Source organism: Nocardiopsis sp. LDBS0036, from assembly GCF_041228755.1.
Taxonomy (GTDB): Bacteria; Actinomycetota; Actinomycetes; order Streptosporangiales; family Streptosporangiaceae; genus Nocardiopsis; species Nocardiopsis dassonvillei.
On the sequence record NZ_CP141103.1, the window covers coordinates 1 to 57,671 of the forward strand.

Below are 57,671 nucleotides of genomic sequence, written 5' to 3' on the forward strand. Positions count from 1 at the left end.
CCCGTGAGTACGATCCTCGTCCGGCGCCCCCCGCGGCGCCCCGGGCCGGACCTGCCCTCGGGCGAGGTCAGCCTCCAGGAGCCCCGCGAGCTGCCCGAACGCCAGGCCAACGTTTCGTCGGTGTTCACCTACCTGCCGATGGCCCTGACGTCGATGGCGATGCTGCTGATGCTCGTCCGCCCGGAAGGATGGGTGACGGCAGCAGCATCATGCCCTATCTGGCGGGCGGCATGATGCTCGTGGGTGCGGTGGTCATGATCGGCGGCCAGTACCTGCGCAGCATGCTGGAGCGCCGACGCCAGCTCAACGACGACCGTCGGAGCTACCTGCGCTACCTCAAGCAGATGCGCACCCGCCTGCGGAGCGTGGTCACCGAGCAGCGCGACGCGATGCTCTGGCGGCGCCCACCCGCCCTGTGGTCGATCGTGCGCACTTCCCGGCTGTGGGAGCGCAGGGGGACCGACGACGACTTCGCCGAGGCGCGCATGGCCGTGGGCGAACAGGCGCTGTCCATGACCATCTCCCCGGTCTCCTCCAAACCGGTGGAGGACCTCGAACCCCTCAGCGCCCACGCCCTGCGCCGCTTCATCCGCGCCTACGGCACCGTCGAGGACCAGCCGGTCCAGATCTACCTGCGCGGCTACTCCCGCATCACCATGCGCCGGCGACCTGGACACCAGCCGGGGCCTGGTCCGCGCTCTCCTGGGCCAGCTCACCGTCTTCCACGCCCACGACGAGCTGCGCGTGGCCGTGTGCTGCTCCCAGGAGTCCCTGCCCCTGTGGTCGTGGACCAAGTGGCTGCCCCACAGCCAGCACCCCACCGCCCGCGACGGCGCGGGCCAGGCCCGGCTGCTGTGCACGGACGCGATGGAGCTCGAACAGCTCCTCCCGGACCTGGCCGACCGCCCCCGCTTCGACCCCACCGCCGCCCCCAGCCGCGAGGAGCCCTTCACCGTCGTCGTCGTGGACGGCGGGCGCATCCCCCCGGGGTCGCGCATACTGGGCGGCGGCTACCGCAACGCCGTCGTCATCGACGTCGCCGACCCGATGCCGCCCGAGGACGACCCCTACACCCTGGCCCTGCGGGTGGAGACCGAGCGCCTGGTGATGCTCTCCCGCGACAACAGCGGCCGCGACACCGAGGAGGTGCTGGGCCGGCCCGACACCCTGAGCCTGACCCGCGCCACCTCCCTGGGCCGCCTGCTCTCGCCCTACCGGATCGGCATGGTCGTCGAGGTCACCGAGCCGCTCCACCACCGACTTCGAGCTGACCACGCTCCTGGGCATCCCCGACCTGCACCGGCACGACAGCGAGCGCATGTGGAGCGAGCTGCACGAGAAGGACCGGTTGCGCGTGCCCATCGGCATGAACTCCGACGGCGCGCCGCTGGAGCTGGACCTCAAGGAGTCCGCGCTGGGCGGCATGGGCCCGCACGGCATGCCTCATCGGCGCCACCGGTTCGGGCAAGAGCGAGCTGCTGCGCACCCTGGTGCTCGGCCTGGCCCTGACCCACTCGCCGGAGACCCTCAACTTCGTGCTCGTCGACTTCAAGGGCGGCGCGACCTTCATCGGCCTCGACAAGCTCCAGCACACCTCCGCGCTCATCACCAACCTCGCCGACGAGGCCATCCTGGTCGAGCGCATGCAGGACGCCCTGCACGGCGAGCTGGTCCGCCGCCAGGAGCAGCTCCGGGCGGCGGGCAACTTCAGCTCCGCGCTGGAGTACGAGAGGGCCCGCGAGACCAACCCCGACATGGAGCCGATGCCCACGCTGTTCGTGGTCGTCGACGAGTTCAGCGAGCTGCTGGCCGCCCACCGCGACTTCATGGACCTGTTCGTCATGATCGGGCGCCTGGGCCGCAGCCTCGGCGTCCACCTGCTGCTGGCCTCCCAGCGACTGGACGAGGGCCGCATGCACCAGCTGGAGGGCCACCTGTCCTACCGGATCGCGCTGCGCACCTTCTCCGCCATCGAGAGCCGCGGTGTGCTCGGCGTGCCCGACGCCCACCAGCTCCCCTCCGCCCCCGGCAACGGCTACCTCAAGACCGACACCGAGACCCTCACCCGGTTCAAGGCCGCCTACGTCTCCGGTCCCTACCGCGTCAAGCGCCGCGCCACCCGCAGGAGCACGGTCGGCGGCGAGGTGGTGCTCTTCGCGGACACCGCCGTGGCCGCGGCCGTCCCCGAACCCGAGGAGCCCGAGGTCCAGGAGGAGGAGACCAGCGAGTCGCTCCTGGCGACCGCGCTGGCGCGGATGGACGACCTCGGCCCCGCGGCCCGCGAGGTGTGGCTGCCCCCGTTGGAGGTGCCGCTGCTGGTGGACGAGCTGCTCGCCATGGTCGGCACCCGCCTGCCCGAGGGCGGCCTGGCCTGGAGGAAGGAGACGACCCTGCGCGTGCCGCTGGGGATCATCGACCGCCCCTTCGAGCACAAGCGCCTGCCCCTGGTCGCCGACCTGACCGGAGCCGGGGGACACGTCGGCATCGCGGGCGGCCCCCAGAGCGGCAAGAGCACCATGCTGGCCTCGCTCATCCTCACCCTCGCGGTGTGCAACACCCCCGCCCAGGCCCAGTTCTACGGGATCGACTGCGGCGGCGGCGTGCTGACCTCGCTCAAGGACCTGCCGCACATGGGCAGCGTCGTCACGCGCACCGACGAGCGGCGCATCGTCCGCACCATCATGGAGATGAACGAGATCCTCACCAAGCGTGAGGTCTTCTTCGCCGAGAACGGCATCGACTCCATGGGCACCTACCGCAGGCGCCGCGCCGCCGGGGAGTTCGCCGACCAGCCCCACGGCGACGTCTTCCTCGTCATCGACGGCTGGGGCACCATCCGCCAGGACTACGCGGATCTGGTGGGCTCCATCGTCCAGATCGTGCAGCGCGGCCTCAACTACGGCGTGCACGTCGTGGTCGCCTCCCCGCGCTGGGCCGACTTCCACACCGGCGTCCGCGACCTCATGGGCACCCGCTTCGAACTGCGGATGGGCGACCCCGTGGACTCCATGGTCCACATGCGCGCAGCGCAGACCGTGCCCCGCGTGCCCGGGCGCGGCATCACCGACACCAAGCACCACTTCCTCACCGGTCTGCCCCGCGCCGACGGCGACCCCGACTCGGTCACGCTGTCCGAGGGCATGACCGAGCTGGTCGACCGCGTCCGCGCGGCCTGGGACGGGCCCTCCGCCCCGGCGGTGCGCACCCTGCCCGCGATCCTGCACGCCCGTGAACTGCCCGGGTCCGAACTCACCAAGGCGGGCGGCCTCAAGGTGCCCATGGGCCTGGAGAGCCGCCGGATGCAGCCGTTCTGGCACGACTTCGGCGTCACCCCGCACATGCTCGTGGTCGGCGACACCGAGACGGGCAAGACCACGCTGCTGCGCCACATCACCAACGCGATCCGCAGCCACTACGGGCCCACCACCGCCCGGGTCGTGCTGGCCGACCAGCGCCGCCAGCTCTACGACGCGGTGCCCAAGGAGATGCAGCTGGGCTACGCGGTGTCGGGCGAGAACGTCAAGGAGATGATGGCCGCCGCCGCGCAGGCGATGAAGGCGCGCCTGCCCGGGCCCGACATCACCCCCGACCGCATCCGCAAGCGCGACTGGTGGACGGGCCCCGAACTGTTCATCCTCATCGACGACTTCGAGATGGTCTCCGGAAGCGGGCCCAGCCCGCTGGCCCCGCTCCTGCCGATGCTCGGCCAGGGCGCGGAGATCGGCCTGCACGTGGTCCTCGTGCACGCCGCTGGCGGTTTCAGCCGGGCCTCCAGCGATCCCGTCATCCGGACGCTCATCGACTCCAACACGCCCAGCATCCTGCTGTCCGCCCCGCCCTCGGAGGGCATGATGTTCGGCAGCGTCCGGGCGCGGACGATGCCCGCGGGACGCGCCCTGTGGATCGCTCGCCGCGACCCGGTCGAGGTGCAGCTGGCCATCGCCGAGGGCGCCGAGGAGTGACACGCCGGACCCGCCCGCGCGGCGCGGGCGGGTCCCCGCGCGGCGCGGGCGGGTCCGGGCTCCCCGCCTCTCCAGGAGGGGAGCCCGGCCCCAGAACGTGTTCGGGGGCGTCCGGTACGCCGGACGCCCCCTCCCGTGTCTCGGTGTCAGCGCACCGGTTCGTCGGAGCGCATCGGCACCGGCTCGCCCGCGGCGGCGGGACGCCACTCGCGCGCGCGCCCGAGCTTGACCACCGCTCCGCCCAGGACGCACAGCACGATGAGCAGGAGCCCGACGGACACCACGACCGCCGTGGACGGCGCGTCCACCGAGCCCTCGGGGGAGGGGTCGGGGACGAACCCCTCGCCCACCACCCCGGCGGGGGCGCCGCCCGGGGCGATGGCCATCGCCGCCAGCGGGTCCACCCTGCCGTGTCCCGACAGCGGGTCCGCGTCCCCCCGCGGCGAGGCGTAGGCCGTGGTGGTCAGCCGCTCGCGCACCTGCGCGGCGCTCAGGTCCGGCTCCCGCGCCATCAGCAGGGCCGCGGCCCCCGCCACGAAGGCCGCGGCCACGCCGTCGCCCGCCGTGGCCACGTGGCCGCCGCCCGGGCCGGTCCCCACCACCCGGTCTCCCGGCGCGGTCAGGTCCACGCGGGCCAGGTCCCCGCTGGGCAGGACCAGAGGTCGCTGGGCCACGGGGAGGCCCTCCACGTCGTGCGCGGCCACGCTCAGCACGGACGCGTGCTGGGCGGGCTGGCCCGGCAGCGGCCCCCGGGAGGTGGGGACCGTCGCGGGGGCCACGACCACGGCTCCGGCCTCCTCGGCGGCGGCCACCGCCGACTCCAGGGCCGACGACGCCTCCCACGTGCCGGTGCCCACCAGGACCACGCGGGCCCCCGAGTCCACCGCGCTCCCGATCCCGGAGGCGATCTCCTGCGCCGAGGCCAGACCGGTCTGCGGGCTGCCGGTGGCCACGGCCGTCACCGACGAGTCCGGAGCCACCCCGACCAGGCCGCTGTCCTCCACGGACCGGGCGGCGACCACTCCGGCCAGCGACGTGCCGAACCCCAGGCAGTCGGCGGACTGCCCGCCCTCCACGGCGTCGGCCAGCGCGGGGACGCCGCCGTCCACCTCCGGGGCCAGCAGCGCCACGCCCACCCCCTCGCCGGTGCTCAGGTCGTGGGCCCGCGACAGGCCCAGGAAGTGGTGCGTCCAGGGCCGCTGCTCCACGACGTCCCCGCCGGTGGCCGCGCACGGCTGGTTGTCGGCCTTGAAGGGGTGGACCTGCGCGAGCGAGACGGGGTCCTGGGGCGCCTCGGCCGCCGCCGGAGCAGCCGGGAGGGGGGCGAGGAGCCCGAGGGCCAGCGCCGCGGCGGCGGTGCGGCGGCGCCGGGACCGGGTGGTCCCCGGATCGGTGTGTGCGGTCACCTGACGTGTGCTCCAGACTCTCTGGGGGTGTCCTGGGGGCGCTTCGCGCCCGGTGGGGCGGCCCGACGGGGCGCGGGGCGCCGTCCCGTCGGAGGCCGCGCGGGGGAGCGGGACGGGGGCCCGACCCTACGCCAACCCTCCGCGGAACGCCGGACCGGGAGGCGTGCGCCGACGCGGGGCCTCTCCGCCGCCGCGAGGGGGTCCTTCCGCGCGCGGGGCGGGGCTGCGGCCGCCGCGGGGGCCGCGGTCCGTGCGGGCGGGGCCCCGGACGGGAGGGCCGACTGCGGTAGCGTACTCGGTTTCCCGTGTACGTTCCATGAGCGCCTGGTGACCGGCCCGCGTCGTTTCCCCCCGGAACGGGCTCCACGGAGGCGGGGGCGACGGCTTCGCGACCCCGGTGCGGGAGCGCGACCGCCTCTCAGAGCCAGGGGGCGGGGTGCTCCCGGCCGGTTCGGGGGTCGCGGGCCAGGCGTGCGGGGGGCCTGCGCTCCTCGCGGGCGATGTTTCCGGCCTGGTCGAGTTGGCGGACGATGACGCGGTTGCCCAGGGCGTCGTGGACGATCTCACGGAGGAGGCGTCCTTGTTCGTCCCACTGGTGCCAGGGGCCGACGGGGCCGTGGGGGTGGCGGGTGATGCCCTGGATGACGAGTTTTCCGCTGGGAGCCCAGGTCAGGGTGGGGCCGTCCTCGACGCCCTCGATGAAGGTGTGCATCTCGATCCGGCCCCGGCGGTCGAGGGTGACGGCCTCCCCGGTGAAGGGTTCGCCGTCGTGCAGGACCCGGCGGCCGAGCCCCTCGACCTCGGCGGTGGTGAGGTCCGCGGCGCCGACCGCGGGCAGGGAGCCTCCGCGTTCGGGGGCCCGCATGCCGGGGGCGAGCCTGACCCTCTGCCAGGGCAGGAAGGACTCCTCGCCGGTGCCGGCGCCGCCGGCGTGGTCCTCGTGCCGCTCCTCGCCGACGAGGTTTCCGGACTCGTCCCACTCCCTGGTGACGCGCGGGCTTCCGGACGCGTCGTTGACGTGTTCGTACGCGAGGTTCCCCTCGGTGTCCCAGTAGTGCAGGGGGCCGACGGGGATTCCGTCGGCGCGGGTGTTGCCCAGAGCGATGAGCTGCCCGTTCTCGTGCCAGGAGAGCTCGGGGCCCTTCTGGATGCCCTCGACGAAGGTCTGGGCGCTGGTCTCGTGCGTGCTCGTCGTCACGGACTGTCCGGTGAAGGGCCTGCCGAGGTGTGTCACGCGTTCGCCCGGGGGGAACCGCAGCTCCGTGTGGTCAGTTCTGCGCATCGGCGGGGGTCCAGTCGGGGTAGACGATCCTGTAGTCGGGGTGGCCGACGGGATGGGTGTTCTTTCCGGCGCGCGGGGCGGGAGCCCCCCAGGTGATCCTGCTGCAGTTCGCGCAGCAGGGGCAGCCCGTGCGGGTCCACTCGTCTTCCTTGAGCGTGAACACGTTGTCGATCTGGAAGTCGCTGATCCGGGCGTTCCTCCTCGCCATGAGGAGCGCGTTGACGGCTTTGACCTCGGCGTGGCGGTCGGGTGCGTCCGGCAGGGGGAAGTGGTGTTTCTCGCCCGTCGGCTTCTTGCCCTTGTAGACGTCGTATCCGCCGGGCTTCTTCATGGCGGCGATCCTTCTCCTGATTTCGGGGTGTTCCCTGTCGGGCGGGATGAACGAGGTCCCCCTTCTCCCGTTCATGCCCTCGGCGACGAGTCCGGAGACGCGGTCGACGACGATGGAGTTGACCGCTCCGGGCTCCCCTCCCAGGTCCTGGGCTTCGAGGGGGACCCTGCCGTCCCTTCCCGGCCTGAACCCCGGCCTGAGCGAGGTGATCTTCACCCTGGCCCCGTTCTCCAAGAGGTCCCTGACCTCTTTCGCGCGTGCCTCGACGAGGCCGAACTGGAAGTCTGCGAGGGGCTTTCCGTCGACGGTGGTGATCTTTCCTTCGGCGTCCCTCGTCACGCGCGTTTCGGGAATCCTGCCGATGACGCGGCCGTCGTTGAGGTTTTCCGGGAACCGGTGGTCCTCGGTGGTGGTGTCGTCGAGTCCGGCGAGGTTGATGGCCGAGCCGGGGTCTCCCCTGCGGGACGGGGCGCTGCTCTGCGGCGCGGGGGCCTGCGTGGTGTCCCCGGTCGGGTTGTCGGGCGCGCCGGCGGGCTGTGGGGTTCCGGTGCCGCCGAAGAGGTGTTGGGAGGCGCCGCCGCCCCAGACGGGGCGCGGGGGAGCGCTGGCGGGAGGCTGCCCGCTCGCGCCCGCCGCGGGAGGCCGGCCGGCGCCGCCGCTCTGGGCGGGTGGCTGTGCCGGTCCGGACGCGGGCGGAGGGCCGCCTCGGCCGGCCTGGCTGCGCGGGGGCGTGCCGTACCCGCGTCCCCGCGACACCGGTCCGCCGCCTCGGCCGCCTCGGCTGCCGCCGCGTCCGCGGGGCTGCCCGTCGCCGCCCCGGTCCGTGGAGCCGGCGGGTGTGTTCGAAGGTGCCTGGTCGTTCCCCCACGGGTTGCGGGGCGGGTCGCCCTGCGGGTTCCCCGAGCGGCCGTCGTCCCCGAACACGGGCATGACCAGCAAGTCGGTCGTCGAGCTGGGCAGCGGCTGGTCGAAGTCGGCCTTGGGGTTGAGCAGCCCCAGGAAGTCGTCGGGGAAGGGCTTGGAGCCGAGGGCGTCGGGCGAGCCGTTCTCCTTGTCCGAGGTCTTCCGGTCCACGGAGTCGGAGGGGGAGCCGTCCTGGTCCGACGGCGGTCGGACCAGCGGTTCGTCGAGCGTTGAGCCGCGGGGCCGCTGTACCGGTGTGTCGGGGAGGTCGTACAGGGACAGGTCGTCGTCGCTGTCGTAGCCGTCCGAGTCCGTGTCCGGGACCAGGTCCGGAACCGGGTCCGCGTCGGTGCCGGGGCGGGCCGGGCTCTCGCCGCGGCCGCGGTTCGTGCCGCCCTGGTGGGCTCCACGCGGGGAGCGGTCCTCCCCCTGCTTCCCGAGGTCCTTCCCCCCGGAACCGTCCCGGTTCCCGGAACGGTCACCCTCACCGGTCCTGCCGCTGCCACCGCTGCCACCGCTGCCGCCCTGGTCGCCTTCGCCTCCGGAGCGGTCCTGGCCGGAGCCTCCGTTGCCGCCGGTCCGGTCCCCGCTGTTCCCCCCGGAACCGCCCTTGTCGGGGCCGCCGTCGTCGCCGCCTTCGTCCTTGCGCTGGTCCTTGGAGTCGGTGGGGGCGTCTTCGTTCTCCTCCTCGGTGTCCTCCTCCTTCTTCTCCTCGTCCTGTGTGTGCTCGGGCTCCTTCGCCGTTTCCCCATCCTCGGGCTCGTGCTGTCTCCGGGACGGGTCGGACCCGGTCGCCTCGGGCGCTGTCCCGGGGGCCGAGGTCTCCTGGGCCCGGCCGTCGTTGACGGCCGGGGCGGGCCGGGTCGTCGTCCCCCCGCCGGAGGGTGCGTGCGCGGTGTCCTGCGCGGGGACGCCGCCTCCGGTGTTCGCGGGACCGTTCAGCTCCTGCTCGAAGAACGCGAACAGGTCGGACTCCGGGTCGGCGGCCGGGGGAGTCTGTTCCGCCGAGGGCACGCTCCCCTCCTGCCGGGAGGTGTCCGTGCGCTCCTGGGGCAGGGTGGAGGAACCCTCGTCGTCCCGGTTCCGGGTGAGGGGCTGGGGGACGGGGGCCTGTTCGGGCGCCGGTCGGGGCTGGGTACTGGAGGTCTCCTCGGGGGACGGCTGGGACCGGGTGCTGGAGGCCTCTTCAGGGGGCGGTTGGGTCGGTTGCGTGGTCGTGCGGTTCTGCTGCGGGCTGTCGGGGTCCGGGTTCGCCATGGCCGGGGTGGAGGAGCGCGGCCCCTCCCCTGCCGGGGCGGTCTCCGTCTGCGGGACGGGCCGGTTCCCAGGGGCGCGATCCGCCTCGGTCTGGCCAGGGGAGCGCTGGGGACCGTGGCCGTTCGTCGGGCCGGCGTCGTCCTGGGAGGTTCCGTTCTCGCTCGGCCGGGTCGTCGCCGGTAGCGACCACTTGGCCCTCCAGTCCTCTCGTAGACGCTGCCTCTCCTCCGGTGTCCGCGCCTCGTGCTCCCAGTTGGTCCGCCAGTCCTGGATGGCCTGGAGCCGGTTGTTCCACTCGTTCCGGTCCGGGTTCGCGGAGGGGACGCGCAGGACACGGGGCTGCGGACGGCGGAGGGCGGGCCGGTCCTCGGAAGCGGGGTTCGTCCCAGTTCGGTCGGGGGAGCGCTGTTCCTCCGGTGCGGGGTCGATCTCCGGCGGCTGGGGAGCGCGTTCGTCTCCGGGGTCGGTGGAGGCCGCCTCGGGGTGACGGTTCAGCTGGCTGACGTGTATCACGCTCTGCGGCGCCTCGGCGGACAGCGGCTGCTGTCCGTCCTGGTCCCTACGTGTACGGAGCCAGTCCTCCAGCCCCTGCGGCTCCGTCTGCGCGGGGGAGGGCTGTGGGCCGTGGTCGCCCGTCGGACCGGTGTCCTCGGGGGCCGGCCGGTCGCCCTCGGAGGGGGCCGGGTCCGACGACATCAGCCGCTCCAGTCGGAGCCGCATGTCCCTGAGCGTTTCCGAGTCCACTGAGGACGCCTCGGAGAGGGTGTCCTGGTCCGGCTGGGGGAGGGTGTCGTGATCGGTCCCGGTCCGCGTGTGGAGGGGGAGGCGCTGTCCGTCGAAGGTGGACACCGCGTCCTCGGCGGCCCGGGCCAGCGCGTCGTCCTCGGACGGTGCCGGCTGCGGCCGCTGGTCCTGGTCGTCGAGGGGGCGGTCCTGCTGCTGCGGTGCACTCGGGATCGTGGAGGGCCCGGGCAGGGCGGTGGTGTCGGACTCCCAGGGGAAGCCCTGTGCTCCCTGGGTTTCGAGCCAGGCGGCGTCGACGGGCCCGCCCAGGTCCATGTCGTACCGGAACCCTTCGGGGACGGGCGGGCCCACCGCCATGGACCGTTCCATGAGCGACCGCATCAGCTCTGCGCGTTCCTCCTCGCTGAGCGAGGCCGCCTCCGGGTAGTGCCTGTCGAGCCAGCGGACGCGCGGCGCCTCCTCCTCGTCGCTGGACTCCTGGTCGGTGGCGTCGTACAGGTTCTCCTCGTCGTTCGCCGTGTACCCGTCGGCGGGGTCGTCGACGCGCTCCGGGGCGGGGCCGCGACCGGTTCCGGCCTGGTCGCCGGATAGGGCCGCATCGTGTTGGGACGGCCCGTTCCCGTCCTCCCCGGTCGGCGTCGTCCACGTCCTCGGCCTCCGGACCGTCGCGGACCCGGGCCGGGCGTGGGTTTCGGAGGACGGGCCCGAACGCTGGTCCGTGTGGCTGAGGGGCCCCTTCGTCTGGTTGCGTGAGTGGCGTTCCGGGCGGTTGTCGGTGGGGGCGGTCCCGTTCCGGGAGGAGCCCTCCTGGCCTTGGAGGGCCCTGCCCATCACCATGTCCCGCGCCAGTCTCTGCCGCGCCCGTTCGAGCACCTCGGCCGGGCTCGGCTCGGGTACTCTCCTCGGCACGTCCTCCTGCGGCCGGTCGTCGCGCTCGGGCGACTCGGTGGTCGCGGGGTCCGGGGTGTTCCGCTGCTGGGTCTGGGGAGGCGCTTCCTCTCCGGCCTCCCGAGGCCGGATGCTGAGGTCCGAGCCGAGGGTGTCCAGGAGGTTGGGTGCGGTGTCGCCCCGCTCGGGCCGCCGTCCCTCCTGCCCGGGCTGCCGGTTGTTCCGTTCGGGCAGCTCGATGGCCTCCGGATCGGCGGCGGGGTCATCGGCGTTCCGCTGCGGGGCCGGGGGAGGAGGCGGCTCCTCCTGGATGGTGTCGAGGTCCGGTGCGGTCGCGGTGCGCGGCCTGGGCAGGGACGAGGGGTCGCCCAGACCGTCGCGCAGCTCCTGGAGCGCCGTCACCCAGTCGCGCACAGCCCCCTCGAATTCCTGCCGCCGGTCCTCGTAGGCGCCCTCCAGGTCCTCGTAACGCTGCCGGACCCGCGGGTCGTCGGGTGCGGCGATGCGGTCGGAGGCCGCCTGGTCCAGGGGCCAGCGCGCTTCCAGGTAGGCCTTCTCCGCGTTTCCGAGCGCCTTCTGGATCCGGGCGAAACGCTCGGTCAGGGGGGCGATCCGGGTGGCGTGGTCGGGCGTGATGACACCCATCCGCACCGCGTCGCCGTGGGAGATCCACCGGGTCGTCTTGACGGTGGTCCGGCCCTGCTGCCACCGGGCGGGGCGGGTCGGGACGGGCGAGGGGGTGCGCCGGCCGCCGAAGGCGCCGCGCACCGCCCGGCCCGCGGACGCGGCCTTGTCCCCGACGTAGCGCGCCGAGCGCTTGTACCAGGGGCCGCTCAGCTCGGTCCTGGCCCCGATGAACACGTCGGTGTCCATCTCCACCAGGTAGCCGGGTCCGGTACGGACACGGTCGGAGTGGGGAGGCTCCTTCGGCCTGCTCCCCCGCGCGGTGTCGCCTCCGGACGTGGACGATCCCGTGTTGCTGGCCGAACCGTAGTGGGTGGCCGTCGTCGGAGGGCCCGTCCCGGTGCGTCCCGAGGGGCGCGCCTCGAAACCCATGGTCGTCGTGGACGACTCGTTGTGGAACGGGGAGAAGGTCCTGCTCGTCTCCGAGGAGTCGGTCAGGCGCACGCTCGGGTTGTAGTCCTTGATGAGCGCCGTCTCCGGGTGGGGTATGGCGCGCATCATCCACGTGGTCGGACCCAGCTCGGGCAGTTCGGCGCCCTTCTCCGAACTGGCCTCGGCGAAGGAGGCCTTGATGCCGAGCTCGGTGAGCGCGTGGTCGATGGCGTTGTTGCGGGAGTTCAGCTTGAGCTTGTCCGCCGCGTAGTCGGCCGCCTTCTCGACGGCCTGCGGGGTGTAATGCCCGTCGGCGACCGCGTTCGCGGGCGGGTTCCAGCCCAACGACTTCGCCAGGACGATCCGGCCGAGGTCGAGGATGTCCTTGCCCTTGTTCTCGACGGATTCGAGCAGGGTCACGGCGTCGTTGAAGGCGTCCCGGGTCCGCGGGTCCATGTCGCGTGTCAGGGAGCGCGCCATGTCGGTCAGCGAGGCGTGGTTGTCGTTGGAGGGGTTCTCCGGTGCGGTCCGGTTCCCGGTCCGCTGCCCGCCGGGCTGTCTGTCGTTGTCGCCCCGGTCGGTCGTCCGGGTGGTGTCGGCGGCCTCGGGTGTGGTGCGGGGGGTGTTGTTTCCGTCGGTGGTCGTCCGGGTGGTGTCGCCACCCTCGGGCGTGGTGCTGGGGTTGTTGTCGCCCTGGTCGGTCGTCCGGGTGGTGGTGTCTCCCCCGGGTGCGGTGCGGGGGTTCTCGTTCCCGTCGGTGGAGGTGCGGGGGGTGTCGTTCCCCCCGGTCGTGCTCGCCTCGTTGCGCAGGTCGAGGGAGAAGGCCGGGTACAGCTCCTGCGCCCGGCCCGAGTTCCCCGTGCCGGTGAAGTCGCGCGTGCGCGAGCCCGGGGTCTCCCCCAGAAGGGAGTTGGCCGTGCCCTGCTTCTCCGAGATGTGCAGGTCCAGCGTCAGCTGGGTGTCCGACGACACCCGCGCGTAGGGCGTCTCCATGGTCAGCTGGGTGGAGCGCTTGTCCGTGTCCCGGACGACCCCGCCCCCGCCGCGCGCGTTCGTCGTGGTGCCGTCACCCTGCAGGCCCATCAGGTAGGGGCGGCTCGGCGGGGTGGTGCCCCCGGGCTGGTCGCCCCCCGACTGGGGCAGCGGTGTCAGGAGTGAGCCGTGGGCCCCCTGGAACGCGGAGCTCTCGTTGCCCTGCTGGAGCCGGTCCCCTTCCTCCGACCCCTGACGCTGGCGGTACTCCGTCTTGCCGCCCAGGTACTCGACCTTCGCGTTGCTCCTGTCGAGCCGCAGCTTCACGGTGGCGTCCAGGGACAGCGGCGCGGTCGTCGGGGCGTTGAGGTTCCCGATCGAGTGGTCGATGGGGCTGATCTTCAACGTCACCGGCACCCCGGTGTTGGGGTTGAGCCCGGTGTGGGAGTCGAGGGCCTTCAGGATGATCTCCCGGCTGCCCTTGGTCAGCTGCCAGCCCTGCGAGGCCAGGTCGTCGACGAGGCTCTGGATGGCCTCGTCGGGGTTGACCGGGTCGAGCATCATGCCGGAGTCCTCGAAGCCCGGGCGCGGTTTCACCGACCCGGGCGCCTCCGGCTCGGGCTGGGGGCTGCGGACCAGTTCACCGTCGACCTCCTCGACCTTGTCCTCGACCATGCCCGACGCGTGGGCGTCGCGGATGTGGATCAGCCCGGTCTCCAGGTTGTCGGAGTCGGCCTGCCAGCCCCGGTAGCGCGCGGAGCGGGGGAAGGTCGGCCCGATGCTCCAGCTCTTGACGAACTCCAGCGCCTGCGTGATGCGCCCCGAGGCGGAGTAGGAGTACGACATCGGGATCTTGGGGTGGAACTCGACCGACTCGTTGAACCTCGACGTGGGCTTGGTGATGGTGTAGCGGTCGAACAGGCTCTTGCCCGCGGAGGGGCCGAGCTGGATCAGGGGGGCGCTCGCGGAGTTGGGCGCGGGAGCGGTCCCGCCCGCGGGCTGCTCGGCGGGTTGGATCGGGTTGGGGTTGACCCGGCCTCCGCCCGTGGCCAGGAAGGTCAGGTCGGTCCGCCTCCCGTCCCTGGAGAACGTCTCCAGGGTGTTCTTGCTCTTGAAGACGACCGCGCCGTCGGACTGCTCGAAGCGGTCGACCGAGTCGATGTCGAACCGGGTGGACGACGTCGTGCGGAGGTGCATCGGGGAGAGTGGGCCCCCGCTCGTCTCCGTGCGGGTGCGCGCGCCGCCGGAGGAGCGCGCCGCCGGGTTGTCCGCGAGGTTCTCCGGGGAGAGCGCGTTCTCGTAGAACCGTCGGCTTCCCTCGCCCCGCTTCAGGAAGTGCCGCAGCTTGCGCTCGAAGCCGAGCCCTCTGGAGGGGCGCTGGCCGCCCGTGTCCCTCTCCCAGGGCGCGATGGAGGAGAAGCTCTCGTAGGTGGCTTCGAGCAGGCTGCTCACCCGGTTGCCGTCACCCGTGGTGAACCGGGTGTTGACGTTCTCGACGGTGGTGGGGGTGTCGCGGAGCTTCTCGGCCCGGCGCTGTTCGATCGGGCGGGTGTCGGGGGCGTTCTCCGCGGGGTTCCGCTGCCCGGTGGTGGTCTGCGCGGTCTCGGTGTCCGGTGCCGGGACGGTGTCGGTGTTCTGCTGTCCGGTGGTGTCACCGGTGGTCTCCGTCGCCGGCGGTGTCCGGACGTCGCCGCTGGTTTCCGTCGCCGTTGGTGTCCGGACGCCGTCGTTCTGGGAGCCGGTGTCCTGCTGCCCGGTGGTGTCCGCAGCGGTCTCGGTGTTCTGTTGCCCGGTGGTGTCCTGCGCGGTTTCGGTGTTCGGCTGGTTGGTGTTGGTGTTGGTGTTGGTGTTGGTGTTGGTGTTGGTGTTGGTGTTGGTGTTGGTGTTGGGGGCGGGCGTCCGCTGGCCGTCACCGGTCTGGGAGCCGGTGTCCTGCTGCGCGTCGGTGTTCTGCTGGCCGGTGGTCCGCGCGGTCCCTGAGCCCGGTGCCGGGGCCGTACCCTCTTCGGCCGGGGGACGCTGGCTCCGCTCCCCGCCGAACAGCCTCTTGACACCGCCGGTCAGGTCGCGCGTCTTGCGGACCCTGTCCGGCGTCGGCCTCGTGGGGCCGTCGATCATCTCCTGGGCCTGGTCGACCGGTATCGGCCGGATCCGGGTGACCCTCGGGGCGGGGGCGGTCTCGTCCCGGCCCCCGCGTTCCCCGCCCGGAACCGCCTTGGCCGTGTCCATCGTGGCCATCGCCTCGATCGGGCGGCTGAGCAGGTCCTGTCCGCGCTCGGCCAGCGGTGTGTCACCGCCCAGGACCATGCCGAGGTCGTCGTCCTGGTAGAGCCTCGCCTTGAACCGGACCCCGGAGTTCCAGACGCTGGAGTCCTCCGCGTACTGGACGGTCCTCTCGCTCTGGGACCTCATTCCCAGGCCCCGGCTCTTCCCCTTGGTGTCGCTCAGCTGGAGGGAGACCGAGAACACGCCGCCGTCGCTCGGGTTGCCGGCCGCGTCGACGGCGTCGATCCGGCGGATGTAGCCGCCGGAGGAGAACCGGACCGTCTTGCGCTTCTGCGAGCCGTCCGCGGTGCTGATCTCGGACGAGCCCGCGTACTCGCCTCCGGTGCCCCTCGTGGTCTCTCCCGCGTGCCTGAGCGAGGAGAAGTCCGCGCTGACGCGTACCGCGACGAACGGCGAGCGCATCACTCTCTGGCCGGACTTGAAGAGGGCGCTGGGGTCGAACCTCCCGGTGTCGATCAGGTGGACGGGCTGGCCGTGCAGTGTCAGGCCGTCCGTGCCGCTCTTGAACTCGGACGCGGCGATCGCGTCGATGATCCTGTGCGTGTTGAAGACCGCGACCTCGTGGTCGCGCCGGAAGGGGCGGTGCTCGCGCGTGGAACCGGTGAACGGGCCGCTGTTCTCGTGGCCGGGGCGCCTGGCGAAGTTCTTCGGGTCGCGGGCCATGTCGGGCAGGACGATGCCGGGCAGCTTGTCGGCCAGCCCGGTCAGCACCTGGTGGGCGATGTGCTGGTAGATGCTGCGCTGCTGCCCGTCGACGTCGCGGTACTGGCTGCCGTCGGGCCAGGTGAAGTCGCGGGGCACGGCCCCGTGGAAGGTGACCGGGTTCTCCTCGGCCAGGTTCGGGCGGGGAGGCCGCAGGGCCTCGGGCCGTCCCTCCCCGTCGGGGCGTTCCTCGGTGGGCTGCTGCCCGGGCGGCCGTTCCTGTTCCGGGGCGTTCTCCCGCTGCCGACCGCGCTCCTCGGTCCCGGTGTCCGCGTTCCGGTCGTCGCCGTCCGGTGCGTTCCGGCTCCTGTCGGTCCCGGTCTCCCGGTTCCCGTCGGTTCCGGTCTGCTGGTCCCCGGTGGTGCCGGGCTGCCGGTTTCCGTCGGTCCCGGCCTGCTGGTCCCCGGTGGTGTCGGTCTGCCGGTTTCCGTCGGTTCCGGTTTGCTGGTTCCCCGTGGTGTCGGGAACGGTCCCGGGAGGGTTCACCGCCTCGGGCGCCGTACCGCTCCCCTCGGTCCGGACGGGAGCCGGAGGCGCGGGCACCTTGTCCGAGGGCTCGTCCCCGTTCAGGATGCGGGCCTCCTGGACGGTGAGGATCTCGACGGTGTCGCCCTGGAAGCGGTACACCTCGGTTTCGCCGTCGAAGTGCACGTAGTAGTTGCGCTGCACGTCGTAGGCGGACGACTCGGTCTTGCCGTAGTTCATGCGGTTGACCGCCCCCGACGACAGCTGCGAACTCTCCGCGGTCGACCGGCCCCGCAGACCCCCCTCCACGGCTATCGCGTCCACACGGGCCCTGTGGGTGCCGCCCACGGCCCCCGCGTCGACGCTGACTCCCGCGCCCAGGGTGCCGCCGAGGAAGTCGCTGTGCCGGACGGAGCTCCCGCTCTCGCGTTCGGCCTTGTTGCCCTTGATGTACTTCGCGGGCTGGATGGTGTGGGGCTTGACGTCGTAGGCGGTGGGCACGGACTGGATGCTCACCAGCCGGGGCCTGCCCGAGGGGTCGGTGACCGTGAAGACCGCGGGCCCCGAGGTCATCTCGGGCAGGTTGTTGCGGATGGACTTCTTGGAGAAGGTCCCCCCGACCTGGTCGTGGAAGGCTTCCAGCTTCTGCTGCCTGCGCCTGTCGACGAACCCGGGCGTCACCTTGTCGACCGCGGACTTCCACCACCCGCGGTCCTGCTCCGGGGACCACAGGTGGTCGGCGATCCAGTCGGGGAAGGATCTGTCGGAGGACCCGTCGCTCAACCGGATGTCGCCGACCGACACGGGGTGGCCCTTGTCCGCGTGCGGTCCCACGGGCCTGTCGTCGTCGTTCCGGCCGCGCTGGTGGTCCTGGGTCGCGAAGGGGTCGCGCAGGCGGATCGTCTCCGGGCCGGTGTTGGCCGCGACCGCGCCCGGAAGGACCAGGACCACCCCGTTGGCGGACTCGGCCCGGGCGTTCACGGCCCGGTCCGGCGGGGTGGTGCCGTTCGCCGGTGCGTCGCCGTTCGGAGCGTTGTCGTTGGGAGCGGTGTTGTCAGCGGGAACGTTGTTGTTGTCGGTGGTGGTGTTGGGGGCGGTGCCGTCGACCGGGACGTTGCGGTTCGCCTGGGCGGTGCCGCTGCCCGGCGCCCGCGTCTGGGGGACGTGGACGGGCGTCAGCTCGAAGGACATGGTCAGGTCGGAGGCGTAGATCTCGGGCTTGCCCTTGATCTCGTAGCTGCTGTAGCCGTCGTGGAGGCTGACCGCCGTGTCCACGGACTGGCGCTGGCGCGTTCCCCCCGAGAAGCTGAACGTGAAGCGGGGGCCGATGTCGGCGCCGCCCACCGTTCCGAGGAGCAGGGGGGAGACCTGGAACCCCATGCCGATGAACTTGGTGCCGCCGTGGCTGCCGCTGCCCTCGGCCGGGTTGGCCTCCCCGGCCTCGTCCACCAGCTTCAGGTCCGTGGGGCCCGAGCCCTCCTTCGGCTGGGTGGGCGCGTGGTGGAAACCCTCACGGGAGGGGTTCAGCCGCAGTCTCGCCTGCCACCTGGAGCCGTCCGCTCCGTTGACCGTCGTGGAGAAACCCTCCGGCTGGAAGAACACGCCCGTCTGCTCGCGCGCCTGGGCGTCGATCTGTTCCCTGACCGTGTCGCGCACCGTGGCGTCGACGTGTCCGGCGTCGTTGGCGAGGGTGTCGTCCACGAACGAACGCAGGTGCTCGGCGTGGATCATGCTGGAGTTGACCAGGTTGGACGTCAGCAGGTAGCCGAGGTCGTAGGGGGTGCCGGTCCGCTCCGGCCGCACGGAACCCGGGTAGTCCCGGGGCGGTGGCTCCTCGCGTCGCCGCGTGTCGCCGGTGTCGGTCTGCGGGCGCTCCGTCTCCGTGCCGTCGGTGGTGGTGCGGGGGTCCTCCTCCGGAGGCGGGGGAGGGGGCGTGCGTTCCGCGTCCTCGGGGTTCGTCGTGTCCGCGGTGGTGCCGGTGTTCTCCTGCTGGGGCGGAGGAGGCTGTTCCGTGTCCTCGGTGTTCGTGGTGTCGGTGTTCTCCTGCGGGGACGGGGGAGGTTGCTCCGTGTCTTCGGGGTTCGTCGTGTCCGCGGCGATGTCGGTGTTCTCCTGCTGGGGCGGCGCAGGTTGCTCCGTGCCCGTGGCGTCCACCGTCTCGACGGGGTCTGCGGTGGTGTCGTGCTCATGCTGCGGGGATGGCGGGGGCGCGTGCTCCGTGTTCGTGACGTCGGTGTCGACGGGCCGCACCGACGGCTTCGGTTCGGTGCCGTCGTTCTCGGTCGGAGCGGGCGGGGGAGGCGCGCCCTCCTCGTGTTCTCCGCTCCTGGTCCGTGTCTCCTCCGTGGGTACGCGCGTCTCGGCCCCGGGCGGCGCGGACGGGCGCACCGCCTCCGCCGTCGTATCCCCGGTCCCGGTGGTCAGCGGGCCCGGCGGTGTCGCCCGTTCCCGCGAAACGCCGTTCTCGGCAGGGGCATCCTCGGTGGTCTCGTCGCTCGTGTTCGGCTCGGGCGCAGACTGGGTCGGAACCGGCCGCGGGGACGGCGCGGCCCCGGGGTCGGAGGACTCCTCCCCGGTCACCGGTCCGCTCCGGCCGGGCGGGGTCTGCGTGTCGAGGGTGCTGTGGAAGGTGTCCGGCAGCGGGTCCGCCGCGGGGTCCGCCCCCGGCTTCCGCTCCGCCGGGGCGCTGGGGGGTGTGCCGGTCGCGGGCCCGGACGCCTCCGACCGGGCTGACTCCGTGTCGTCGGTGCCGGTCAGCCCCAGGCCGCGGGCCAGGGAGTCGAGGTCGGCGCCGCTCGTTCCGGTGCCCTCCCCGTCGGGGTCCCGCACCTGCCCGGCGATGTCGGTCACGGCGAAGGCGAAGGGGTTGTTGGAGCCGAACGGGCTGGAGAACCCCGGCATGTTCATGCGCATGTCCAGCCTCGCGCGCGCGACGGAGCCCGGAGGGGTCAGGTCGGCGATGGACCGCGCCCGGTCCAGGGCGGCCGCCCGCGCGGCGGCGTCGCCGCGGGAGGAGGCCGCGTCGCCGAGCGCGATACCGACGGCGATGTTCGCGGCCACGTTGACGGTACGGGTCAGGCTCTCGTGCCGGTCGGCCGCGTCCTGGGCGGCCGCCGTTGCGTCGCGGCGATGGGTGTCCGCCCTCTGGGCGGCCGCGCGGGCCTCCCCGACCCGGGCCCCGTCCCCGGCGGTGCGGGTGGCGGTGTCGGCGGCCTCGTAGGCGATGTGGGCGGCGCGTTCGGCGTCCTGGCGGGCGGTGTCGGCCTCCCCGGCCCGGGTCAGGGCCGTGTCGCGCTCGCGTGCGGCGTCGGTGATCCGGTCCGGGTTCTCCGGGTCCACCTCGGACGGTTCGGGGATCGCGTCGCGGGCCGCGGCCGCGTCGGCGCCAGCGCGCGCGGCCACGCTCTGCGCGGCGGCGGCCAGGTCCGCGGCCAGAGCGACCGCGGCGGTGACCGCTTCGGGGGCGGTGTCGGCGATCTCCCCGGCCCGGTCCGCCAGGTGCTCGGCCGCGTCTCGCAGCCCTTCGAGGCGGTCGATCGTCGCGGTCCGGTCGGGGCCGTCGGCATCCCGGAGAGTGGAGGCCAGGTCAGCGGTGAGGCGTTGCGCCGCCTGGCGTATCCCGGTCAGGGCCGCTGCCGTGTCATTCGCGTTCAGGGCCTGGTCGATGCGCTCCAGTGCCTGGCCCGTCCAGGCCGGGGCCGTGGTGGTGGGCCCGTCGTCGTGGGTGGGGGGCAGGATCCGGGCGTGGAAGAGGTAGCCGCGCCCCCAGGGTTCGACCGCGGTGATCTGGTAGCGGGTCCCCCGGGTGAGGATCACCTCGCGTTCGCGGGGGTGTTGGCTGCGGTCGCCGACCCACAGCCCGTGGGAGCCTTGCGGCACGGTCAGCCGCATCAGGTCGATGGAGGAGCCGCCCGCCGCGGACGGAACGGTACCGAGGGACGCCGAGAAATACCCCGGACTCACGTGCGTGGTCCCCGCGAGGGTGTAGGGATCGGTGTTGCCCTCGCCCAGCAGGTGCTGGTACTCGTACGTGCCGCGCACGGCCTCGAAGCCCTCGGGGAAGGGGTGGCCGGTGGCGCGGTCCAGGCGCCGGAACAGAGCCAGGACTTCCGGGGCGTCGGGGAAGTGCGCCGGTTCCCCGCCCAGGGCGAGGGATTCGGCGATTTCGCCCGCGCGTCCGGAGTGTACGCGGAGGTTCTCCAGCGCCGCCTCCGGATACCGGTTGTCGAGGACGCCCCGCACGATCCGCTGCTGCTCGGGGCTCAGCCCGCCCCGCTGCGCGGCTTCTCGTAGTTGCGTGAGGTCGGGCCAGCGGCCGCCGCCGATCTCGTAGACCTGCCATCCGGGGTGGGACCGGCTCTCCTCCCGGATCCGGTCCAGTTCGGCCTGCACCGTCGCCTCGTTCAACGGGTGCAGCCGCGCGAAGTCGTTCAGCCAGGCGGACCAGGTGTAGGCGGAGACCGCGTCCTGGGTCGCGGTGGGGAGGGCGTCGAAGGTGTTGGGGTTGTAGGCGGGGTCGTGCAGGAGGTCGCCGTAGCGGTCGGTTTCGGCCCCGGTCGGTAGCCGGCGGATCATCCCGGACCCGGACGCGGCGGGGTCGTTGTTGTCCGTCGCTGTGCGGTCCGGCGTCGACGATTCCCCGGATCGTCCTTGCGGGGCCGGTGCGTCTCCGTCGCCGTCCACCAGCGCCGTGTTGACGGTCGTCACCGGGGCCGGTGCGCCGTAGGGGGAGGGGCCCCGGTCGGCTGGGTCCTGCATCGCGTAGCGGACGTAGTCCGTCGTGAGCCGCCCGCCGGGCAGCCAGAGCCGGGCGCGGACCGGGTCGTGGCGGTCCCGGAGGTGGCGGTCGATGCCACGGGCCAGGGTCTCGGCGTCCCGGACGCGTTCGGGAGGGATGGACTCGCCGCTCAGCGGGACGCGCCTGTCGGAGGGGTCGGAGAGGACGTACACCAGTGCCTGCGCGAGGGTGTGCGCCTCGCGGATGGAGCGGTTCTCCGGGGCCGGACCGTCGACCGGTCGCAGTGATCTCCAGAATTCGGCGCCCAGCGCCCGTGCCCTGGGGATGTCCTTGTCCGCGAGGGCCCGGGTGAGTTCGGGCAGGCGGTCCAGGACCGACGCGGCGCGGGCGTCGGCCCTCGGGTCGATCCCGGAGACGGCGGGGTCGGTGCGCGTCTTCGCGGGGGTGTCGGAGCCGCTGTCCGCCGCGCGCTCGGGTCCGGCGGCGGGCGGTGCCGCAGGCGCGTCCGTGTCCGTGCTCCGGGCGGGGGCCGGCGTGTCCTCGGCCGTGTCGGACGTCGTGGTCTCGGCGGCGCGCGCGGGGTCCCCGGCACCCGGTACCGGCGCCCCGCTGTCCTCGTCGCGCTCGCCGGACTGTTCCGCGTCGCGTTCGGCACGGGGGTGCTCGGTGTCCTCCGTGTCCTGAGGGGGTCCGTTCTCCGACGTGGGACCGGTGTCGTGCTGGTCGCCACCGCTCTCGGTGACGGGCGGCGGAGGCGGTGCGTTCTCCGTGCTGAGGTCGGTGTCGCGCTGGCCGTCGCCGGTTTCGGCGACGGTCGGTGTGGACGGCGGGACGTCCTCCGGTGTGGTCCGCTGCTCAGCCGTGGGCGCGGTATCCGGTTGTGACGTGCTCTCGGCGGTGTGCGCGCCGTCGCTGATCGACCGCTGGGGGGAGGAGTCCGGTGTGCTGTCGTCGTTGGTGCGTTGGGGCGAACGTCCGTCGCTGTCGCCCCGCTCCTGGCCGTCCTCCGCGTCGGTGGACTCCTCCTCGTGCACGGACTCGGCGTCGTCGTCCGCGCGTTCGCCGTCCCTGTCCTTCTCGCCGTCGGATCCGTCGCCCCTCTCGTCCCCGGACCGGTCCCGGCCCTCGCCCGAGCCTTCCCGACCGTCTCCGGAGCGGTCGCCGCTCTCCTCGCCCGACCGCTGGCCGTCGCCGGACCGGTCATCGCTGCCGCCGGACTGGTCCTTGTCGCGGTCCTGGGAACGGTCGTCGTCGCGGGAGGTGTCCTCCTCGCGATCGTCGGGCCGTCCGCCGTCGCTTTCGGAGGGGGTGTGCCCGGTGTCCTCCGTGTCCTGGGGCGGTCCGCTCTCGGTGACGAGAGGAGGGGGCAGCGGGACGTCGGCCGGAGAGGGGGCGTCGGGGGCGGGTGCGGTGTGGGGGTTCGCGCGCTGTTCGTCCGTCGAGGTGACCTGGTCGTCCTGCCCGGTGGTGTCGCCGGTGGTCACGGTCTCCATAACGGGAGGCGCGCTCTCCGTGGCGACCTGGGGGCCGTTGCCGGTCGTCTGTCGGGTGGACGGGTCCTGGGCGCGGGTGTCACCGGTGCTCTGGGAAGGACGTCCGCCGCCGCGCTCGGTGGGTGTGGAGCGCTGGCCGGTGTCGGGGGTCGGGTTCTGTGGTGCGGGTGCGGGTGGTGGGGCCGCCTGGCCGACCGGGGGCGCGACGGCGACGGGGGCGGTGTCCTGCTGCTGCTCCTGTTCGGGGACGGAGCGGTCAATCGGGTCCGCGGTGTCGCGGTCGCCGGTGTTCCCCGTGTTCGGTGTGGTCTGCTCGGCGTCGGGGGGTGTGGCCGCCATGGGGTTGTCGGGGACGATGGCGTTGAGGAAGTCGGCGGCCAGGGGGCCGTTGTTCGTGCCCGGCAGGAAGGGGGCGTCGCCGGTCCTGGGGTCGGGGGAGTCCACTCCGAGCGGCTCGTTCCGCGGCCCCGGGACGGAGGGGGTGTCGGGTCCGGGTTTCCCGTTCGGTTTCTCGGTGGTGGTGTCCTGCTGGGGGGTGGCCTCGTCGGTGTCGAACAGTGAGGCCTCGTCGTCGCTGTCGTAGGGCGAGGAGTTCTCGTCCCGATCGAAGACGGAGGATGTGTCGCTGTCGGAGTCGCTGTCGTACAGGGATTGTTCGTCGTCCCGCGAGGACGGGGTGGGTTCGCCGTCGCGGTCGTCCGTTTGCTGGGTTCCGTCGCCGGGTGCGGGTGCGGGGGAGTTGCCGCTGTTGCGTTCGGGGGTTCGGTCGCCGTTCTGGCCGGGGTCGTCGTCCCCGCGCCACCAGGGGTCGGTTGCGCCGGGGTCGGTGCGGTCGTCGGTGGGGTTGCCGGAACCTCTGCTCTCGGTCTGGGGCGGGGGTGTGTTGAGGTCGGGTTTGTCCTTGTCCTTGAACAGGTCGGCGCCGTGCAGGATGCCGTCGGTGGCGCCCTGCTGGATGCCCGCCTGGGTCGCACCGGATGTGGCGGACCAGACGGAGGCCTCCCAGCCGCGTCCGTCGGCCATGCTGCCCAGGCCTTCACCGAGGTAGCCCTCCAGGGCTCCGGTGCCGATGCTGCCACCGGTCTGTTGGGCGTAGGTGCTGGTTTTGGAGAAGTAGTCGTTGAGGGGCTGTTGGAGGGTGACCGGTACATCGGAGAGGTGGTCGCGGGCGGTGGGGGGTAGGCGGTCGCCGATGGTGTCGCGCAGGTGCTGGGCGAGGTTGGGGTCGGTCCAGTTGCGGGCGAGGGTGTCGGCGTAGTCGCGTCCGAGGTCGCGTGCTGCGGCGTCTCCGATGTGGTCGCCGAAGTGGCGGGCGAACAGGTCGGCGAACTCGTTGCGTGCTGCGGCGGCTTTGGCGGCGTTGTCGAAGACGCCCGCGCCGATGGGGCTTGCGGGGTTGTAGGGGACCAGGAACTCGTCCTTGTGGCGGACGAAGACCTCGGCGAGGTCCTTGTTCAACGAGGGCGGGGGCAGCGGCCCGTCCTTGGGGGCGGGTGTGGTTTCGGGTGTGGTTTTGGGCGCGGGGGAGTCCGGTCCCCGGTCGGGGTTCGTCGCTGGCGGGTCGTCCTTGACCGGGCCGGAGGGCGGCCCGTCCGGCCCGCCGCCGGGCGGTGGTGGCGTGTCGGTGTCGCGGTTGGGGTTGCCGGGAGGCGGGGTGTCCTTGACGGGACCGGTGGGCGGCCCGTCGGGTCCGCCCCCGGAGGGGGGTCCGGGAGGCGGAGCGTCGGGGGCGTCGTTGAGGGGGCCGGTCGGGGGCGGCCCTCCACCGTCGGGCTCGGTCCGGACCAGGGGCGGTGGGTCGGGGAGGTCGGTGATGCGGGCGACGCGGTCGTTGAACAGGTCGGTGAGTTGTTTGCTGAAGAGTCCGTCCATGCCCGCGGAGAAGACGGCGGACAGGGCGCCTTCGATGGTGGCGCCGATGTGGGCGCTGCGGGTGAGGTTGGGGTCTTTGTGGTGGCGGGTGCCTCTTCCGATCTGGATGCGTTGGATGATGCTGTCCATGCTGGCGAAGATCTGGCTGATGATCTGGTGGCCGGGCACGGTGATGAGCAGCCAGGTCAGGATGCGGCGGATGGCCAGGCTGCGGATGGCCTTGAAGATGGGGATCCACTTCAAGGAGGCGCCGAAGGTGAACTTGGCGGTGGCGATGGCCCAGGCGATCTCGGCCAGGAGTTGGACGAACTGGCCGATGACCATCATGTGCATGTACTCGACGTTGGCGCGGGCCTTGAAGAGTTCGCTGGACATGGTGGCGGCGTTGGAGCGGGCGGAGCCGACGTAGTCGTTGTCGCCGGTGGTGAACTGGTCCAGGGAGTGTTCGTAGTTGCGGGCGGTGTTGCCGTTGAAGTGGCGTCGGGCGTGGACGCGGCTGAGGTCGAACAGGTCGTCCAGGACCTTGATGCGCTTGTCGAGTTCGGCGTAGACCTCAGAGCCGCGGCCCAGAGTCGCCAGGCTGGCTTTGGGGACCTCGATGCCGGTGAGGACTTTGATCGCGCCGCGTGAGGAGTCGGACATGTTGTGGTCCAACGGCATACGCGTCTCCCCCTCTACCCCCTGGTGCCGCTGCGCGGCCACGAAGGTAACACCGGAGAAAACGCGCGAATCGGTGGTTCGTTACCCGGAGCCGAACCCCGGTCCAAGGGATCCCCGGCGAATTTCCGGAGGTCACGGGCGCGCTATGGAGGCGGGGGAAGTTTTCTGCAACATGTTCCACCGGGTTGGCGCGCTGAGTATTTCCGCAACGGTTCTCCTGGGACCGGGTGGATATTCTTTTCCCGTTCCCCTCGCGTCAGGGCTCGTTCCGGGGGAGGCCGCTCCGGCGCTCGGAGGCGAGGCCTGGTGGCGGCGGGTCGGAGGCTGTGCGCCGCTGCCTGCGGGCCGGTGCCGACCGGCTCCGTTCACCGTGTTCGGGGGAGCGTGTCCGGAGGCGAAGAAGGGCGGCGGGCGGAGCGGATCACGCCAAGACACGGGTCCGCGATCGGCCCCGGGGAAAAGGGAATCCATTCCCTGTTCTGTGGGAATTCGCCTACTGGATTCGAGGAGTACACCCCGGCGTGCCGAAGCCGGGCCCGGTCACTCCGGTTCTTCGAAGTAGCGGACGTAGGCGTTGGACTGCGCGGCGCACTCGTCGAATATCCGCTCGCCGGACCAGCCGCGCGTGGCGCGCAGGCGCGGGATCGCGTCGGCCGTCTCCGGGTCGTGGGCGGTGAGGGTGCCGTCGTCGTGCAGCGTCAGGAACGGCCGTGTCCACTGCGTGCGGCGGTCCTGGGCGTAGAGCACACGGGTCACCGGTCACCCCCTGAGAACAGCCCGGTGGTTCCCCGCGCGTTGTGGGCCAGCTTGTCGAAGCGCTCCATCATCTCGTCGAACCAGTCGGACCGGCCCAGGCGGGCGAACTCGCCGGAGAGTCCGGCGAGCCGGGCCCGCAGGAACCGGATGTCGGCACGGGTCAGCGGGTTGGCGATCCACGCGTTGGCGTCGAAGTCGTAGAAGGGCCGCATGCCGTTGGTGTAGGCCAGCCCCTCCAGGTCGGTGGGGTCCTCCGGCGTGTACTCGTACTTGAACCAGGCCTTGCCGTGGTCGATGCCCGCCACGCGCCCGTCGCCCTGGTCCAGCCAGTTGCCCGGGTTGCGGTCGCCGTTGGCGATCAGCAGGTCCAGCAGGCCCAGCACGTGTCCGTCCCGTGTGTTCAGGAGCGGGGATCGCGGGTTGTCCAGGTGGGCGAACCCGGATTCGCCGTTCATGAAGTGCATGAACACCTCGGTCTCACCGATGCGCAGGACACCGGGCACGTTGGCGCCGATGGCGCGGCCCACCAGCGAGGCGAGCTGTTCGGCGTCGGCGCGGTCGCGGGCGAAGGTGGCCCCTTCGGTGTCCTTGTAGACCGCCTGCGCGCCGTTGGCGAAGCGCATGAGGGTGGTGCTGCCGTCGGAGCCGTCCTCGACGAGCGCCTGCTGGCTCACCACGTCGAATCCGGTGGTTTCGGCGAGGTCCTCGACACCGGCGAAGGTCCCGTTCCACAGCATGAGCGCCGCGATCCGCTCGTCCTGGTCACCGTCCCGGTCCTGCGCGGTCTCCTCGGTCGAAGCCGCGGGCTGCTCGCCGTACGCCGCCGCGGAGGGGTCATGGAACCCGGTGGTGTACTGGTCGTTCTCCCCGTCCGCGGATGTGTCCCCTCGCTGGCCCGGGGCCCCGGTCATGGGGTAGGCCACGATGTCGGTCAGCGAGCTGGGCAGGGGGCGGTCGCTTCCGAAACCGGAGTCCAGGAGGCCGAGGGGGGCGTCCAGGGATTTCGGGTCGAGGAAGCTGAGGGGACCGCTTCCGTAACCGGAGTGCTTGGGGTCCAGGGAGTCGAAGGCGTGGTCGTCCCGGGCCCACAGGGGCTTGAACTGGTGGTCGTCGTCGAACGGTGTGCGGAAGGGCCGGTCCTGGACCGGTGTGTCGGGGGAGTCGTACAGGGACAGGTCGTCGTCGGAGACCAGGTCCGGAACCGCGTCCAGGTCCGGGGCGGAGTCCGTGTCCGAATCGGTGTCCGAGTCCGAGTCGGGGAACGGGTCGCGCTGGTCCGCGGGCGCGCTGCCGCGGGGGCCCCGGCGGTCCTGGCCGTTTCCGCGCGAGGAACGGCCCTCGCCCCCGCCTCCGGAACCGCGCCCGGTGCCGGAGCCGCCCCCGCCGTCGGAACGGTCGTCGCCGCTGCCGGACCGGTCGCCCTCGCCGCGGGAGCGGCCGCCTCCGCCGCCTCCGGTCCGGTCCTTGCCAGAGCCCTCGCCGCCGGCGCCGTCCTCGTCCCCGCGTCGGTCCTTCGGGGGGCCGTCGTCGGAGGACGTCCTCCCCGGCTCCACGGCCGCGTCGATCCTCTCCAGCAGCCTCCGTACGCTGTCGGCGCGCTTGCGGGCGCTGTCGGCGATCTTCCCGGCGTCGTCGCGGGCCTCCCGCGCGGTCTCCGCGGCCTCCTCCGCGCGCTCGGCCGCGGTCTCCGCCTTCTGGGCGGCCTGCTGCGCGTACTCATGGGCGCGGCGGGCGTCGGCGGCGGCCGCGTCGGCGGTCCTCACGGCCGAGTCGGCTGCCCTCCGGGTCTCCTCGGCGATCCCGCGTGCCTCGTTCGCGCGGGCGGCGGCCTCCCGGGCCTCCCGCGCGGTGGTCTCCGCCCTGGTGCGCAGGTCCTGTGCCTGCCGGGTCAGCCGGTTCGCGTCCTCGGTGGCCCGGGCGGCGCGCTCCGCCGCGTCGCGGGCGGTCTGCCGGGCCTCCTGGGCTCTGGCCCGTGCGTCCTGTGCGGCCCGGCGGGCGTCGTCCTGCCGGGTGTCCGTCGTCCTCGCGCGGTCGTCGGCCGTGTTCGGCGCGGTTCGCGACCCCGTGTCGCCGGGGGCCGTGTTCGGCGCGTTCGTCGTCCCCCGGGTGCCGGTGCCGCCCGGCGCGGTACGCCCGCCGGAGGAGGTCCGGGAGGCGTCCGCCGCCTGGGCCGCGAGGTCCGCGGTGGTGCGGGCCGTGCGGGCGTCGGCCTCGGCCTGTGCGGCGTTCCCGGCCACCTCCGCGGCGTTCGCCCGCACCTCGTCGGCCCTGGCCGCCGCCTCGTTCGCGGCGGCGCGGGCCTCCCCGGCCGCGCCGGCGGCCCGCCGGGCCGTCTCATGGGCGTTGCGCGCGTCCTGGGCGGCCCGGTCCGCGCTGTCCCGGTGTTCGGACGCGCTGGTGCTGAGCCCCTCGGCCCAGGTCCGCAGGGCCTCGGCGTCCGCGGCCGTCCGGTCGGCGTTCGCCTTCGCGGCGTCGGCCTCCGACTTCGCCTTCGCGGCGTCGGTCCGCGCCGTCTCCGCCGCGTCCCGGGCGGTGTCGGCCCGCTCGGCGATGTCCTCCAGGTCGGAGACCAGGCTGTCGGCCTCCTCGCGGGCCTCCCGCGCGGCCCTGTCCCGGGCGTCCTGGGCGGCCGGGTCGCCGCCGACGGGCCGGTCCCGCCCGGACAGGCCCTCCACGGCGGTGCTGAGCGCCCGGTACCGCTCGGGGGTCGCGTCGAGTTCGTCCACGAGGTCGGCGACGGCGTCCTCCTGCTCGCCCGCGGCCTCCCGGGCGCTGGTCGCCGAGGTGTCCGCGTCCGCCGTCTCGGAGACGGTCGTCCGGACCCGTTCGATGAAGGCGTCGCGGTCGGGTTCGGGCATCCTCGCGCGGGCGTCGTCGCGGGCGGTGGTGAAGGCGTCGCGGGTGGTGGTGGCGTCGGTGTGCGCCGTGTCCGCCGCCGTGCGCGCGTCGCGTGCCTGCCGTTCGGCCCCCGGTGAGGGGGCGCCGTCGGTCCCGGACGCGGGCGCGCCTCCTTCCGTCCCGGCGGCGGGTGCTCCGCCCTCAGAGCCGGTGAGGACGCGGGTGCCCTGCCGGATGTCGGCCCTGCCGTGGTCCAGGGAGGTGGAGAGGCCGTTCGCGGCGTCGCGTGCGTCACGGGCCTCCCGGATCGCCGTGTCCGCGGTGTCGGAGGCCTGCTGGACCCGCGCGTCCACGGTGTCCGTGTTCTGCTCCTGTCCGTCCCGGAGGCCGCTGGAGCCGCCGGGGTCCCGGACGGGGGTGTCGGGCTCCGGCGCACGCAGGTTCAGCTCCGACATGAAGCGGTCGACCAGTGTCTGGTTTGCCCCCGAGGGCGCTGGCGACGGGTCCGGCGGGGTCACGGTGACGGTCGGCTGGGGCTCTCTCGCGGCCGTGGTGGTGCCATCGGTGTTGCCGGTGGTCGTCGTGGTTCCGGAGGTGACGCCCCTGTCGCCGGTGGTACCGGTGGTCGTTTGGCCAGCGGTCGTGTTTCCGGTCGTGCCGGTCGTCGTGGTGACAGTGTTCCCGGTGTTCCCCGTCCTGTTGCCGGTGCTCCCCTCGGTCCCCGTGGTCGTGTTCCCGGTGACCGGTGTGCGGGTGGCCGTCCCGTCGCCGCTGACCGCGTGCACGGGGGGAGCGGTGCCGCCGTCCGGCCCCTGACCGGCCTCCCCCAGCGTGGTGCGCGTGGTGTTCACGGTCTCGACCAGGGCGTCGATCTGGCGGTCGAAGTCGCGCAGCGCCTCCTTGTACTTGTCCTCCTGCTCCTTGTACGCGCTCTCGGCGCTCTCGTCGCCCGGTTCGGCGGCGAACCTCTCGGCCAGGCCCTCCAGCGGTGCCCGGGTGTCGGCGTACGCGGCCTCCGCCTTGCCGAACTCCTCCCGCGCCTGGTTGAGCCGGTCCATGGCGGGGGCCATGCCCTTCGCCTGGTCCGGCGTGAGGAAGCCCATCGCGATGGCGTCGGCCTCCGAGAACCAGCCGGCCATCCTGACCGTGACGTCGTCCACGCCCCAGCGGGTGGGCCGGGAGTAGAACGGGGTCGGCGCCAGGCTCGGGTCGTTCTGGTGGAAGGCGGCGGGCGCCTTGAGCTTGCTGCCCGCGGCGAACGCCCAGGTGGCGTCGTACTCCACCAGGTAGACGGGTCCCTGGCGGAGCTTGTCGGACTCCTGGTAGCCCTTGACCGCCTGGTTGGAACCCCTCTCGGAACCGTGGGACGAGCTGGTGTTCACGGCCGCCGAACCGGTGTGGATGCCCTCGTGGCCGTCGTAGGGGACGCCGCCGGTGGTCAGCCCGGACGGGCGGAACTCCCCGCCGCGGCCCTGGCTCCCGCCGTGGGAGTCGCCGGCGCTGTTCGTCCTGGGCTGGACGCGGGAGTCGCTGAGCTGGCTGCCCGGCAGAGCGTCCAGGATCTTCGCCCCGCGGTTGCTCGGCACGACCTTGGCGCCCCACTCCGTGCGGCTGATGTCGGTGAACTGCACCCCCTCGGAGTTGCGCGAGGCCGACGGGTACACCGCCTTGAGGGCCTTGTCGCTGAGGCTGTGGTCGATCTCGTTGTACACCGGGTCCTGGCCGTAGGCGTCGGCGAGGTAGGCGCGCGCCGCGTCCGCCGCGGCCCGGGTGGGCTGCCCCCCCTCGGGGGTGCCGGGGGGCGGCTGCCAGCCCAGGGACTGCGCGATGACGACGTTGGCCTTGTCGCGCAGCGCCTGTCCGCCGTCCTGCACCATGGCCGGTTTGGTGATGGCGCTGTCGTTGCCGGGCCGGGGACCGGCGTCGTTCGTCCAGGCGCGCAGGGCCTCGGACACGGACGCGTGGACGGGGGCGGCGGGCCGCCGCGTCGTGCCGCCGTCCTCCGCGGTGGCGGGGGCTCGGTCGTTTCCGGTCGTGTCGGTTCCCGTCCGGTCGCCGGTGGCGTCCTCGCCCTCCGGGGCCGGAGCGGTGTTCCGGTCGGCGGGAGCGGTCCGCGTGGAGCCGGTGCCTTCCGTGGACGTGGTGACGGCGGGGGGAGGCGCCGACAGGTCGGCGCCGGTGCTCCGCGCGCCGTCCCCCGTGGTGGTCGCGGTGGTGGTCGTCGCCGGGGGGTCGAAGGTCATGTACGCGAACGGGTACAGCGTCTCGACCCGCCCGCTGTCGGCGGTGCCCGTGTACGTCGAACGCGGCGGGTTGCCGTTCTCCCCGCCCTTGGGCTCGCCGAGTTCGAGGGTGAGGGTCAGCCTCGTGTCCGCGCCGACCTTGGCGTACGGGGTGTTCAGGTGCAGCTCGGTGGTGCGGGCGTCGTCCTGTGACTGCCCGGAGGAGCGCCCGTCGTTGCCGGAGGAGGAGACCGCCCCGGCGGGGGCGCCGAACAGCGGGCGGTGCTCCGGCTGACCCTCCGAGCCCTGGTCGTCCTGGGCGTAGGGGAGGGGTTGCAGCAGCACGCCGTCCGCGCCCACCGTCGTCCCGGTCCCCCTGCTCCGGGAGTCCGCGTCGGTCGCCTTCCACGTGTGCGACTCGATGTAGTAGCCGGACTGGCCGACGTACGAGACCTCGGTGCGGCTCGGGTCCCTGGTCAGGTTCACGTAGACCTTCGCCGGGGTGGCCGAGCGCATGGCGTGCGGACGCGAGTCCGAGGTGGGCTCCGGCCCCAGTGCGCGGACCTTGACCGGCACCGGCACGGTGGAGTCCGGATTCTGACCCAGGTGCGTGGTCAGTTTCTGGAGCAGGAGCTCCCGGCCGCCGCTCGTCAGCTCCAGTCCGTTCGAGGCGAGGTCGTTCACCAGCTCCTGGATGGCGGCCTCGGGGTCGGCGGGCTGGATCTGCCTGCCGTTGTCCTCGAACCCGGGACGCACCCGCGCGTTCTCGGGCTTCTTGGGGTTGGGCTGCGGGCTCAGGTCCACTCTGTCGCCGTCGCGCGTCGCCTGATCCAGCACCAGCCCCTCCTGCTGGGCGTCGCGGGAGTGCACGTAGCCCGCGAGCAGGTTCTGGACGGGGGCGGTCCACCCGTGGAACAGGGTCTTCCAGTTCAGGGGCGGGCCGATGGTCCAGTTCTTCGTGAACTCGATCGCCTGGGTGAGGCGGCCGGAGGCGCGGAAGGCGTACACCCTGGTGTTGTCCGGGATGAACAGCACCGACGACGTGAACGAGGTCGACTGGGTGTGCGAGGTGCCGCGGGAGAAGAACGTGCGGGAGAGGGAGGTCCCGAACACCGGGATCGGTCTGACGGCCTCGTTGGGCAGGGAGTCGTCGGAGGGGTGCGGGTTCGGGTTGCGGGTCCCGCTCCCCCCGAACCTGAGGCCGAGGCCGCCGGTCAGGGAGGAGGTGGTGGACAGGGTCACCTCGCTGCCGCCGTTCCACCGCATCTGGGCGCCGACGGGCCGGAAGTCGGTGACGGTGTCGATGTCGACCCTGGTGGCGACGGTGGCGCGGACGTCGTGCGGTGACCAGAGGCCGCCGCTCATCTCCTGGCGGATGCGGGAGCCCGACGGCGTGGTCACGCTCCTGCTCGCGGCCAGTTCCTCCGCCGACAGGTGGTTCTCGAACTGCCGGCCGCCCCCGGAGGAGTCGGAGAGGAACGACTCCAGCTTGCGCCGGTATCCGTCGTGGAGGCCGCTGCGCGTGTCGGAGAAGGTCCGGTAGGTCTCCTCCAGCAGCCCGCGCATGCCCCGGCTCCCGGCGTCGAAGTGGGTGTTCACGCGCTCGAAGGTGCCGCCGATGCGGCGGATCGCCTGGGCGCGGGCCTGGTCCAGGGTCAGTGGGCCCTGCTGGGGACGGTTGGACGGGACGTCGTCCCCGTCCCGGTCGCCTCCCGTCCGGGTGTCCTCCGGCGTCGTCCCGGTGCTGGTGTTCGTGGTGTTGCCGGGGGAAGCCGGTGTGGTCAGGGCGGCGGACCGGTCGGTGCCGGTGGTGTTCGCGGTGCCGCCGGGAGGAGGCGGTGAGGTGAGGGCGGCGGGCTGGTCGGTGCCCGTGACCGTGGTGGTGCCCGCGGGAGGCGCGGTGGTGGTCTGGGAAGCGGTGACGACCTCGGTGCCCCCGCCGAACAGGCGTCCCCAGGTCTGCACGACCCCGTCCCGTACGACGGTCCACCGGCCCGCGCGGTCGTCGCCCGCCGTGCCGTCGGCGCTGATCCGCGGGACGAAGCTCCGGACGATCATGTCCCGTGCCTGCTCGGGCGTGAGCGGTTGCCGGACGCCCGTCGTGGCGGGCGCCGTGTTCCCGGTGGTGTCCGTCTGGGCGGAGTCCCCCTCCCGTGCGGCGGTGGCGTCGGTGGCGGCGGTGGTCTCGGGGGCGTCGCGCGTCTCCCGCCCGTCGGAGGAGGTGGCGGTCTCGCCATCGCGGGTCGTGTCCGCGGGGCCGGACACGGTCTGCGCAGAGTCGGAGGCCGTCGGCGGAGTCTTGGGGGTGAGGAGGACCATCTGGGCGTCCATCCCCTTGCCCAGGAGCGGGATGCCGTGTTCGCGCTGGGGCCGGTCGTCGCGCGCCATCCCGATGTCGTCGTGCTCGAACAGCCGCGCGGTGAAGCGGGTGCGGGACGTCCACACGTCGGAGTCCCCGTTGAACAGCACCGTCTCCTCGGAGCTGTGCGAGAGGCCCTGGCTGGACCCCTTGCCGTCGTTCAGGGACGCGTTCAACGCGACCGAGGGGTTCCCCATCACCCGGGGGACGCCGCGTGCGTCGGCGCCCGCGTCGGTGCGCACGCTGGCGCCGACGTTGACACCGAGCGAGTGGCTGACGCTCGACCCCTTCGTGGTGGTGATCCCCGCCGAGCCCGCGAACCGCGCGCCCCCGCTGGCGGTCGTGTCGAACTGGTGCTCCAGGCGGTCGAAGTCGCCGTAGACGCGCACGGTCACCGTCTCGGGACGGCCGCCCCTGTCCTTGCGGATCATCTTCGGGTCGATGACCGCGGATTCCTTGAGGCGGACCGGGACGCCGTTGCCGGGCAGGTCGGGGGCACCGCTCCTGAGCCCGGACTCGGAGAGCGCGTTGATGACCTTCAGGGTGTTCTCCCGCGCCACGTCCACGTTGCGGCGCAGACCCCAGCGCTCGCGGAAGCTGCGGACCGCGTCCGACTCCATGTGGCTGGGGCGGACGGCGTAGTCCTTGCCGGTCCGCGCGAGGTCCGGGATGACCATCCCGGGGCGCTTCTCGGCGATGTCGCTGAGCACGCGGTAGGCCAGGTCGTCGTAGAACGGGCGCTGCGGTGAGGGAGGCGTTCGGGTGTCGCCGTCGGCGCCGTTGTTCCCGGTGCCTTCCGTCGTCCCGCCGTTGTCCGCCGGGACGGGTGAGGGGAGGTGGCCGAAGCCGCGTACGGTGGCCCCGCTCAGGTCCGTGGGGCGGTCCACCGCGAGGTTCGGGAACGGGGGGCGGGGCGGCGCGGCCGGTCCGTCGGCCGGGGACGGGGGCTTGGGGAGTTCGCCGTTGAGCTGGCGGGCGTCCTCGACGGTGAGCAGTTCGACGGAGTCGCCCTCGAAGCGGTGCGGTCGCGGCTCGCCCTGGATGTGGACGTAGAAGTCGCGCTTGACGTCGTAGGCCGCGTGGCCGGACGGGGCGTGTACGACGTGGCTGCTCGTCCCCGAGGTGTTGAGCGCGGTCCCCGTGCTCTTCTCGAAGGTCGCCGAGTACTCCACGAAGGGCAGGTCGAGCCGGACGCTCTTGCCGTTGGGCAGTTCGAGCCAGATGCCGAAGCCGCCGCCGATCGAGCCGGACGCCACGCTGGAGTGCTTCACGCTGGAGGAGTCGCTCTTGACCGCGGTGTTGCTGTGCACGAAGTCGGCCAGGCCGGGGGCGAAGTCCTTGCGGTCGTACTGGGTCGGCACCGACCACATCCGCATGATGCGGGGATGGCTGCCGGGGATCTCGATGCGGATGTGCGCGGAACTGTTGGACATCTGCGGCAGGTACTGCTGCAACCGGTCGTTGTCGAAGGTCGCCTCGATCCGCGCGCGGTACTCGTCGTTGCGCTTCTCCTTGCCGGAGGGGGTGCGGCCGCCGCCCCGGTTCCCCTCGGGCGGGGGGAGGATGTGGTCGGCGAGCCAGGTGCCGAGGGTGCTCCCGCCCGGCCTGCCGCCGCCTCCCGTGGTGGCGGTGCCGCCGTGGCGGTCGCCTCCGCCCCTGCGGTCGGTCCCGTCCCCGCGGTCGCCTTCACCGCCGCGGCCGTCCTCTCCGCCGCGGCCGGTCCCGCCGTCGCCGGACGCGGTGCTCACACCGGTTCCGGTGCCGGACACCGCCGGGGCAGGGGAGAGGCGGGTGATCTCCAGCGGGTGGCCGGTACCCGTGAACGGCCGGTTCACCGGCTCGTGGTGACCGTTCGCGTCCTTCGGTCCGTTGTCGGGCACGATCCGCCGGGGGGCGTCGGAGGTCACCACCTCGCCGGGCAGGTTCATGGCCAGCCCGTTGTACGCGGTCCCCTCCTGGACGCGCGGCGCGGTGAGGCCGGGACCGGTGACCGACGCCCTCATGCCGAGGTCTCCGACGTAGACGTTCGGGGCGCCGAGCAGTTCGATGCCGCTCGCGGCGTTGGCGCTGGCCGAGGCCGATCCGGAGGTGCCCCGGACCCTCGCGCCGCCGCGCCCGCCGACGGCCGCGATCGGCCCGGCGTCGTTGCCGTCGACGCCGGTCACGTAGAAGGGGCTCATCGTGAACTTGCCGCCGACGGTCTTGCCCGCGCCGCGCGACCCGCCGTCGCTGGAGTCCACCCCGGGCCCCGCGTCGTTGAGCCGCAGGAACCTGGAGTCCCCGCCGCCGCTCAGGGCCTTGGCGTCGACGTGGTAGAAGTCGTCGCCGAGGGAGCGCAGGTCGATGTCGGCGCTCCAGGTCTGCCCGCCCTGGGTGGTGTTGACGGTGCGCCCGCCCTCGCGGAGGAAGGGCCGCGGCCCCTCCCTCGTGAGGATGTCGACCACGCCGTCCACGATTCCCTGCCGTGCGGTGTCGGGCATGCCCGGCGTGTTGGCCAGGACGTCGTCGACGAACCCGGGCAGGTGCTCGGCGAAGAGCATGTGCGGTCCGAGGAGGTTGGACGTGGTCAGGTAGCCCAGGTCGTAGCTCTGACCGCTCCGGTCCGGCACGAAGCCGCCGTCGTAGGTGAGGGCCGGAAGCGGCGGGGGCGGCGGTGCGCCCTCCGGAGGGGCCCCCTCCGGTGATGTGTCCCCCTGGCGGACGGGTGGGTCGGTGTCGGGGGGGCCGAGCGGGATGTCCCTGCTGGTCCCGCCCAGGGGGACGGGGCCGGTGTCGCCGCTCGGGCCCGCGGGGGGCGTCATGACGGTCATGACGGTGATCGGGTTCCCGGGGCGCAGCAGGTCGGCCTGCATCCGGGCGAAGTCGCGGTAGTTGAGGTAGGCCTCGTTGGCTTCGCGCTGCGTCTGGTAGGCGCGGGCGCGCAGGTCGGCGGCGTCGGGGCGGCCCCGGCTCTCGGCCTCCCGGCTCTGGCCGACCAGGTCCTGGGCGCGCTGGTAGCCGTTGAGCGCGTCCTTGATGCTGGCCGAGGCCATCTCCCCGAGCCGGATCGCGGTGGTGATCCCGTCCGACACGGCCTGGGGGGAGGGGCGGCCGCGGCCGCCGGTGTTCGCGGCGGCGGAGCGGTCCTGGTCGCCTCCGCCCCGGGAGCGGTTGCCGTGGTCCGGTTCCGTGCCGCGGCCCCTGTCGCCGCCCTCGGTGCCGGGACCGTGCTGGTCGTCGGAGCGGTCACGGTCCTGGCCGCTCCGGTCGCCGCCGTCGGCGCTGTTGCCGTTGTCGCCCGAACCGTCCTCGTCCCGGCCGCCGTCCTTGTCGTCGTCCTTCTCCCGGCCGTCGTCGGAGGACGTCCTCTCCGGCTCCACGGCCGCGTCGATCCTCTCCAGCAGCCTCCGTACGCTGTCGGCGCGTTCGCGGGCGCTGGTGGCGATGTTCTCGGCGTCGTCGCGGGCCTTCTCAGCGGTCCTCGCGGCTGCCTCGGCGCTCTTGGCCGCGGCCTCCGCCTGCTGGGCGGCCTGCTGCGCGGACTCGTGTGCGCGGCGGGCGTCGGCGGCGGCCGCGTCGGCGGTCCTCACGGTCGCGTCGGCTGCCCTCCGGGTCTCCTCGGCGATCCCGCGTGCCTCGTTCGCGCGGGCGGCGGCCTCCCGGGCCTCCCGCGCGGTGGTCTCCGCCCTGGTGCGCAGGTCCTGTGCCTGCTCGGTCAGCTGCTTCGCGTCCTCGGCGGCGCGGGTCGTGGTCCGCACCGCGTCGCGTGTGGTCTGCCGGGCCTGCCGGGCCCGCTCCCGTGCGTCCTCCGCGGTCCGGTGGGCGGCGTCCTGCCGGGTGTCCGCCGTTCCCCGGGCGTCGGTGCCGTCCGATGTCGTCTGCCCGCCGGGGGAGGGCTGGGGAGCGTTCGCCGCCGCCCGGACCGCGCGGTCCGCGGCGGTGCGGGCCGCGCGGGCGTGGTCATCGGCCTGCTTGACCCTGTCGGTGGCGGCCTCCGCGCGGGTGCTCACCTCGGCGGCCCTGTCCGCGGCGGCGCGGGCCTCCTCAGCCGTGTCGGCGGCCCTCTGCGCCTCCTCCGCGGCCCTCTGCGCGTCCTGGGCGGCCCGGTCCGCGCTGTCCCGGTGTTCGGACGCGCTGGTGCTGAGCCCCTCGGCCCAGGTCCGCAGGGCCTCGGCGTCCGCGGCCGTCCGGTCGGCGTTCGCCTTCGCGGCGTCGGCCTCCGACTTCGCCTTCGCGGCGTCGGTCCGCGCCGTCTCCGCCGCGTCCCGGGCGGTGTCGGCCCGCTCGGCGATGTCCTCCAGGTCGGAGACCAGGCTGTCGGCCTCCTCGCGGGCCTCCCGCGCGGCCCTGTCCCGGGCGTCCTGGGCGGCCGGGTCGCCGCCGACGGGCCGGTCCCGCCCGGACAGACCGTCCACGGCGGTGCTGAGCGTCTGGTGCCGTGCCAGGGCCCCGTCGAGGTCGTTCCCGAGCCCGGCGACGGTGTCCCTGTGCTGGTCGGCGGTCTCCTGCGCGGTGGCGGCCGCGCTCTCGGCCGCCGTGGCGGCCGTCTCGGCCTGTTCGAGGGAGGCGTCCCCACGGGGTGCGGGTCTCGTGGTGAGGGCGTCGTCGCGGGCGGTGGTGAAGGCGTCGCGGGTGGTGGTGGCGTCGGTGTGCGCCGTGTCCGCCGCCGTGCGCGCGTCGCGTGCCCGCCGTTCGGCCCCCGGTGAGGGGGCGCCGTCGGTCCCGGACGCGGGCGCGCCTCCTTCCGTCCCGGCGGCGGGTGCTCCGCCCTCGGAGCCCGTGAGGATGCTGTTGCCGTTCCCCAGCTCGGTCGTGCCGTTCCCCAGGGCGGTGGAGAGGTCGTTCGCGGCATCGCTTGCGGCACGGGCCTCCCGGTCAGCGGTGTCCGCGGCGTCGGAGGCGCGCTGGACCCGCGCGTCCACGGTGTCCGTGTCCCGGACGGAGGTGTCGGGCTCCGGGGCGACGAGGTTCAGTTCCGCACGGAAGCGGTCGGCCAGTGCCTGGCTCGGTCCCGTGGGCGCGGGCGCCGGGTCCGGTGGCGGGGTCACGGTGATGGTCGGCTGGGGCGCGCTGGTGGTCGTGGTGGCGCCATCGGTGTTGTCGATGGTCGTGGTGTTTTCGGAAGTGACCCCTGTGACGACGGCAGTGCTGTCGGTGCCGGTGGTCGTGTCTCCGGTCGTGCTGGTGGTCGAGGTGGTGTTGGCGGGGGCCGGCGCACGGGTCGTCGTCCCCCCGCTCGACGGGCGCCCGGGGGGAACGGTGCCGCCGTTCGTCCCCTGGCCGAGGCCCCCCAGAGCGGTGCGCGTGTCGTTCAGGGTCTGGATCAGGGCCTTGATCTTCTGGTTGAAGCTGGCCAGCGCCTTCGTGTACTCCTTCTCCTGGTCCTCGTAGGCCTTCCTGGCGCTCTGCTCGTCCGGCTTGTCGGCGTACTTCTGGGCCAGGCCCTCCATCGGGGCCCGGGTGTCGGCGTACTCGGCCTCCGCCTTGCTGAACTCCTCCTGCGCCTTGTGGATGCCGTCCTTGACGGGTCCCAGGCCCTTGACCTGGTCCGGAGTGAGGAAGCCCATCGCGATCGCGTCGGCCTCCGAGTACCACTTGGCCATCCGGATCGTGGTCTGGTCCACGATCCATCGGGTGGGCCGGGAGTGGAGCGGGGTCTGCGGAAGGCTCGGGTCGTTCAGGTGGAAGGCGGCGGGCGCCGTGAGCTTGCTGCCCGCGGCGAACGCCCAGGTGACGTCGTGCTCCACGAGGTAGAAGGGCCCCTGGCGGAGCTGGTCCGACTCCTGGTAGCCCTTGACGGTCTGGTTGGAGCCCGACGAGGCCCCGTGGGACGAGCCGGTGTTCGCGGCCGCCGCGCCGGTGTAGATGCCCTCGTGGCGGTCGTAGACGGGACTCTCGGTGCTTATCCCCGCGGGGCGGAACCCGCCGCCGAAGCCCTGGCCTCCGCCGTGGGAGCTGCCGGAGCTGTCCGTCCGGGGCCGGACGCGGGAGTCGCTGAGCTGGCCGTCCGGCCGCGCGTCCAGGATCTTCGCACCGCGGGTGCTCGGCAGGGCCTTGGCGCCCCACTCGGTGTGGTTGCTCCGCACCACCCTGTCGATCCACCCGGGGAGTTCGATGTCCTTGAAACTCACCCCCTCGGGATCGAGCGAGGCCGACGGGTCCATCGCCTTGATGGCCTCGTCGCTGAGGCTGGCGTCGATCTCGTTGTAGACCGGGTCCAGTCCGTAGACGTCGGCGAGGTGGGCCCGCGCCGCGTTCGCCGTCTCCTCGGTCGACTTCCCCTCGGGCGGCTTCCAGCCGGCGGACCGCGCGACGACGATGTTGGCCTGCTCGCGCAGCGCCTTTCCGTAGTCCTGCACCATGGTCGTCAGTGCGAGGGCGGAGTCGGTGCCGGGACGTGGACCCGCCTCACGGGTCCACGTGCGCAACGCGTCGGCCTGGGAGGCGTAGATGGGTGCTCCGGACCGCCGCGTCGTGCCGCTCCCGGTCCGGTCGTCGGCGGTGCCGGTGGTGTCGCCGCCTTCCGGTGCCGGAGCGGTGTTCCGGTCGGGCGGAGCGGTCCCGGTGGAGCCGGTGCCGTCCGTGGACGTGGTGACGGCGGGGGCCGGCGGAGGCGACAGCGTGTCGGTTCCGGTTCCCTGCGTGCCGCCTTCCGGGGTGTCCGCCGCCGGGGGGTCGAAGGTCATGTACGCGAGCGAGTACAGCGTGTCGACGCGTCCGCTGTCAGCGGTGACCTCGTAGGTCGATTTCGGCTTCCTGCCGCTCTCCCCGCCCTTGGGTTCGTCGAACTGGAGTTTGAGTTTGAGGGTCGTGTCCGTGCTGACCTTCGCGTACGGGGTTTTCAGGTGCAGCTCGATGGTGCGGGCGTCGTCCTGGGACTGCCCGGAGGAGCGCCCGTCGTTGCTGGACCCGGAGATCTCCCCGGCGGGGGTGGTGAACAGGGCGCGGTGTCCCGGCTGTCCGTCCGGCCCCTGGTCGTCCTGGGGATAGGGCGGAGGTATCAGCAGCGCGCCGTCCGAGCTCACCGTCCTGCTGGTCTCGTCGCTCCGCGAGTGCGCGTCGGTCGCCTTCACCGTGTGCGACTCGATGTAGTAGTCGGCCTGGTCGACGTGCGAGACCTTGGTGCTCTTCGGGTCCCTGATCAGTTCCACGTAGAGCTTCCCCGTGAAGCTCGAACGCTGCGGCCGCGGCTTCGAGTCCGGGGTGGGCTCCGGGCCCAGCGCGCGGACGTTGAGCGGCAGCGGGGCGGTGGGGTCCGGGTTCTGGGCCAGGTGCGTGGTCAGCTGCTTCAGCAGGGCCTCCCGGCCGCCGCCGAGCGTCAGCTCCAGTCCGTTCGAGGCGAGGGAGTCCACCAGGGCCTGGGCGGCGGCCTCGGGGTCGGCGGGCTGGATCTGCCTGCCGTTGTTCTCGAACCCGGGACGCACCCGCGCGTTCTCGGGCTTGTCCGGGTTGTCGTGGGGGCTCAGGTCCACGCTGTCGCCGTCGCGGGTCGCCCGGTCCTGGACCATCCCTTCTTCCTGGGCGTCGCGGGAGTGCACGTAACCCGAGGCCAGATCCGAGACCGGACGGGTCCACCCGCGGAACAGGGTCTTCCAGTCCAGGGTCGGGCCGATGCTCCAGTTCTTCAGGGACTCGGTGAGGAGGGTGATGCGGCCGGAGGCGCGGAAGGCGTAGGCCTTGGTGTTGTTCGGGATGAACAGCACCGACGACGAGAACGTGGACGACTGGTTGTGCGACCTGCCGCGGGAGAAGAACGTGCGGGAGAGGGAGGTTCCGAACACCGGGATCGGCCTGACGGCCTGGTTCGGCAGGGAGTCGTCGGAACCGGGCGGGTTCGGGTTGCGGGCTCCGCCCCCGCCGAACCTGAGTCCGAGGTTGCCGCTCCGTGAGGAGACCGCGGACAGGGCCGTCTCGCTGCCGCCGCCCCACCGCATCTGGGCGTCGACAGGGCGGAAGTCGGTGACGGCGCCCATCTCGGACCTGGTGACGTTGGTGACCCGGACCTTGTGCGGTGACCAGAGACGGCTGCTCATCTCGTGGCGGGAGCGGGAGCCGAACCGGCTGGTCGTGCTCTTGTCCGTGGCGAGTACCTCCGACGACAGGGACTGCTCGATCCGCTGACCGTTCCCGGGCGACCGGGAGAGGTACGACACGCGCTTGCGCGTGAATCCGTTCTCGGAGAGGGCCCGGTACACCTGCTCCCGCAGTCCGGGGGTCTGGTCCCTGTCGCCGAAATGGGTTCTCACGTGCTCGAAGAAGGCACCGGCGCGGTGGAGAGCCTGGGCGCGGCGCTGCCCCAGGGTCGGCGGGTCCTGCGGCGGCCGGTCGTTCGGGGAGTCGTCCCCGCCCCTCTCGCCTCCGGGGGGAGCGGTCTCCGGCGTCGTACCGGTGGTGGTGTCCGTCGTCCCTCCGGGGGGAGGCGGCGGGGCGGGGAGGACCGTCTGGTTGCCGTCGGCGCCCGTGACCGTGGTGGTGCCCGCGGGAGGCGCGGCGGTGTTCCGTGAGGGTGCGGCGGTATCGGCGCCTCCGCCCAACAGGCGTCCCCAGGTGTGCACCGCCCCGTCCCGGACGGCGGTCCACAGGCCGCCCCGCCCGGCGCCCGTCGGGGTGGGCCTCAGGGTGAGCATGTCCTTCACCCGCTCGGGCGGGAGTGCCTGCCAGTCGTCGGTCGTGTCGGTGCCGGTCGTGTCGGTCTCGGTCCGTGCGGGGTCCGGGGCGGTCGGGGACGTCTTGGGCGTGAGGAGGACCACCTGCGTGTCCATCCCCCCGTCTTTCAGGAGCGGTGTCCCGTGTTCGTGCTGGGACCTGCCGTCGCGTGTCATCCCGAGGTCGTCGTTCTCGAACAACCGGGCGGTGAAGCGGGTGCGGGACGTCCACACGTCGGAGTCCCCGTTGAACAGGACCGTTTCCTCGACGCTGCGGGAGATGCTCTGGGCGGAGTCCCTTCCGAAGCCCAAGGAGGTGAACAGCGCGACCATCGGGTTCCCCAGCGTGCCGGGAACACCGCGTGCGTCGCCCCTGGCGTCGTCGCGCACACTGCCGCCGACGGTGAAACTCAGCGAGTGGTTGAGGTTCGACCCCTTCGTGACGGTGACGCCGGACGAGCCGGTGAACCGGCCGCCCCCGCTGGCCGTCGTCTCGAACTGGTGTTCGAGTTTTCCGAATTCGCCGTAGACGCGCAGGGTCACGTGGTCGGGGCGCAGACCCCTGTCCGCGCGGACCGTCTTCCCGTCGATCACGGCGGTTTCCCTGAGGCGGACCGGGATGCCGTCGTAGGGCAGGTCGGACTTGCTGCTCTTGATGCGGGACTCGGAGAGCGCCTCCCTGACCTTCTGGGTGTTCTCCCGCGCCACGTCCGCGTTGCGGCGCAGGCCCCAGCGCTCGCGGAAGCTGCGGACCGCGTCCGGCTCCATGTGGCTGGGGCGGACGGCGTAGTCCTTCCTGGTCCGCGCGAGGTCCGGGATGACCATACCGGGGTGCTTCTCGGCGATGCCTTTGAGTACTTCGTACGCCAGGTCGTCGTAGAACGAGCTCTCCGGTGAGTTGTACGTCTTGGTGTCGCCGTCGGTGCCGTCGTTCCCGGTCCTGTCCGTCGTCGTGTTCGCGGTCCCGGTGTCGTTGGTCCCTGTGTTCCCTGTGGTGCTGCTTGTGGTGTTGGCGTTTCCGGTGGTGCCAGTGGTTCCACTGTTGTTTTCCGGAGCGGGCGGGGGGACGTGGCCGAACCCGAGCACGGTGGACCCGCTCAGATTCGTGGGGCGGTCCACCGCGAGGTTCGGGAACGGGGGCCTGGGCGGCGCGACCGGTCCGTCGGTCGAGGACGGGGGCTTGGGGAGTTCGCCGTTGAGCAGGCGGGCGTCCTCGACGCTGAGCAGTTCGACGGAGTCGCCCTCGAAGCGGTGCGGTCGCGGCTCGCCCTGGATGTGGACGTAGAAGTCGCGCTTGACGTCGTAGGCCGCGTGGCCCGACGGGGCGTGCACGATATCGCTGATCGCCCCCGAGGTGTTCAGGGTGGTGCCCGTGCTCTTCCTGAGCGTCGCCGAGTACTCCACGGCGGGTGCTTCGAGCCGGATGCTCTTGCCGTCCGGCAGTTCGAGCCAGATGCCGAAGCCGGTGCCGATCGAACCGGACACCGTGGTGGAGCGCTGCACGTCGGAGGAGACGCTCTTGACCGTGGTGTTGCTGTGCACGAAGTCGACCAGGCCGGGGGCGAAGTCCTTGCGGTCGTACTGGGTCGACACCGACCACATCCGCATGTACCGGGAAGGGCTCCCGGGGATGTCGATGCGGATGTGCGCGGAACCGTTGGACATCTGCGGCAGGTACTGCTGTACCTGGTCGTTGTCGAAGGCGGCCTCGATCCGCGCGCGGTACTCGTCGTTGCGCTTCTCCTTGCCGGAGGGGGTGTGGTCGCCGCCCCGCTTCCCCTTGGGAGGGGGGAGGAGGTGGTCGGCCAGCCAGGTGCCGAGGCTGTTCTGCCCCGGTCTGCCGCCGCCGCCCGCCGTCGCGGTGTCGGTGCTGTCACCGCGGTCGCCGGAGGCGGTGTCCCCACCGGTTCCGCCGTCGGATGCCGGTGGGGCCGGGGAGAAGCGGGTGATCTCCAGCGGGTGGCCGGCACCTATGAACGGGCGGTTCACCGGCTTGTGGTGCCCGTTCGCGTCCGTCTTCCCGTTGTCGGGCGTGATCTGCCGGGGACCGTCGGAGGAGACCGCCTCTCCCGGCAGGTTCATGATCAGCCCGTCGTACGAGGTCCCCTCCCGCACACGCGGCGAGGTGAGGCCGGGTCCGGTGACGGACGCCTTCATGCGCAGGTCGCTGACGTAGACGTTCGGGGTGCCGAGCAGCTCGATGCCGGTACCGGAGTTGGCGCTGACCGAGGCCGTTCCGCCGGTGCTCCGGACCTGGGAGCCGCCGCGTACGCCGATGGAGAAGATCGGCCCGGCGTCGCTGCCGCTGACGTTGGCCAGGTAGATGGGGCTTCCCGTGAACTTGACGCCGACGGAGCCGCTCCCGTTCTGGGAACCGGATTCGCTGGAGGACACCCCGGGTCCGGCGTTGTGGAGCCTCAGGTGCCTGGAGTCCTCGCCGCTCAGGGACTCGGTCTTGAAGTGGTAGAAATCGCCGTCGAGTGAGCGCAGGTCGATGTCGGCGCTCCACGTCTGCCCGTCGTGGGTGGCGCTGACGGTGCGCCCGCCCTCGCGGAGGAAGGGGCGCGGCCCCTCCTTCGTGAGGATGTCGGCCACGCCGTCCAGGATCTGCTGGCGTGCGGTTTCGGGCATGTCCGGCGTGTTGGTCAGGACGTCGTCGACGAACCCGTGCAGGTGCTCGGCGAAGAGCATGTTCGGACCGAGGAGGTTGGACGTGGTCAGGTAGCCCAGGTCGTACGGCTTGCTCCGGTCCGGGGTGAAGGTGCCGTTGTAGGTGGGGGCCTGGGGCTCCTGCGGCGGGGTCCCCTCCGGCGCTGTCCCCTCCGGCGCTGTCCCCTCCGGCGGTGTGCCCTCCGGTGCGGTCTCCTCCTGGTGAACGGGGGAGTCGGTGTCGCGCGGGCCGAGCGGGATGTCCCCGTCGGTACCGCCGAGGGGGACGGGTCCGGCGTCGTCGCTCGGGCTCGCGGGAGTCTCCAGGACGGTCATCACGGTGACCGGCTGGTCGGTGCGCAGCAGATCGGCCTGCATCCGGGCGAGGAAGTCGTAGGTCCGGTAGGCCTCGTTGGCCTGGCGCTGTGCCTCGTAGGCATGGGAGCGCAGGTCGGCGGCGTCGGGGCGGCCCTGACTCTCCGCCTCCCGGGTCTGGCTGACCAGGTCCTGGGCGCGCTGGTAGCCGCTGATCGCGTCCTTGATGCTGGCCGAGGCCATCTCTCCGAGCTGGATCGCGGTGGTGATCCTGTCCGGCGGGGTCTGGGGGGAGGGGGTCCTCTGTCCGTTGGCGGCCGCGGGAGCGGGGGCGGACGGATCGGCCTGAACGGGCGGGGGCGCCATGGCGGGCGGCGGGACGGGCGCGGCGGGAGGAGTGCCGTCCTGCTCCTCCGCACGGGGCGGCGGAACGGCGTCCCGGTCGTCCCGGGAGTCGGTCGGAGGGGCGGGTTCGGGGGAGCGGTCGTCCAGCGTCCCGGGGAGGGGGTCGCTGTCCTCGGTCTGCGGCGGCGGTCCGTTCTCCGTCCTGACGGTGGTATCGCTGTGGTCGGCGCGTTCGTCGGCGCGTTCGTCGGCGCGTTCGTCGGCGCGTTCGTCGGCGCGTTCGTCGGCGCGTTCGTCGGCGCGTTCGTCGGCGCGTTCGTCGGCGCGTTCGTCGGCGCGTTCGTCGGCGGCGGGCGGCGAGGGCGGCGGACCGTCCTCCGACTCCGTCCGCTGCTCGGAAACGCTCACGGTGTCGGGGTTCGCGTGCTGTTCGTTCGTCGGGCTGCCGTGGTCGTCCTGCCCGGTGGTGTTTCCGGTGGTCTGGGTCTGGGGTGTGGGGTCTGGGGTGGGGGTCTGGAGGTCGTCGCCGGTGGTCTGTTGTGCGGTGGTGTCGGGGGTGGTGGTGTCGTTGGTGCGTTGGGGTGAGCGTTCACCGCCGCCGCGCTCGGAGGACGCGGGGCGCTGGCCGGTGTCGGGGGCCGGGTTCTGCGGGGCGGGTGAGGGTGGTGGAGCCGCCTGGCCGACCGGGGGCGCGACGGCGACGGGGGCGGTGTTCTGCTGCTGCTCCTGTTCGGGGGCGGAGCGGTCGCCGGTGTTCCCCGTGTTGGGCGCGGTCTGCTCGGTGTCGGGGGGTGCGGCCGCCATGGGGTTGTCGGGGACGATGGCGTTGAGGAAGTCGGCGGCCAGGGGGCCGTTGTCCGTGCCCGTCCGGAAGGGGTCGTGGCCGGACCCGGGGTGGGGGGAGTCCACCCCGAGCGGCTCGTTCCGCGGCCCCGGGATGGAGGGCGCGTCGGGGCCGGGCCCCTTGTCCGTCTTGGTGTTGGTGGTGTCCTGCTGGGGGGTGGCCTCGTCGGTGTCGAACAGTGAGGCCTCGTCGTCGCTGTCGTAGGGCGAGGAGTTCTCGTCCCGATCGAAGACGGAGGATGTGTCGCTGTCGGAGTCGCTGTCGTACAGGGATTGTTCGTCGTCCCGCGAGGGCGGGGCGGGTTCGCCGTCGCGGTCGTCCGTTTGCTGGGTTCCGTCGCCGGGTGCGGGTGCGGGGGAGTTGCCGCTGTTGCGTTCGGGGGTTCGGTCGCCGTTCTGGCCGGGGTCGTCGTCCCCGCGCCACCAGGGGTCGGTTGCGCCGGGGTCGGTGCGGTCGTCGGTCCGGTTGTCGGAACCGTTGCTCTCGGTCTGGGGCGGGGGTGTGTTGAGGTCGGGTTTGTCCTTGTCCTTGAACAGGTCGGCGCCGTGCAGGATGCCGTCGGTGGCGCCCTGCTGGATGCCCGCCTGGGTGGCGCCCGCGGTCGCGGAGTAGCCGGAGGCCTCCCAGCCGCGTCCGTCGGCCATGCTGCCCAGGCCCTCGCCGAGGTAGCCCTCCAGGGCTCCGGTGCCGATGCTGCCACCGGTCTGCTGGGCGTAGGTGCTGGTTTTGGAGAAGTAGTCGTTGAGGGGCTGTTGGAGGGTGACCGGTACATCGGAGAGGTGGTCGCGTGTGGAGGGGGGTAGGCGGTCGCCGATGGTGTCGCGCAGGTGCTGGGCGAGGTTGGGGTCGGTCCAGTTGCGGGCGAGGGTGTCGGCGTAGTCGCGTCCGAGGTCGCGTGCTGCGGCGTCTCCGATGTGGTCGCCGAAGTGGCGGGCGAACAGGTCGGCGAACTCGTTGCGCGCCGCGGCGGCTTTGGCGGCGTTGTCGAAGACGCCCGCGCCGATGGGGCTTGCGGGGTTGTAGGGGACCAGGAACTCGTCCTTGTGGCGGACGAAGACCTCGGCGAGATCCTTGTTCAACGAGGGCGGGGGCAGCGGCCCGTCCTTGGGGGCGGGTGTGGTTTCGGGTGTGGTTTTGGGCGCGGGGGAGTCCGGTCCCCGGTCGGGGTTCGTCGCTGGCGGGTCGTCCTTGACCGGGCCGGAGGGCGGCCCGTCCGGCCCGCCGCCGGGCGGTGGTGGCGTGTCGGTGTCGCGGTTGGGGTTGCCCGGGGGCGGGGTGTCCTTGACGGGACCTCTGGGGTCGGGCGGGGGCCCGGTGGGCGGTCCGCTGGGCGGCCCGTCGGGGGTCTCCCGGATGGGCGGTCCGGTGGGGGGTCCACCGGGCCCTGGTTCGGGGACGGGTCTGGTCAGGGGCGGTGGGTCGGGGAGGTCGGTGATGCGGGCGACGCGGTCGTTGAACAGGTCGGTGAGTTGTTTGCTGAAGAGTCCGTCCATGCCCGCGGAGAAGACGGCGGACAGGGCGCCTTCGATGGTGGCGCCGATGTGGGCGCTGCGGGTGAGGTTGGGGTCTTTGTGGTGGCGGGTGCCTCTTCCGATCTGGATGCGTTGGATGATGCTGTCCATGCTGGCGAAGATCTGGCTGATGATCTGGTGGCCGGGCACGGTGATGAGCAGCCAGGTCAGGATGCGGCGGATGGCCAGGCTGCGGATGGCCTTGAAGATGGGGATCCACTTCAAGGAGGCGCCGAAGGTGAACTTGGCGGTGGCGATGGCCCAGGCGATCTCGGCCAGGAGTTGGACGAACTGGCCGATGACCATCATGTGCATGTACTCGACGTTGGCGCGGGCCTTGAAGAGTTCGCTGGACATGGTGGCGGCGTTGGAGCGGGCGGAGCCGACGTAGTCGTTGTCGCCGGTGGTGAACTGGTCCAGGGAGTGTTCGTAGTTGCGGGCGGTGTTGCCGTTGAAGTGGCGTCGGGCGTGGACGCGGCTGAGGTCGAACAGGTCGTCCAGGACTTTGACGCGTTTTTCGAGGGCGGCGTAGACCTCCGAACCGCGACCCAGGGTGTTGATGCTCGCCTTGGGGATGGGGATGCCGGTGAGGACCTCGATCGCCTTGCGTTGGGAGGCGCTCATGTTCTCGTCGAACGGCATGCGAGCCCTCCCCCCTCCACGACCGCTCCCCCGGGAGAGATGAAAATAACACTATTGCAGCCAGATGTGGAACCAGTTGCACTTATGTTTCCGTTCCCGTCCGTGTGCGTTGCCTTGTGTCCCCTTCTGCTGTGGTAGAAGACCCTGCCGAGGATTTCCCTCCCTCGCGCCGCCGCTCCGCCACCGCCGAGGTGCCCGACCCGCAGGTCGGCGGCTCCCGTACGAGGCCCGCACCCAGGGTGACGTTGCCATTTCGCAACGGTTTTCCCCGAACAGCGGGGGTATTCGCATACCGTTCCCCTTCGGCCGGGATGCTCTCTTCGTGAGGAAGCAGAGGACCCGATCGCATTCACTCGCCGGGCCGGGGCCCGTCGCCCCCTCGGCCGAGGGGTTGACCATCGACGGATCGGAGGACCTTGTGAGTGGTCTCAGCGGTGGCGCCACGGTTGTCAGGCAGGCAGCTGGAGCGAGCGCCACGACGACACCGTCCGGAACGGGGCGGCTCTCGGTCGCCGAGGGCAGGATCGCCAGGGCCGCCCTGGAGGAACTGCCGAAGGACGGGGTGATCATGCTCGACGCCGGGCCGATGGCGGAGCGGATCGCGTGGTTGCTGCCCGCCGGGTGCGGGCTGAGCGTCCTGACCAACTCGGTCCCGGCCGCGCTGGGGCTGGCCTCGCGCCGCGACCTCTCCGTGCACCTCCTGGGGGGCCGGGTGAGCGCGGCGGCCGGGACCACGCTGGCCTCCGTGCGCCTGCTGGAGCAGCTCCACGTCGACGTGGCCTTCATCGTCGCCGACGGCGTGTCCCCCGGGCGGGGCCTGACCTGTGCCGATCCCGCGGAGGTGATGACCAGGCAGGCCATGGTGCGGGCCTCGTCCAGGACCGTGCTGCTGGCCGACCACACCAGGATCGGCGGCGACCGCATCTCCCGCTTCGCGCGCCTGCACGAGGTGGACTGCCTCATCACCGACAGCGGCACCGATCCCGAGGACGTCCGGAGGCTGCGCGGACGCGGACCGCGCGTACGCGTGGTCTGATCCCGCCCGGCGCCGGACACGCCCGGTGACGAACGGGTCGGCCGCCGGACGCGTCCGGCGGCCGACGGATGTGTCGCGCTCCACACCGCGGCGCCCTCCCCGCCCCGTCTCCGACCAGTCCCGCGGGTCGGAGACGGGGCAACCGGCTCCAACGGCGGTGTCGTTCAGATGTTGTTTTGCGTGTGTTTGTCGCAGGGCCGCGGATGCGTGTTCTTCTCGGGGTGCCGTGAGGCTGATGTCCGGAAGCTCCGCCGGTCCACAGTCACAGAAGGGGCACGGGGGTTGTTACGACAGGCGACTTCTCTATAAGCTCACGCAAGGACAGATAAAACCCAACCAATACCACGTGGTTTCGGTCAGTCCTCGGGCTCCGCCCCGCGCGACTCGGGTCACGCCGACCCGCGGCGGACCGAACCCGGGCGAGGGGGTCCCCTCCTCCGCCCGTTCCGCTCAACGGCCTCCGCGTCCGGTCCCGTGACCTCCCGGCGCAGGAGACCGCCCCCGCCCCTCGTCGGAAGGGAAAGGGCCCGTTCACCGGGTCGGTTCCGCCATGCTGCACCACCCCTCCCCTTCCCCGGCAGTGGAGAACGCACCGATGACGACAGCCGTGAGAAGAACCGGCGCCGTCCCGCGCGCGGCCGCGATCGCGGGATGCTGTGCGGTCCTCGCCCTGGCGGCGGGCTGCTCATCCTCCGAAAGCGGGGTCTCCGAGGGCGCGGTCTCCGGGGCGGAGGCCGCACCGAGTTCCCCGGCCGCCCCGTCCGGCGACGAGGAGGCCGCGGCGCTCGCCGCCTACACCGGCATGTGGGACACGGTCGTGGCCGCCTCCCACGAGGGCGGCGAGGTTCCCCCCGAACTCCGGGACTACGCCGTGGGCGGCGCCTACGCCCTCATGAGCGCGGCCCTGGAGGGGGCCCGTACCGCCGGTGCCCAGGTCACCGGCGAACCCGTCCTCGACCCCGTCGCCGCGGTCGAGGGACCCGACAGCGCGACGGTCGACGACTGCCTCGACGACTCCGGCTGGAACCTCGGCATGGGCGCCTCCTCCGGGCAGGGCCCGCGCCTCGTCGAGGCCACACTCATTCACGACGGACTCGCCTGGCGCGTGTCCGACCTCAGGATCTGGGAAGCGGGATCATGCTGAGACTCGTACGACCCACGGCCACGGCCGCGGTACTGACCCTGCTGGCGGCCGGAGCCGCCACCGCCCCCGCGCACGCCGACGACGGCTCCTTCCTCGGGCAGATCGAGTGCGGCAGCTCGGGCGGGAACGGCTGCTCCATCCTGCTGCGCTGGTGGCAGAGCCAGGCGGGCCAGCAGGGCTCCGGCGGTTCGGGCGGCTCGGGGGGCTCCGGCGGCTCCGGAGCCCAGGACGACCCCTACGCCCACGTCGACTGGGACGCGATCGACTGGTCCCAGGTGGACTGGAGCGCCATCGACTGGGAGTCCATCGACTACGAGCAGGACGGGGAGGAGGGGCAGGAGGGCACCGACATGGTCACCGCCCTCCAGGAGGCCATGGCCTCCTTCGAACTGCCCCCGCCCCGGATCGAGACCTCCCCGGGCAGCGACTCCCTGGTCCTGGTCAACACCCCCGTGTGGCTGTGGGTGGAGTCCCAGGACTGGGAGGCCACCGAGGCCTCCGCCGAGCTCCAGGACTCCTCCTTCACGGTCAGCGCCAGCCCCGTCTCCACCGTCTGGACGCTGGGCGACGGCACGCAGATCAGCTGCGAGGGCCCCGGGACGCCCTTCGACCCGGCCGTGCACGACCCCGAGTCGGCCTCCCCCGACTGCGGGCACGTCTACACCCTGCCCTCCGACGGCCAGCCCGGCGGCGCCTACCCCGTCACCGTCCAGGTCGGATGGAACGTGGGCTGGGAGATCACCGAGGGCGAGTTCGCCGAGGGCGCGACGGGCGAGTTCGACCCGCTCACCACGACCTCGCAGGTCGAACTCCAGGTGGCCGAATCCCAGGGCCTGGTCACCGGCACCGGCAACCGCTAACACCGAAAGAAGACGACAGACGTGGTGGACACGAAGACGGCACCGGCCCCCGCGGCCTCCCCGCGGCAGGGGGAGACCCCTCCGGTGCGGCTCCTGGGCAGCGGACCCCGCCGCTGGCGGTGGCTGGTCCTGGCCCTGGGCATGATGACCGCGGGCGGCCTGACCGGTGTTGTGGCCCTTGAGCAGATGGACGACCGGCAGGGCGTGCTCGTCGCCGACACCGACCTGCCCGCGGGCCACGTGGTGACCGCGGAGGACCTGCGGGTCGCGCGGATCTCCGTCGCCGACGGGGTCTCCTTCGTCGGCGCCGACCGCCTGGAGGCGACCGTCGGCCAGACCCTCACCGTGCCCGTCACCGAGGGCGGCCTCCTCCCCGAGGCCGCCCTGGGCACCGAGGCCGCCTTCCCCGAGCGGGACCGCGCCGTGCTCGGCGTGGCCCTGCGCGTGGGCCGCTTCCCCGCCTCGATCGGCCCCGGCGCCGCGGTCTCCGTGGTGGTCCACCCCGAGGAGGGCGCCACGGGCGGCGGCGTCGAGGCCTACCGCGCGCTCGTGCGCGACGTCCAGCCCTCCGCCGCCGAGGACGGCTCGGTGGAACTTGAACTCGTCGCGTCCTCCGCCGACGCCGCCGCCATCGCCTCGGCCGCCGCCGTCGAGCGGGTCAGCGTCGTCCAGGTCAACCCGCGGGGAGGCGCGTGATGCCCCGGACCGTGGCGCTCTTCTCCCTGGGCGGAGCACCCGGCGTCACCTGCGCGGCCATGGCACTGGCCGCGGTCTGGCCAGGCGAGGCCGGAGCCGTCCTGGTGGAGACCGACGCCTCCGGCGGCGACGTCGCCACCTGGCGCCGCCTCCAGCCGGACCCCGGCCTGACCGGCCTGGCCGCCGCCGCCCGGCACGGCGGGGCCTCCGCCGACCTGGCCGCGCACACCCAGATCCTCCCCGGAGGGCTGTCGGTGTGCCACGCGCCCGTCACCGCCGACCGCGCCGAGGGCGCCGTGCGCCTGCTCGCCCAGAACCCCGGCGTGCTCGTCTCCGCAGACGGGCCCGCGGTCGTCCTGGACCTGGGCCGCCTGACCCCCGGCGCGTCCGCCGCCGCACTGGCCACGTGGGCCGACGAGGCACTGCTGCTCGTCGCCGACGACCTGGCGCAGCTGCGCCGGGCCAAGGAGGCCTCCGAGGCCCTGACCCACAGCCTGCCGCGCCTGCGCACCGTCGTCGTCGGCGGCTCCGGCAACGTCCGCGAGATCGAGGGCGCGCTGGGCCCGGGCGTGTGGGGGCGGCTCCCCGACGACGCGCGCTCCGCGGCCTTCCTGCGCGGGGAGGCCAACCCGCGCAAGCCGCAGCGCAGGCCCCTGCTGAAGGCGGCGGCGCGTCTGGCGAAGGACCTCGCCGAGGGCGTCCGCCCCGCTGAGCCGGCCGACGGCGGCGGAGCCCCGGCGCCCGCGCCCGAGGCGACGGGGGTCCACGCATGAGCAGCGGACACGACGCCGGATACGACATCACCGACGGCTACTTCCTGGACACCGACCGGGCCCGCACCGTGGCCGACCGCGTGGAGCGGACCGTCACCGAGGCCACCCGGCGGCTCAGCGAGGAGACCCGCGGCCAACCCGAGGACACGCCCGAGGAGTACCGCGCCCGCGCCGAACGCGTCATCGCCCAGATCCTCGACGAGGACGCGAGCCGCGCCCTGTCCGAGGGCAGGCAGGTGCTCGACGCCACGACCGAGGCCTCCGTCGCCGCTGGCGCCCTGGCCCGGGTGTGCGGGCTCGGACCCCTCCAGCCGCTCCTGGACGATCCCGGGATCGAGAACATCAACATCAACGGCGTGCACGTGTGGGTGCGCCGCGCCGACGGAAGCCGCGAGCGGCACGACTCCCTCTTCGACGACCCCGACGAGGTCGTCGCCCTGGTCCGGCGCCTGGCGTCGGAGTCCGCCACGGGGGAGCGCCGCTTCGACCCGGGCGCGCCCATCCTCGACATGCAGCTGCCCGGCGGCGAGCGCCTCAACGCGGTCATGGAGGTCGCCCGGCAGCCCTCGGTGTCCATCCGCCGCCACCGCTACGGCCGCACCACCCTCGAACAGCTCCACGGACTGGGCACGATCGACGACACCCTGGTCGCTCTGCTGCGCGCTGGGGTGCGCTCCCGCCGCAACATGGTCATCACCGGCGGCACCGGCGCGGGCAAGACCACCCTGCTGCGGGCCCTGGCCGCCGAGATCCCCGTGGACGAACGCCTCGTCACCATCGAGGACGTCTTCGAACTCGGGCTGGACCGCGACCGCGACGCCCACCCCGACTGCGTCGCCCTCCAGGCCCGACCGGCCAACGTCGAGGGCGTCGGCGAGATCACCATCGCCGACCTGGTGCGCACGGCCCTGCGCATGTCGCCGGACCGGGTCATCGTCGGTGAGACGCGCGGCCACGAGACCGTCCCGCTGCTCAACGCCATGAGCCAGGGCAACGACGGCAGCCTCACCACCCTGCACGCCGCCAACTCCGCGGGCGCCTTCACCAAGCTGGGCGCCTACGCCGCCCAGTCCGCCGAGCGCCTGCCCCTGGATGCCACCGCGTCCCTGGTGGCCGCCGCCGTGCACCTGGTCGTGCACGTGTCGGCGCTGCCCACGGGCGGGCGCATGGTCACGAGCGTGCGCGAGGTGGTGGGGGCCGAGGGGCAGAACGTGGTCTCCAACGAGATCTACCGGCGCGACCGCAACGGGCCCCTGCCCGCGGCGCCGCCCAGCCCCAACACGCTCGACGCCCTGGCCGAGGCCGGGTTCGACCCGGCGATGCTGAGCCCGGACACGGTGGGGTGGGCACGGTGACGACTCCTGTTCTGCTCGTCGCCGCCGCGGGCGTCCTGCTCGGCGCGGGGCTGTGGCTGGCCCTGGCGTCGCTGGCGGCGTCCGGTGGTAACTCGCGTACCTCGCGGGTTCCGCAGTGGCGGGCGCTCCTGTTCGGCCGCCAGCGCCCGTTGAGGTTGGTCGCTGCGGTCGTCGGCGGCCTGCTGGTCTGGTTCGTCACCGGGTGGCCGGTGGCCGGTGTGCTCGCCGCCGCGGGCTGCTGGTGGGGCCCGGCGGTGCTGGGTCCCGACCGCGGTCATGAGAAACAGGTGGCGGGGGTCGAGGCCGTCGCGGCCTGGACCGAGATGCTGCGCGACCTGATGGCCGGTGCGGCCGGTCTGCACCAGGCCGTGGCCGCCACGGTGCCCATCGCGCCCGAGCCGGTGAGGGAACCGGTCGCCAGGCTGGCGGAGCGGCTGCGGGCCGGTCAGCCCACGCAGGGTGCGTTGCGGGCCTTCGCGGACGAGGTGGACAACCCCACCGCTGATCTGGTTGCTGCCGCTCTGAGCACGGCCGCCACTAGGCACGCCACCGACCTGGGCACACTGCTCGGCAGCCTGTCGGAGGCCGCCCGGGAGCAGGCGGCGATGCTCGTGCGTGTGGCGGCGAGCCGTGCGCGGCTGCGTACGTCCACTCGCATCATCGTCGGTACGACCGTGGGCGTAGCGGCGTTCATGTTGGTGACCAACCCCGACTACCTGGAACCGTTCGACGGCTTCGTCGGCCAGGTGGTACTCGCGGGCATTGGTGGCCTGTGGGCGGCGGCGCTCATCTGGCTGTCCCGAATGTCCCGCTTTGACCTGGGGCCCCGTGTGCTCGCACCTGCTTCTTCCCGCACCACGGAGGCCGTTCGATGACCCCTGTTCTGGCTGCGGCGCTCGCGGGTGCCGCCCTCGGGCTGGCCCTATGGGCGCTCTTCGCCGCTCGCTGGGCTCGGCCCACGCTCGCTGAACGTCTGGCCGCGCCGCCACCTCCCCGACCTGTCATGGTCGCTGGTCCGGACACCGGGGTGCTGACACGCCTGGGAAAGATCGGTGCTCCGATCCTTGAGGGTTTCGGAATGCCAGGACCCCGCACACGGCGCAATCTGCGAGTGTGCGAGCGTTCACCGGAGTCCTATCTCGCGGAGAAGTTCACCAGCTTGCTGTTGGGCCTGGCCCTGCCACCCTTGCTGGGAACGATTCTCTCGTTGGCTGGAGTGCGGCCGTCCGCTACGGTCGCGGCGGTCATGTGGGTGTTGTTCGTTCTCGGAACCTGGTCTGCACCTGACATGTCCCTGCGAGATGAGGCGAACAAACGTCGGGAGCAAATGCGTCGTGCTCTGGCGAGCTTCGCTGACCTGGTGGTGGTGTCGCTGGCCGGGGGAGCGGGTGTCAACGGCGCTCTGTCCGATGCTAGCGCTGCAGGAAACGGATGGGCCATGGCCCGTATCCGGGAGAGCCTACGCGAGGCAACGCTCATGCGTCAGTCGCCCTGGACTGCGCTACGCGACCTCGGTGAGCGCTACGACACCCCCGAATTCGCCGAGCTCGCGGCCAGCCTCCAGCTTGCCGGAGCCGACGGCGCGCGCATTCGCAGTTCTCTGGCCTCCAAAGCCAAGACACTGCGTACCCAGTTCCTTGCTGAGATGGACGCCGAGGCCCAATCCGCTACCGAGCGGATGAGCTTGCCGGTGGTCCTCCTCTTCGCCGGATTCCTCGCCCTCCTGGGGTATCCGGCTATAAGCCACATCCTGTTTAGCTCATGAAAACTCGACACACCTTGGAGAACCCCGATGCAGCGCATCACCGCCTATCTCAGCTCCCGGCTGCTCAGCCGGAGGGACGACGGCTACTCGACCGAGACAGTGATCATTACCGCGGTCCTCGTACTCGCCGCTGGCGCGGCGGCTGTCGCTATCGATGGGGTCATCAGGGAGAACATCACCGCTATTGGCGGCGGCTGATCTTGTCCTTTGCCCGGGACGACCGCGGTAACGCCGAAATGGCCATAGCCGCGCCTGTGCTGCTGGCCCTAGTCATGTTGGTCATCCAGACGGCCCTGTGGATGCATGGTGACCACGTTGTCGCCGACATCGCACGCAGGACCGCTGAGCAGTCGCGTACTGCGGGTGGTGGCACGTCGGTGGCTGAGCAGGCCGGAGGTTCCTTCCTCTCCGGTCTCGACGTGTCCGTCAGCCGCAGCGCGCAGGAGGTACGCGTGGTGGTGGACGCCGAGGTGCCCAGCCTCATCCCCGGCTTCAGTTGGCCGGTGGGCCACGAGGTCACCGCACCCGTGGAGCGTTTCGTCCCCTCGGAGGCAGCCCCGTGATTTGTGCGCACTCCATGGACTCCGAGCGAGCTGACCGGGGCTCGGCGACGGTGGAACTGGTACTCCTCACTCCCGCCCTCCTGGCGTTCGCCATGCTCATGGTGCTCGCCGGGAGGGTGGCGGACGCCAACTCCACCGCCGACCAGGTGGCGCACTCCGCTGCCCGGGCGGCCTCCCTCGAACGCAGCGTCGCCGCCGCAGAGGGAGCGGCCTCAAGTACCGCGGCGAGTTCCCTCGCCGAGAACGGCCTGGTCTGCGGCGACCACTCCGTCACCCTCGACCACGGCGGTCTGACCCCTGGAGGGGCGGTCACCGCCGTGGTCGAGTGCCGCGTCGGACTGAGCGGCCTGACCGGGCTGGGCGTCCCCGGAACCATGACGATCACCGGGGACGCCACCGTCGTCGTCGACACCTTCAGGGGGCAGCCGTGAGACGCACGGACGACAGGGGCCAGACCACGGCGTTCGTCGCCATCCTGGCCTCGGCCTTCCTCCTCTGCCTGGGCCTGGTCACCGACGGCGGCGGTCTGATGCGCGCCCGCAACGAGGCCGCCACCCTGGCCCAGGAGGCCGCGCGTGCGGGCGTCCAGCAGCTCGACTGGTCCTCCTACCGCGAGGGCACGAACGAGGTCGCCCTCGACCCCTCGGCGGCCTCCGCCGCCGCGCAGTCCTTCCTCAACGCCGCCGGTGCCACCGGTACGGTCGCGGTCAGCGGCGACACCGTGACCGTGACCTGCTCGGTGGACTACTCCTTCACCCTCCTACCGATGGGCTCGACCACCGTCGACGCCACGGCCACCGCACGTCCCCACACCCAGCCGACTCCCTAGCTCCAGTGAGGCGGACATGACCCAGATCCGACGGCTGAGCGCCCTCCTGCTCGCAGCGGCGATCCTGCTCGGCATCCCCTACCTGCTCCTGTGGCATCTGCCCTGGCCGGAGCTGCCGGACTCCTGGGCCGTGGCCGCGGCCCACCTGCGCGGCTGGCGTCTGCCGCCGGGTGTGTTCACCGCCCTGCTCATCACCGTGCTGTGGGCCCTGTGGGGTCTGTACGCGGCCGGACTGGTCGTGGAGACCTTCGCCCGCCTGCGCGGCATGCCCCGCAGGCTGCGCCCCCTCGGGCCGCTCCAGGTGGTGGCGGCGGCCGCCGTGGGAACCGTGGCGGTCGCCCCGGCCACCGCGTTCGCCGACACCGTCACCACGCAGGAGGACCGCGAGGCGGACGGGCAGCAGGACGCCGACGCGCCCCCCGCCCCCGAGGAGGCCCCGTCCGCGCAGCCCGTCGAGCGGGTGCGCACCGTCTCCGGTTTCGGCGTCGGCTCGGCCGAGCTCACCGAGCAGATGCGCGACGACCTCGC

General features: G+C 72.7%; 18 protein-coding genes and 2 pseudogenes (1 of these 20 running past the window's edge). 15 read left to right on the forward strand and 5 right to left on the reverse strand.

Going from position 1 to position 57,671, the window contains the following annotated elements:
• Window positions 1-3: 3 nt before the first annotated feature.
• Window positions 4-3,962 (forward strand): annotated as a pseudogene (gene eccCa / locus UIS43_RS00005) (type VII secretion protein EccCa).
• A gap of 146 nt (window positions 3,963-4,108) precedes the next feature.
• Here eccCa and UIS43_RS00010 read toward each other — a convergent pair.
• From UIS43_RS00010 to UIS43_RS00030, 5 genes are all read right to left on the reverse strand, one after another.
• The gene (locus UIS43_RS00010; RefSeq protein WP_358423473.1) at window positions 4,109-5,368 is read right to left on the reverse strand and encodes a S8 family serine peptidase; all 1,260 of its coding nucleotides are present in this window, start codon (window positions 5,366-5,368) and stop codon (window positions 4,109-4,111) included.
• A gap of 418 nt (window positions 5,369-5,786) precedes the next feature.
• Window positions 5,787-6,566: a hypothetical protein gene (locus UIS43_RS00015; RefSeq protein ID WP_370012119.1), complete on the reverse strand. Its 780-nt coding sequence runs from the start codon at window positions 6,564-6,566 to the stop codon at window positions 5,787-5,789.
• Between the two features lie 70 nt (window positions 6,567-6,636).
• Window positions 6,637-25,017, reverse strand: a complete 18,381-nt coding sequence (locus tag UIS43_RS00020; RefSeq protein ID WP_370012120.1) for an ADP-ribosyltransferase — start codon at window positions 25,015-25,017, stop codon at window positions 6,637-6,639.
• 540 nt (window positions 25,018-25,557) lie between these two features.
• Window positions 25,558-25,773, reverse strand: coding sequence for a hypothetical protein (locus tag UIS43_RS00025; RefSeq protein WP_370012122.1), 216 nt, complete (start codon window positions 25,771-25,773; stop codon window positions 25,558-25,560).
• A complete protein-coding gene (locus tag UIS43_RS00030) occupies window positions 25,770-48,122 on the reverse strand; it encodes a hypothetical protein (RefSeq protein ID WP_370012124.1) in 22,353 nt (7,450 codons plus the stop codon). Before UIS43_RS00030 ends, UIS43_RS00025 begins: the two co-directional genes overlap by 4 nt.
• 418 nt (window positions 48,123-48,540) lie before the next feature.
• Here UIS43_RS00030 and UIS43_RS00035 point away from each other — a divergent pair, with 418 nt between their 5' ends.
• From UIS43_RS00035 to UIS43_RS00100, 14 genes and pseudogenes are all read left to right on the forward strand, one after another.
• Window positions 48,541-49,158, forward strand: a complete 618-nt coding sequence (locus UIS43_RS00035) for a DeoR/GlpR family DNA-binding transcription regulator (RefSeq protein ID WP_013152264.1) — start codon at window positions 48,541-48,543, stop codon at window positions 49,156-49,158.
• 595 nt (window positions 49,159-49,753) lie between these two features.
• Window positions 49,754-50,302: a hypothetical protein gene (locus tag UIS43_RS00040; protein ID WP_013152265.1), complete on the forward strand. Its 549-nt coding sequence runs from the start codon at window positions 49,754-49,756 to the stop codon at window positions 50,300-50,302.
• A complete protein-coding gene (locus tag UIS43_RS00045; RefSeq protein WP_013152266.1) occupies window positions 50,296-51,162 on the forward strand; it encodes a hypothetical protein in 867 nt (288 codons plus the stop codon). The genes UIS43_RS00040 and UIS43_RS00045 overlap by 7 nt, the downstream gene beginning before the upstream one ends.
• Window positions 51,163-51,183: 21 nt before the next feature.
• On the forward strand, window positions 51,184-51,858 hold the full coding sequence (locus UIS43_RS00050; protein ID WP_041552444.1) for an SAF domain-containing protein: 675 nt from the start codon (window positions 51,184-51,186) through the stop codon (window positions 51,856-51,858).
• Window positions 51,858-52,631 carry a hypothetical protein gene (locus UIS43_RS00055; protein ID WP_370012125.1) on the forward strand — a complete coding sequence of 258 codons (774 nt, stop codon included), beginning with the start codon at window positions 51,858-51,860 and terminating at the stop codon, window positions 52,629-52,631. Before UIS43_RS00050 ends, UIS43_RS00055 begins: the two co-directional genes overlap by 1 nt.
• Complete coding sequence (locus UIS43_RS00060) at window positions 52,628-53,986, forward strand: CpaF family protein (protein WP_013152269.1); 1,359 nt, start codon at window positions 52,628-52,630, stop codon at window positions 53,984-53,986. Before UIS43_RS00055 ends, UIS43_RS00060 begins: the two co-directional genes overlap by 4 nt.
• Window positions 53,974-54,861 (forward strand): type II secretion system F family protein, encoded by an 888-nt coding sequence (locus UIS43_RS00065; RefSeq protein ID WP_117198175.1) that lies wholly within the window; start codon window positions 53,974-53,976, stop codon window positions 54,859-54,861. Before UIS43_RS00060 ends, UIS43_RS00065 begins: the two co-directional genes overlap by 13 nt.
• Window positions 54,858-55,751, forward strand: a complete 894-nt coding sequence (locus tag UIS43_RS00070) for a type II secretion system F family protein (RefSeq protein ID WP_232832971.1) — start codon at window positions 54,858-54,860, stop codon at window positions 55,749-55,751. The genes UIS43_RS00065 and UIS43_RS00070 overlap by 4 nt, the downstream gene beginning before the upstream one ends.
• Before the next feature lie 27 nt (window positions 55,752-55,778).
• Window positions 55,779-55,949, forward strand: coding sequence for a hypothetical protein (locus tag UIS43_RS00075; RefSeq protein WP_198662395.1), 171 nt, complete (start codon window positions 55,779-55,781; stop codon window positions 55,947-55,949).
• Between the two features lie 38 nt (window positions 55,950-55,987).
• Window positions 55,988-56,083: pseudogene (locus tag UIS43_RS00080) on the forward strand (TadE/TadG family type IV pilus assembly protein); the annotation flags it as partial.
• Between the two features lie 45 nt (window positions 56,084-56,128).
• Entirely contained in the window at window positions 56,129-56,314 is a 186-nt protein-coding gene (locus UIS43_RS00085; RefSeq protein ID WP_232832972.1) for a hypothetical protein, read from the forward strand.
• 14 nt (window positions 56,315-56,328) lie between these two features.
• A complete protein-coding gene (locus UIS43_RS00090) occupies window positions 56,329-56,745 on the forward strand; it encodes a TadE/TadG family type IV pilus assembly protein (protein ID WP_117198178.1) in 417 nt (138 codons plus the stop codon).
• The gene (locus tag UIS43_RS00095; RefSeq protein WP_013152275.1) at window positions 56,742-57,143 is read left to right on the forward strand and encodes a TadE/TadG family type IV pilus assembly protein; all 402 of its coding nucleotides are present in this window, start codon (window positions 56,742-56,744) and stop codon (window positions 57,141-57,143) included. Before UIS43_RS00090 ends, UIS43_RS00095 begins: the two co-directional genes overlap by 4 nt.
• Before the next feature lie 16 nt (window positions 57,144-57,159).
• Window positions 57,160-57,671, forward strand: partial view of an OmpA family protein gene (locus tag UIS43_RS00100; protein ID WP_370012127.1) — the 5' end (the start) only. The gene runs 2,914 nt beyond the window's last position; 512 of the gene's 3,426 nt are visible here — the first part of the coding sequence; the start codon lies at window positions 57,160-57,162; its stop codon lies beyond the right edge, outside the window.

Coding starts and splice junctions, on each gene's coding strand:
- UIS43_RS00020 (WP_370012120.1), bottom strand. CDS start 25,017: ATGCCGTTGGACCACAACATGTCCGACTCCTCACGCGGCGCGATCAAA.
- UIS43_RS00055 (WP_370012125.1), top strand. CDS start 51,858: ATGCCCCGGACCGTGGCGCTCTTCTCCCTGGGCGGAGCACCCGGCGTC.
- UIS43_RS00045 (WP_013152266.1), top strand. CDS start 50,296: ATGCTGAGACTCGTACGACCCACGGCCACGGCCGCGGTACTGACCCTG.
- UIS43_RS00030 (WP_370012124.1), bottom strand. CDS start 48,122: ATGCCGTTCGACGAGAACATGAGCGCCTCCCAACGCAAGGCGATCGAG.
- UIS43_RS00070 (WP_232832971.1), top strand. CDS start 54,858: ATGACCCCTGTTCTGGCTGCGGCGCTCGCGGGTGCCGCCCTCGGGCTG.
- UIS43_RS00090 (WP_117198178.1), top strand. CDS start 56,329: ATGGACTCCGAGCGAGCTGACCGGGGCTCGGCGACGGTGGAACTGGTA.
- UIS43_RS00075 (WP_198662395.1), top strand. CDS start 55,779: ATGCAGCGCATCACCGCCTATCTCAGCTCCCGGCTGCTCAGCCGGAGG.
- UIS43_RS00040 (WP_013152265.1), top strand. CDS start 49,754: ATGACGACAGCCGTGAGAAGAACCGGCGCCGTCCCGCGCGCGGCCGCG.
- UIS43_RS00060 (WP_013152269.1), top strand. CDS start 52,628: ATGAGCAGCGGACACGACGCCGGATACGACATCACCGACGGCTACTTC.